This window comes from Gammaproteobacteria bacterium (assembly GCA_036381015.1).
Classification (GTDB): Bacteria; Pseudomonadota; Gammaproteobacteria; order Steroidobacterales; family Rariloculaceae; genus ZC4RG20.
Genome location: DASVDR010000036.1, coordinates 1 through 43,838, shown reverse-complemented (window position 1 = coordinate 43,838; position 43,838 = coordinate 1). Strand labels below are relative to the sequence as shown.

Annotated in this window: 43 protein-coding genes; 23 read left to right on the top strand and 20 right to left on the bottom strand. The window is 68.4% G+C overall.

Annotation, left to right across the window (positions count from 1 at the left end; translation table 11 throughout):
* On the top strand, positions 1-1,470 hold a 1,470-nt coding region (locus VF329_12775), incomplete at its 5' end, for a DnaB-like helicase C-terminal domain-containing protein (GenBank protein HEX7081879.1).
* Between the two features lie 63 nt (positions 1,471-1,533).
* Here the strand turns inward: VF329_12775 and VF329_12770 are convergent.
* Entirely contained in the window at positions 1,534-2,304 is a 771-nt protein-coding gene (locus tag VF329_12770) for an FHA domain-containing protein (GenBank protein HEX7081878.1), read from the bottom strand.
* 15 nt (positions 2,305-2,319) lie between these two features.
* Positions 2,320-3,144, bottom strand: coding sequence for a Stp1/IreP family PP2C-type Ser/Thr phosphatase (locus VF329_12765; protein HEX7081877.1), 825 nt, complete (start codon positions 3,142-3,144; stop codon positions 2,320-2,322).
* Between the two features lie 547 nt (positions 3,145-3,691).
* Here VF329_12765 and radA point away from each other — a divergent pair.
* Positions 3,692-5,047, top strand: a complete 1,356-nt coding sequence (gene radA / locus VF329_12760; GenBank protein HEX7081876.1) for a DNA repair protein RadA — start codon at positions 3,692-3,694, stop codon at positions 5,045-5,047.
* A gap of 47 nt (positions 5,048-5,094) precedes the next feature.
* Here radA and VF329_12755 read toward each other — a convergent pair whose 3' ends face one another.
* A complete protein-coding gene (locus VF329_12755; GenBank protein ID HEX7081875.1) occupies positions 5,095-6,363 on the bottom strand; it encodes an HlyC/CorC family transporter in 1,269 nt (422 codons plus the stop codon).
* A gap of 232 nt (positions 6,364-6,595) precedes the next feature.
* Here VF329_12755 and ffh point away from each other — a divergent pair, with 232 nt between their 5' ends.
* From ffh to VF329_12700, 11 genes are all read left to right on the top strand, one after another.
* Positions 6,596-7,951 (top strand): signal recognition particle protein, encoded by a 1,356-nt coding sequence (gene ffh, locus VF329_12750; protein ID HEX7081874.1) that lies wholly within the window; start codon positions 6,596-6,598, stop codon positions 7,949-7,951.
* A gap of 238 nt (positions 7,952-8,189) precedes the next feature.
* On the top strand, positions 8,190-8,444 hold the full coding sequence (gene rpsP, locus VF329_12745; GenBank protein ID HEX7081873.1) for a 30S ribosomal protein S16: 255 nt from the start codon (positions 8,190-8,192) through the stop codon (positions 8,442-8,444).
* A gap of 1 nt (position 8,445) precedes the next feature.
* On the top strand, positions 8,446-8,979 hold the full coding sequence (gene rimM / locus VF329_12740) for a ribosome maturation factor RimM (protein HEX7081872.1): 534 nt from the start codon (positions 8,446-8,448) through the stop codon (positions 8,977-8,979).
* Positions 8,980-8,989: 10 nt separating this feature from the next.
* Positions 8,990-9,733 carry a tRNA (guanosine(37)-N1)-methyltransferase TrmD gene (trmD, locus tag VF329_12735; GenBank protein ID HEX7081871.1) on the top strand — a complete coding sequence of 248 codons (744 nt, stop codon included), beginning with the start codon at positions 8,990-8,992 and terminating at the stop codon, positions 9,731-9,733.
* A gap of 43 nt (positions 9,734-9,776) precedes the next feature.
* On the top strand, positions 9,777-10,121 hold the full coding sequence (gene rplS / locus VF329_12730) for a 50S ribosomal protein L19 (protein HEX7081870.1): 345 nt from the start codon (positions 9,777-9,779) through the stop codon (positions 10,119-10,121).
* 85 nt (positions 10,122-10,206) lie between these two features.
* On the top strand, positions 10,207-11,046 hold the full coding sequence (locus VF329_12725; protein HEX7081869.1) for a TRAP transporter TatT component family protein: 840 nt from the start codon (positions 10,207-10,209) through the stop codon (positions 11,044-11,046).
* Complete coding sequence (gene dctP / locus VF329_12720) at positions 11,046-12,140, top strand: TRAP transporter substrate-binding protein DctP (GenBank protein HEX7081868.1); 1,095 nt, start codon at positions 11,046-11,048, stop codon at positions 12,138-12,140. Before VF329_12725 ends, dctP begins: the two co-directional genes overlap by 1 nt.
* Before the next feature lie 69 nt (positions 12,141-12,209).
* On the top strand, positions 12,210-12,707 hold the full coding sequence (locus VF329_12715; GenBank protein HEX7081867.1) for a TRAP transporter small permease: 498 nt from the start codon (positions 12,210-12,212) through the stop codon (positions 12,705-12,707).
* A 4-nt stretch (positions 12,708-12,711) separates the two neighbouring features.
* Positions 12,712-13,962, top strand: coding sequence for a TRAP transporter large permease subunit (locus tag VF329_12710; GenBank protein HEX7081866.1), 1,251 nt, complete (start codon positions 12,712-12,714; stop codon positions 13,960-13,962).
* Positions 13,963-14,083: 121 nt separating this feature from the next.
* Positions 14,084-15,937, top strand: a complete 1,854-nt coding sequence (gene sppA, locus VF329_12705) for a signal peptide peptidase SppA (GenBank protein ID HEX7081865.1) — start codon at positions 14,084-14,086, stop codon at positions 15,935-15,937.
* Positions 15,938-15,973: 36 nt separating this feature from the next.
* On the top strand, positions 15,974-16,399 hold the full coding sequence (locus VF329_12700) for an RNA-binding S4 domain-containing protein (protein ID HEX7081864.1): 426 nt from the start codon (positions 15,974-15,976) through the stop codon (positions 16,397-16,399).
* A gap of 82 nt (positions 16,400-16,481) precedes the next feature.
* Here VF329_12700 and VF329_12695 read toward each other — a convergent pair whose 3' ends face one another.
* The 11 genes from VF329_12695 to VF329_12645 form a co-directional block, all read right to left on the bottom strand.
* A complete protein-coding gene (locus VF329_12695) occupies positions 16,482-17,003 on the bottom strand; it encodes a histidine phosphatase family protein (GenBank protein HEX7081863.1) in 522 nt (173 codons plus the stop codon).
* Positions 17,004-17,034: 31 nt separating this feature from the next.
* The gene (gene sufT, locus VF329_12690) at positions 17,035-17,586 is read right to left on the bottom strand and encodes a putative Fe-S cluster assembly protein SufT (GenBank protein HEX7081862.1); all 552 of its coding nucleotides are present in this window, start codon (positions 17,584-17,586) and stop codon (positions 17,035-17,037) included.
* 3 nt (positions 17,587-17,589) lie between these two features.
* Positions 17,590-18,036 (bottom strand): SUF system NifU family Fe-S cluster assembly protein, encoded by a 447-nt coding sequence (locus VF329_12685; protein HEX7081861.1) that lies wholly within the window; start codon positions 18,034-18,036, stop codon positions 17,590-17,592.
* Positions 18,033-19,286, bottom strand: coding sequence for a cysteine desulfurase (locus VF329_12680; protein HEX7081860.1), 1,254 nt, complete (start codon positions 19,284-19,286; stop codon positions 18,033-18,035). The genes VF329_12685 and VF329_12680 overlap by 4 nt, the downstream gene beginning before the upstream one ends.
* Positions 19,283-20,581 carry a Fe-S cluster assembly protein SufD gene (sufD, locus tag VF329_12675; GenBank protein HEX7081859.1) on the bottom strand — a complete coding sequence of 433 codons (1,299 nt, stop codon included), beginning with the start codon at positions 20,579-20,581 and terminating at the stop codon, positions 19,283-19,285. Before sufD ends, VF329_12680 begins: the two co-directional genes overlap by 4 nt.
* On the bottom strand, positions 20,578-21,333 hold the full coding sequence (gene sufC / locus VF329_12670; GenBank protein ID HEX7081858.1) for a Fe-S cluster assembly ATPase SufC: 756 nt from the start codon (positions 21,331-21,333) through the stop codon (positions 20,578-20,580). Before sufC ends, sufD begins: the two co-directional genes overlap by 4 nt.
* Before the next feature lie 100 nt (positions 21,334-21,433).
* On the bottom strand, positions 21,434-22,882 hold the full coding sequence (sufB, locus tag VF329_12665; protein HEX7081857.1) for a Fe-S cluster assembly protein SufB: 1,449 nt from the start codon (positions 22,880-22,882) through the stop codon (positions 21,434-21,436).
* 12 nt (positions 22,883-22,894) lie between these two features.
* Complete coding sequence (locus tag VF329_12660; GenBank protein ID HEX7081856.1) at positions 22,895-23,356, bottom strand: SUF system Fe-S cluster assembly regulator; 462 nt, start codon at positions 23,354-23,356, stop codon at positions 22,895-22,897.
* A gap of 161 nt (positions 23,357-23,517) precedes the next feature.
* A complete protein-coding gene (locus VF329_12655) occupies positions 23,518-24,972 on the bottom strand; it encodes a M48 family metalloprotease (GenBank protein HEX7081855.1) in 1,455 nt (484 codons plus the stop codon).
* A gap of 43 nt (positions 24,973-25,015) precedes the next feature.
* On the bottom strand, positions 25,016-25,483 hold the full coding sequence (locus tag VF329_12650) for a peroxiredoxin (GenBank protein HEX7081854.1): 468 nt from the start codon (positions 25,481-25,483) through the stop codon (positions 25,016-25,018).
* A 35-nt stretch (positions 25,484-25,518) separates the two neighbouring features.
* Entirely contained in the window at positions 25,519-26,052 is a 534-nt protein-coding gene (locus tag VF329_12645; protein ID HEX7081853.1) for an ACT domain-containing protein, read from the bottom strand.
* A gap of 131 nt (positions 26,053-26,183) precedes the next feature.
* On the opposite strand from VF329_12645, the gene dapA reads away from it, so the two are divergent.
* Both dapA and VF329_12635 read left to right on the top strand, forming a co-directional pair.
* Positions 26,184-27,071, top strand: a complete 888-nt coding sequence (gene dapA, locus VF329_12640) for a 4-hydroxy-tetrahydrodipicolinate synthase (protein HEX7081852.1) — start codon at positions 26,184-26,186, stop codon at positions 27,069-27,071.
* Positions 27,072-27,074: 3 nt separating this feature from the next.
* A complete protein-coding gene (locus VF329_12635) occupies positions 27,075-27,353 on the top strand; it encodes a hypothetical protein (protein HEX7081851.1) in 279 nt (92 codons plus the stop codon).
* A 4-nt stretch (positions 27,354-27,357) separates the two neighbouring features.
* Here the strand turns inward: VF329_12635 and VF329_12630 are convergent, their stop codons facing one another.
* Complete coding sequence (locus VF329_12630; GenBank protein HEX7081850.1) at positions 27,358-27,939, bottom strand: isochorismatase family cysteine hydrolase; 582 nt, start codon at positions 27,937-27,939, stop codon at positions 27,358-27,360.
* A gap of 188 nt (positions 27,940-28,127) precedes the next feature.
* On the opposite strand from VF329_12630, the gene VF329_12625 reads away from it, so the two are divergent.
* The 4 genes from VF329_12625 to VF329_12610 are packed head-to-tail and all read left to right on the top strand — an operon-like array spanning position 28,128 to position 34,372.
* Positions 28,128-30,005 carry an ABC transporter ATP-binding protein/permease gene (locus VF329_12625; GenBank protein HEX7081849.1) on the top strand — a complete coding sequence of 626 codons (1,878 nt, stop codon included), beginning with the start codon at positions 28,128-28,130 and terminating at the stop codon, positions 30,003-30,005.
* A gap of 24 nt (positions 30,006-30,029) precedes the next feature.
* Positions 30,030-30,758: an ABC transporter ATP-binding protein gene (locus tag VF329_12620; protein ID HEX7081848.1), complete on the top strand. Its 729-nt coding sequence runs from the start codon at positions 30,030-30,032 to the stop codon at positions 30,756-30,758.
* Complete coding sequence (locus VF329_12615) at positions 30,755-33,145, top strand: ABC transporter permease (GenBank protein HEX7081847.1); 2,391 nt, start codon at positions 30,755-30,757, stop codon at positions 33,143-33,145. The genes VF329_12620 and VF329_12615 overlap by 4 nt, the downstream gene beginning before the upstream one ends.
* 33 nt (positions 33,146-33,178) lie before the next feature.
* Entirely contained in the window at positions 33,179-34,372 is a 1,194-nt protein-coding gene (locus tag VF329_12610; GenBank protein HEX7081846.1) for an HlyD family efflux transporter periplasmic adaptor subunit, read from the top strand.
* Positions 34,373-34,406: 34 nt separating this feature from the next.
* Here VF329_12610 and VF329_12605 read toward each other — a convergent pair whose 3' ends face one another.
* From VF329_12605 to VF329_12585, 5 genes are all read right to left on the bottom strand, one after another.
* Positions 34,407-34,631 (bottom strand): EF-hand domain-containing protein, encoded by a 225-nt coding sequence (locus VF329_12605; GenBank protein ID HEX7081845.1) that lies wholly within the window; start codon positions 34,629-34,631, stop codon positions 34,407-34,409.
* A 106-nt stretch (positions 34,632-34,737) separates the two neighbouring features.
* On the bottom strand, positions 34,738-36,156 hold the full coding sequence (locus VF329_12600; protein ID HEX7081844.1) for an SLC13 family permease: 1,419 nt from the start codon (positions 36,154-36,156) through the stop codon (positions 34,738-34,740).
* A 68-nt stretch (positions 36,157-36,224) separates the two neighbouring features.
* The gene (locus tag VF329_12595) at positions 36,225-36,665 is read right to left on the bottom strand and encodes a cytochrome c (protein HEX7081843.1); all 441 of its coding nucleotides are present in this window, start codon (positions 36,663-36,665) and stop codon (positions 36,225-36,227) included.
* Between the two features lie 46 nt (positions 36,666-36,711).
* The gene (locus VF329_12590) at positions 36,712-38,688 is read right to left on the bottom strand and encodes a thiamine pyrophosphate-dependent enzyme (GenBank protein ID HEX7081842.1); all 1,977 of its coding nucleotides are present in this window, start codon (positions 38,686-38,688) and stop codon (positions 36,712-36,714) included.
* A gap of 213 nt (positions 38,689-38,901) precedes the next feature.
* Positions 38,902-39,858, bottom strand: coding sequence for an NmrA/HSCARG family protein (locus VF329_12585; GenBank protein ID HEX7081841.1), 957 nt, complete (start codon positions 39,856-39,858; stop codon positions 38,902-38,904).
* A 147-nt stretch (positions 39,859-40,005) separates the two neighbouring features.
* Between VF329_12585 and VF329_12580 the strand changes: the two genes are divergently transcribed.
* The 4 genes from VF329_12580 (at position 40,006) to groL (ending at position 43,804) form a co-directional block, all read left to right on the top strand.
* A complete protein-coding gene (locus VF329_12580; GenBank protein ID HEX7081840.1) occupies positions 40,006-40,623 on the top strand; it encodes an alpha/beta fold hydrolase in 618 nt (205 codons plus the stop codon).
* 217 nt (positions 40,624-40,840) lie between these two features.
* On the top strand, positions 40,841-41,620 hold the full coding sequence (locus tag VF329_12575) for a rhomboid family intramembrane serine protease (protein ID HEX7081839.1): 780 nt from the start codon (positions 40,841-40,843) through the stop codon (positions 41,618-41,620).
* A gap of 222 nt (positions 41,621-41,842) precedes the next feature.
* Positions 41,843-42,133, top strand: a complete 291-nt coding sequence (locus tag VF329_12570) for a co-chaperone GroES (GenBank protein ID HEX7081838.1) — start codon at positions 41,843-41,845, stop codon at positions 42,131-42,133.
* 36 nt (positions 42,134-42,169) lie between these two features.
* Entirely contained in the window at positions 42,170-43,804 is a 1,635-nt protein-coding gene (gene groL, locus VF329_12565; protein ID HEX7081837.1) for a chaperonin GroEL, read from the top strand.
* Positions 43,805-43,838: the final 34 nt, after the last annotated feature.

The following is a 43,838-nucleotide window of genomic DNA, read 5'->3' as shown; positions in this document are numbered from 1 at the left end:
CGCGGCGGCCTTCGGCGGTACGAGCTGTGCATTGCTCGGTCGGACATCGCCCGCTTCGTGCGGGAGATCGGCATCTTCGGCAACGAGGCCGCGGCGGAGGCCGCGCTGCGAGAATGCGGCGGCGCGGCTTCGAGCGCGGAGGTCGAGCCTTTCCCCGTCCGCGAGGAAGCCGAGCAGCGTGAATTCGCCACGGGCGACATCTACTGGGACCGCATCGAAGCCATTCGCTACAGCGGGCTGAAGCAGGTCTACGACCTTACCGTTCCCGAGCACCACAATTTCGTCGCCGAGGACGTCATCGTTCACAACACGACGTTCGCGATGAACATCGCCGAGAACGCGGCGATCGGTCATCAAGTGCCGACGGCGATCTTCAGCATGGAGATGTCGGCCGAGCAGCTCAGCTTCAGGATGATCGGCTCGATCGGGCGCGTGAACCAGTCCCACCTTCGCACCGGGCGGCTGACCGACGAGGATTGGTCGCGGATCGAGTCCGCGGTGTCGATGATGTCGAATGCGCCGATCTTCATCGACGACAGCGCCGGGCTCACGCCGACCGAGGTGCGCGCTCGGGCGCGACGGCTGAAGCGCGAGCACGGCCTCGGGCTGATCGTCGTGGACTACCTTCAGCTCATGCAGGTCACCGGCACCGTCGAGAACCGGGCGACCGAGATCTCGGAGATCTCGCGGTCGCTGAAGGCTCTCGCGAAGGAGCTCGACGTCCCCGTCATCGCGCTGTCGCAGCTCAATCGCAGCGTCGAGCAGCGGGCGGACAAGAAGCCTGTGATGTCGGACCTTCGCGAATGCGTGACGGGCGACACGCGCGTCTGTCTTGCCGACGGACGGCGGGTACCGATTCGCGACCTGGTCGGCTCGGCGCCGGAGGTTTGGGCGGTGGACCGGAGCGGGCGCCTCAAGCGCGTGGGCGCTTACCAGGTTTGGTGCGTCGGGCGCCGGCCCGTAGTGCGCGTGCGGCTCGCGAGCGGGCGCTCGATCCGCGCGACGGCGGACCATCGGCTGCTTGCCGCGCATGGATGGGTGCCGATCTCCGAGATCGAGCCGGGCGATCGGCTCGCGCTAGCGCGGCGGCTGCCGGAGCCGGCAGTCGTCCTGCGGGACGATCGTTTGCCCGAGCTTTGCGACGATGATCTCTTCTGGGACCCGGTCGTCGCGGTCGAAGACGCGGGTGAGGAGGACGTCTACGACTTGACCGTGCCCGGCGAAGAATCGTGGCTCGCCGACGGCATCGTGAGTCACAACAGCGGTGCGATCGAGCAGGACGCCGACCTGATCGTCTTCATCTACCGGGAGGAGGTCTATGAGCCGGACACTCCGCGGAAAGGCGTCGCCGACATCATCATCGGCAAGCAGCGCAACGGTCCGGTCGGCGAGTTTCACCTGACGTTTCTCGGCGAGTTCACGAAGTTCGAGAATCTCGTGGCCGAGGCGTACGGGGAAGGGGTGTTCTAGCCGCCGGCCCGATCGCCGGGCGGGGCGCCGCGAGGCCGGCAGCGAGCTTCCGCCGCGTCGCCGTCAGTCCATGAAGAAGCCCATCTTCACGCCGGCGAGCTGAATCACGTCGTTGTCCTGGAGCTTGCGGGCCTGCGGGCCGATGCTCATGCCGTTGACGCGCGGGTAGTCCTCGTCCTTGCCGCTTTCGACATGGACAATGAAATACCCTTCCTGACGCCGCGTGATCGCGGCGACTTGCACACCGGGACGCCCGAGCGTCGTGAGCGCCTTCGTCAACGCGAGCTCGCGGCCGGCGAACGAGCCGGAGAGCACTTGCAGCTTCGCGAGCGGCAGCACGGGCACGTGCGCCGGATCGACCTCCTGCGTCGCGGTCGGCGAGAATTCCTTCGCGGGCTTGGCGGCCGACGACGGAACCGCCCGCAGCGACGCGCTCGCGGCCGCCGCCTCCGCGACGCGGGCCGCCTTCGCGACCTGCTTCTCCATGCGGCCGCTGGGCTCGATGACCATCGTTTTCTCGAACTCGTCCTCCGGAGCCTGGTCGGCCCTGTCGTCGACGTACCGCAGCTGGTGATGGCCGACGGTGATCACGTCGCCGTGCTGCAGCGCATGCTTCTTGATCAGCTTGCCGTTGACGTACGTCCCGTTGGTGCTGTTCAGGTCTTCGAGGAACGAGTCGTTCAGGATGTTGATCAGGAGCGAGTGGTGCCCGCTGACGGCCGCGTTATCGATGCGGATGTCGTTGTCCGGCAGCCGGCCAACGGTATAGCGCTCCTTGGTCATGTTGTACTCGGCCAAGGTCTGGCCATCCAAGCTAAGGATCAAACGTGGCATCGCTGTCGTCCCGGTTTACCCAAATAGACTACGAAACTTCCCCAGCAGCCCGGCGTCGGCCGGGAAAGAGTCGATCACGTGAACGAGGCCGACGGAGACGTTGTCGCGCCCGCCGTTGTCGTTCGTCAGCTTGATCAGCTGCTCGGCGATCGTATCCACGTCGGAGTCGAACGTGCTGATCGTCAAATGTATGTCCTCGTCCTCGACCATGTCCGGAAGGCCGTCCGAGCAAAGCAGGAAGTAGTCGCCTCGCTGAACTTCGACCTCCTGCACCTCGACGTCGACCGTGGGCTCGACACCCAGCGCTCGCGTGACGTAGTTGCGGTTCGTCGAGCGCTGCGCCTCCTCCGGCGAATAGAAGCCGCGATCGACGAGCTCCTGGAGCAGCGAGTGATCCATCGTGATCTGCTCGAACTTGTTGCCGCGCAGGCGGTACAGCCGGGAGTCGCCGACGTGCGCGACCGAGACCCGATTGTCGTAGAAGAGGCAGGCCACGAGCGTCGTGCCCATACCCTCGCATTGCGGCTGCGATTGCGCCGTCTGGTTGATGATCTTGTTCGCGCGCGCGACGGCGTCGCGCAGCGCGATGGTTTGGCGCATGTAGCCGGAGGCCGGCTCGATGTCGTTGCGCTTCTCGCGCTTGCATGCGGCGGTGACCATCTCGATGACGGTCTTCACCGCAATGCCGCTCGCGACCTCGCCGGCGTTGTAGCCGCCCATGCCGTCGGCGAGCACCCAGAGCCCGAGCTCCGGCTCCGCGGCGATCGCGTCCTCGTTGTGATCCCGCACTCGGCCGACATCCGTCATCTCGACGTGGGCGAACTTCCCTTTGAGACTCATTGCGGTTTCGGGGATCCGGAAAGCGGTCGGACGTGCCGCGGGGGCGGATCAGGCGAGCCGGGCAGCAAAGCACGGCACGGGACCTGTTTCGGCCCGGGTAAAGGGCATGCGGGAGGCCCGCCGGCCGGGGGCGGCGGGAGCGAACGGAAGCTCTCGAGCACGAGGCTCGGGGACAGCCGGGCGAGGCTCGTCGGCGGACACGAACTTCGGCTTCGTCATGGAGTTTCCCTGGATGGGCAATCGGCCGGTCAGCGGCCGGCACAGCGTAGCATCGAGCGCAAATAAGTCCGTGTGCCCTTTCACGTTTCTCCTTTGACGTGCATGCTCGGCGCGCACGGCGACCGTCCCCGTCACGAGTCCGCGACCCTGCCGGACCGTGCACCACCCGGCCGTTGAAGCGGGCTTCGAAGTCAAACTTGTTCGAGCGCAAATCATACATAATTCTCGCGATTCCGGTTCTTCGAAGTCCATCGGCCTTGACGCACTTCACATTTCCGCCGGTGCGGCGGGCGATCGCCGGCGGGCGAGTTTCCGCTATGCTCCGCGCATGCCGAAACCGAGGTCGACGAAGACGCGATCGAGCTACGTGTGCGAGCAGTGCGGATCGCGACAGCCGAAGTGGCAGGGGCAGTGCCCGGACTGCAATGCGTGGAACACGCTCGTGGAGTCGCCGGCGGGCGAGCGCGCACAGCGCGCGCAGTATGCCGGACGCGTCGAGCTCGCCCGGCTCGACGCGCTCGAGCCGGGCGGCGTCGAGCGCTTGTCGAGCGGTCTCGGCGAGCTCGACCGCGTGCTCGGCGGCGGTCTCGTGCCCGGGTCCGTCGTGCTGATCGGCGGGGACCCGGGAATCGGAAAGTCGACGCTGCTGCTGCGGGCGCTCGCGAATCTGTCGGCCGCGGGCTCCGTCTGCTACGTGACCGGCGAGGAGTCGCTCGATCAGATCGGGATGCGGGCGCGGCGGCTCGGCGTGGATAGCGCGCCGGTCGAGCTCCTCGCCGAGACTTGCGTCGAGGCAGTGCTCGCGCGGCTCGAGGCCGCGCCGCCGGCCGTGCTGGTCATCGATTCGATCCAGACGCTATACACCGACACGCTCGAATCCGCTCCCGGCTCCGTGAGTCAGCTGCGCGAGTGCGCCGCGCAACTCGTGCGGTTCGCGAAAACGCGCACGGTCGCGACATGGCTCGTGGGCCACGTGACGAAGGAGGGAATGCTCGCCGGTCCGCGCGTGCTCGAGCACATGGTGGACACCGTCCTCTACTTCGAAAGCGACGCCGGCAGCCGCTTCCGCGTGATCCGCGCCGTCAAGAATCGCTTCGGCGCGGCCAACGAGCTCGGCTTCTTCGTGATGAGCGAGGACGGCTTCCGCGAGGTGAAAAACCCGTCGGCGATCTTTCTCGCGAAGCGCACCGAGCCCGTTCCCGGCAGCGTCACCCTCGTGACGCGGGAGGGGAGTCGGCCGGTGCTCGTGGAGGTGCAGGCGCTCGTCGATCAGACGCTCTCTGCGCATCCCCGCCGTCTCGCGCAAGGCTTCGATCCGCAGCGGCTCGGGCTGCTGCTCGCCGTGCTGCACCGGCATGGCGGCGTCGCGCTCGGCGAATGCGACGTCTATGCGAACGTCGTCGGCGGGCTTCGCGTGACGGAGACCGCGTCCGATCTCGCCGTCGCCCTGGCCGTGCTGTCGAGCTGCCGCGAGCGTCCGGTGCCGGCCGACCTCGCGGTCTTCGGCGAGATCGGCCTCACGGGGGAAGTCAGGCCGGTGCCGTTCGGGGAGGAGCGGCTGGCCGAAGCCGAGAAGCACGGCTTCGCCCGAGCGCTGATCCCGCGCGGCAACCGTCCGCGCCAGCCGCGCACGATCGAAGTGACTGCCGTCGAGAAGCTCGCCGACGCGCTGCGCTGTGTCTGACACCCTTCAAATTTACGCGAAAAGGTGTCTGACACCTTTTTCGGGAGTCAGCCTTGGGCGGCGCGCAGCTGCGGGGGCTCGTCGGCGTTCGGCGTGAAGACGCGGACCTGCTTGATCGCGTGCTCGGTGGTATTCAGGATTTCGATCGGGTAGTCGTTGACGATCAGGCCGGTGCCGGAGGCGGGGATCGTCTCCAGCTGCTCGATGATCAGGCCGTTCAACGTCTTCGGGCCGTCGGTCGGCAGATTCCAGTTCATCAGGCGGTTCAGCCGCCGAATGTTCGCGCTCGCATCGACGACATAGCTCCGATCGCTCTCGCGCGTGACGCCCACCTCCGACAGCACCGGCTCCGATTCGAGCTCGCCGACGATCTCGCGCAGGAGATCCTCCGTGGTGATCAGGCCCTGCACATCGCCGTACTCGTCCACGACGAACGCGGAGCGGCGCTTCTGCTGCTGAAAGTTCAGCAACTGCTTGTTGAGCGGCGTGCCCTCCGGGACGAAGTAAGCCTCGCGCGTGTACTCGAGCAGCTTCTGCTCCGTGAGCGTGCCTTTCGCGAGCTCTGGCAGAAGCTTCCGCGTGCGGACGACACCGATGATGTTGTCGATGTCGTCGCGGTAGACCGGGAGACGGTCGTGCGGGCTGTGCTGTATGAGCGCGAGATTCTGCTCCCAGGGCCGGTCCAGATCGATGCCGACGATCTCCTGGCGCGGCACCATCACGTCGTCCACGGTGATCGCTTCGAGGTCGAGGATGCTGAGCAGCATGCGCTGGTGCCGGCGCGGCACCATGACGCCGGCCTCGGCGATGACCGTGCGCAGCTCCTCGGCGCTCAACAGATTCGCGGCGATCTGGTCCGCGCGGACGCCGGCGAGGCGGAGCAGCCCGTTCGCGAAGAGGTTGATCAACCAGACGAAGGGGTAGGCCACCTTCAGCAACGGGTAGTAGATCAGAGCGGCCGGCATCGCGATCCGCGAGGGGTGCAGCGCCGCGATCGTCTTCGGCGCCACCTCGGCGAAGATCAGCACGACGAACGTGAGGATCAGCGTGCCGGCGAGCACCGCGCTTTCACCGCCGACCCGCAGCGAGAGCACGGTGACGAGCGCCGCGGCGCCGAGGTTCACGGTATTGTTTCCGAGCAGGATGAGCCCGATCAGACGGTCGGGTCGCTCGAGCAGCTGCTCCGCGAGCTTTGCGGAGCGGTTTCCGGACCGCGCTGCGTGCCGCAACCGATAACGGTTGAGGCTCATCAGAGCCGTTTCAGTACTCGAGAAGAACGCAGAAAGGAGCAGAAGAACGATGAGCAGGCCGGCCAACAGGCCTATAGGGACGTCGTCGTTCAAAAAGGGTGAACCTCCGCTGAGTACGTCGGTCCTAGAGTGACCGAACCGGAAACGGGGTGTCAAGGAGCCGAATACCGCTTTCGGCAAGGGGAAAATCGCCCCCTGCGGGGGGCGCGCAGCGCGGCGCCCGGACCGTCCCGCCTTCGGCCCCGTGCGGCGCCGTGATAGGCTGACCGCCCCGGATCCTGACCTCGACTCACCACCGATGTTCGATACCTTGACCGAGCGCCTGAACGGCGCGCTCCAGCGAGTGACCGGCCGCGGCCGCATCACCGAGGACAACGTTCGCGACACCGTTCGCCAGATCAGGATGGCGCTGCTCGAGGCGGACGTGGCGCTGCCCGTCGTGAAGCGCATCGTCGAGCGCGTACGCCAAAGAGCGCTCGGCGCCGAGGTGGCGCGCAGCCTGAACCCGGGGCAGGCGTTCGTGAAGATCGTGCACGACGAGCTCGTGATCGTGCTCGGCCGGGACCAGACCCCGCTTCGGCCGAAGGGGCGCCCGGCGGTGCTGCTCCTCGTGGGCCTTCAGGGCGCCGGCAAGACGACGACGGCCGGGAAGCTCGCCCGCTGGCTCGCCGAGGGCTCTCCGGGCCAGGTGCTGCTCGTCAGCACCGACGTGCACCGGCCGGCCGCACGCGAGCAGCTCGAGACGATCGCCCGCGAGCTCGGCGCCGGATATTTCCGTCCGGAATCGAACGACGCGCGCCGAATCGCCGCGGACGCCGTGGCCGAGGCGCGGCGGCGAGGTGCGCGCTGGCTGATCGTCGACACCGCGGGACGGCTGCACGTCGACGAGGCAATGATGGCCGAGGTACGCGAGGTGCACGCGGCCGTCGAGCCGTCCGAGACGCTGTTCATCGTCGACGCAATGCTCGGGCAGGACGCGGTGAACTCCGCGAAGGCCTTCCACGACGCCCTGCCGCTAACCGGCGCGATCCTGACCAAGGCGGACGGCGACGCGCGCGGCGGCGCGGCGCTCTCGGTCCGCGAGATCACCGGTGTGCCGATCAAGCTGATCGGCACGGGCGAGAAGCTCGACGCGCTCGAGCCGTTCGTTCCCGAGCGGTTCGCGTCGCGAATCCTCGGAATGGGCGACGTCGTCGGACTCGTCGAGCAGGTCCAGCGGCGGGTCGACCGGGAGAAGGCCGAGCGGGTCGCGGCCAAGGTCAAGAAGGGCCGCGAGCTCGATCTCGAGGACTACAAGGACCAGCTCGAGCAGCTGATCGGGATGGGCGGGCTCGGCGCGCTGCTCGAGAAGCTGCCGGGCGTGAAGCCCGAGGCGCTCGGCGCGGCCGGCTTCGACGACGGGCAGCTGCGGCGCCAGATTGCGCTGATCAACTCGATGACGCGGCGCGAGCGCCGCCACCCGGCGCTGATCGACGGCTCCCGCAAGCGCCGCATCGCGAGCGGCTCCGGGCTCACGGTGCAGGACGTGAACCGCCTGCTGAAGCAGCACCGCCAGCTCGCGAAGACGATGAAGCGCGTGTCGAAGGGCGGCTTCGAGCGGGCTCTCGGCGGCGCGCTGCGGGCCCGGGGGGGGCCGCGGCCGTTCGGCCGGTGAGGGCGCGGTTGAGGGCACGCCAGGCTCGGCGGCCGGCTTCGGGCTTACATTCGGCGCGAAACCAAGTAGAATCCTGCGCCTCAGCGAGCGGTCCCGGCGGCCGCTTTTGATTTTCCGACGCCGCCCACGGACTCGGCCGATCAGGCCGGCCGCGAGCGCTCGGCGCCGCTTCGGGGCTCACGGGGCCTGCCGGCGCCGCAGCGGGCGGCTGGAATCGTCACCTTAGGATTCGAAGCTTATGGTCAGGATACGTTTGTCGCGCGGCGGAGCGACGAAGCGCCCCTTTTATCACATCGTCGTGACCGACCGGCGAAACCGCCGCGACGGACGGTATATCGAGCGCCTCGGCTTCTTCAACCCGATCGCGCAGCCGCCCGAGCGCGAGCTCGAGATCGACCTCGAGCGGACCGACTACTGGGTCAAGCAGGGCGCCCAGATGTCCGAACGGGTGGCGCAGCTCGTCAAGCAGTACCGGAGCTCCGCGGCCGCCTAGCATCACGCGCGGTCCGGGCGTGGGCGGCGCGAAGCGGGTCGACGTGGGCCGCATCAGCGGCCTCTTCGGCGTCAAAGGGTGGGTGAAGGTGCACTCGTATACCGAGCCCCGCGAGAACATCGTCGAGTTCGCCGAGTGGATACTGGAGCACGAAGGTGAATCGCGGCGCGTCGAGGTCGAGGCCGGGCACCGGCACGGGCGCACGGTGGTGGCCAAGCTTCGCGGGATCGACGATCGGGACGCGGCGCGCGGATGGATCGGCGCCGAAATCCAGGTCGAGCGGGCCGCGCTTCCGCCGTGCGCGCCGGGCGAGTACTACTGGGCGGACCTCGAAGGTCTCGAAGTGCGCAACACGCGCGGCGAGCGGCTCGGCGAGGTGGAGCGCCTGATGTCGACCGGGGCGAACGACGTGCTGGTGCTGCGGGGCGGGCGCGATCGGCTCATCCCGTTCGTCGCGGGCTCGGTCGTGCGCGAGGTCGACGTCGAGGGCGGCGTGATCGTCGTCGACTGGGAGCGGGAGTTCTGGGACGAGTGACGTGTACACGATCGGCGTCGTCTCGCTGTTTCCGGAGCTCGTCGAGCCGGTCGCGCGCTGCGGCGTCGTCGGCCGGGCACGGGAGCGGGGGCTGCTCACGGTGGAACATCTGTCGCCCCGTGAATTCGCGTTCGACCGGCATCGGACCGTCGATGATCGGCCCTACGGCGGCGGCCCCGGCATGGTGCTGAAGTACGAGCCGATGCGGGACGCGATCCGCGCGCTTCGGACACGCCTGCCGCCCGGATGTCGCGAGTTCGTGCTGAGCGCGCAGGGCCGGGTGCTGGACCAGCCACTCGTGCAGGAGCTCGCCGCCGCGCCGGGCTTGCTCCTCGTCGCGGGGCGCTACGAGGGGATCGACGAGCGGATCGTCGAGGGCGAGATCGGCGAGGAGCTGTCGCTCGGCGAGTACGTGCTGAGCGGCGGAGAGATCGCCGCGGCGGTCGTGATCGACGCCGTCGCGCGGCTGCTGCCCGGAGTGCTCGGGCACGAGGATTCCTCCGCGGAGGACTCCTACAGCGCGGGGCTCCTCGATTGCCCGCAGTACACGCGGCCGGAGACGGTCGACGGCATGAGCGTGCCGGACGTGCTGCTTCGCGGGGATCACGAGGCCGTGCGCCGCTGGCGTCTGAAGCAATCGCTCGGGCGAACGTGGCAGAGGCGCCCGCGCCTGCTCGAGGAGCGGGGGCTGACGCGCGAGGAGACGGAGTTGCTCGAGGAGTTCAAGCGCGAGGTCGCGCGCCGTACGGCGTAAGATCGATAGGGTGCGCGAGCGGTTCGAAGGAGAGGATGTGGCCATGTCGAAAGTGATTGACGAAATCGAGCGGGAACAGCTGAAGAAGGACGTCCCCCCATTCGCGCCGGGCGACACCGTGGTCGTGCAGGTCCGCGTGTCCGAAGGCGACCGCGAGCGCCTCCAGGCCTATGAAGGCGTCGTGATCGCCAAACGCAATCGCGGGCTGAACTCGTCGTTCACGGTGCGCAAGATCTCGCACGGTGAAGGCGTCGAGAGAGTGTTCCAGACGCACAGCCCCGCAATCGCGGACATCAAGGTCAAGCGGCGCGGCGACGTGCGCCGCGCAAAGCTCTACTACCTGCGCGAGCGCAGCGGCAAGTCCGCGCGGATCAAGGAAAAGGTCTAGAGCGGGCAGGCCGCGTCAGCGAGTCGCGCCGGGGGCCAGCAGCCCGAGCCGGCGCCCCCTCGCCGACGCCGAAGCAGCGTTCGGGATGCGATCGTTTGCCGTATGCGCCGTTGCCGCGCTCGCCGCGAGCGGCTGCAGCGGTCTGGTCGGCTCCATGGCGGCCGAAACGCTCTCGGCGTCGATCCTCAATCAGAGCGACCCCGCGCTGATCGAGCACGGCGCTCCCGCGTACCTTCTGCTGCTCGACGGCATGATCAGCACGCATCCCGACGACGACGCGCTGCTCGCCGCGGGCGCGCAGCTCTATGCCCTTTACGGCTCCCGATTCGTCGCCGACGCCGCGCGGGCGGGCGAGCTCACCGGGAAGGCGCGCCGCTACGGGGCGGAGGCAATGTGCAGCCGCTACGATTGGGCCTGCGACGAGCAGCTGCCCGACTACGACGAATTCACGCGGCAGTTGAGCGACGTCACAAAGGACGACATCGACCTGCTGTACGCTTATGCGGTGAGCTGGCTCAGTAATCTCGAGGCCACGAGCGAGGACATGCGCGCCGTGGCCGAGCTTCCGTGGGTGGAAGCGTGCCTCGAGCGCGTGCTCGAGCTCGACGAGACCTATCAGCACGGCGCGGCGCACGCCTATCTTGGGATCCTGAACGCGCTTCGTCCGCCGGCGCTCGGCGGACGGCCCGAGGTCGCGAAGATGCACTTCGAGCGCGCAATCGAGCTTTCGGGCGGCCGCGATCTTTCCGTGAAGGTAGAATATGCACGCAGATACGCGCGCCTCGTCTTCGACCGGGAGCTGCACGACCGGCTCCTGCACGACGTGCTCGAGGCGCCGACCGAGGCGCCGGGATTGACGCTCTTCAACGCGTTGGCCAAGGAGGAGGCGCGAGAGCTGCTCGAGTCCGCGGAGGAGTACTTCTGATGGTCCAGGCACGAAGCCGGCGGCGCGCGCGCGCCGTTCCGCGGCGGCAGTCGTCGGTCTCGGCGGCCGCGCGCCGCATCGCGAGGCGCGTCTCGACGGCGCTTGCGCTGGCCGCAGTCGGGCTCGGCGCCGCGGGCACGGCGGCGGCCGTCGAGCTCAAGCTGGCGACGGTCGCGCCGGACGGCTCGCATTGGATGCGCGAGATGCGCGCGGCGGCCGCGGAGATCAAGGAACGCACCGACGGCCGCGTCGAGATCCAGTTTTATCCGGGCGGCGTGATGGGCAACGATGCCCAGGTGCTGCGCAAGATCCGCATCGGCCAGCTTCAGGGCGGCGCCTTCACGGCCGGCGGCCTCGCCGAGCGGTACCCCGGGTTGAACCTCTATGGCATACCGCTGCTGTTCCGCTCGCTGGACGAGGTCGACTACGTCCGCAGCCGCATGGACGAGACTCTCCGGCACGGGCTCCTCGAGGCGGGCTTCGTCAGTTTCGGCTTCGTCGAAGGCGGCTTCGCGCACCTGATGGCGAACGAGCCGATCCGCAGCATCGAGGACATGCGGCGCCGGAAGGTCTGGGTGCCGGAGGGCGACCGCATCAGCTTTCTGGCGATGGAGCGGCTCGGCCTCTCGCCCGTCGTGCTGCCCGTCACGGACGTGCTCACCGGGCTGCAGACGGGGCTGCTCGACATCGTCGCCGCGTCGCCGGTCGCCGCGCTCGTCCTCCAGTGGCACACGGCGGTGCGGTACATGACCGATCTGCCGGTTTCGTACTCGATGGGCGTGGTCGCCTTCGATCGCCGCGCGTACTCGCGCCTCGACGCGGCCGACCAACGCATTTTCGCGGAGGTCGTCGGCGACACCGTCCGGCGGCTCGACGAGGCGGCGCGCGAGGACAACCGCCGGGCGCGGGAGGTCCTCGAGAGCTCGGGCGTGGAGATCGTTCGAGTCGAGCAAGCGGGTCTCGACGACATCCGGGCGACGATCCAGTCGCTGTATCCGGAGCTCGAGAGCCGCGCCGACGTGGATGCCGCGCTGCTCGACCGCCTGCTCGGGCTGCTTGCCGAGTACCGCCGGTCGTCGAGCACGGGGAAGTAGGAGCGTGCTCGAGCGGCGCTTCGCCGGACGGAGGCCGTCGTCGAGTCGATCGGAAGGTCGGGCCGGGCATTGAGCCGGCAGTCGCGTCATTCGTGGTGGCGGCGCGCGGGCGAGGTCGGGCGCCATGTCGAGAATGCGCTGCTCGTGCTCTGCCTCGTCGCCCTGATCCTGCTGTCCACCGGCCAGATCGTCCTGCGCGACGTGTTTTCCACCGGTGTCGTCTGGGCCGATGGGCTGACGCGGCTGATCGTGTTGTGGCTCGCGCTCCTCGGCGCGATCGCCGCGAGCCGCGACTGCCGGCACATCGCGATCGACGTCGTCACGCGTCTGCTGCCTCCGCGTCTGCGCGTGGTCGCTTCCGTCGTGCGCAACCTGTTCACGTCGGGCGTGTGCGGCCTCCTCGCATGGTACTCGTGGACCTTCGTGAGTGATTCGCGGGAGTTCGGCGACGAGCTGCTCGGCAACTTGCCCGCTTGGTGGTTTCAGCTGATCCTGCCGGTCGGCTTCGCGCTGATCGCGTACCGCTATCTCCTGCGGGCGCTCGGCTCGGGCCGGGAAGCGGGGTAGGGCGGTGGCTGCGGCCGGCGCTCTCGTGCTCCTCGGACTGCTCGGCGCGCCGCTCTTCGCGCTGATCGCCGCCGGGGCGATGCTCGGCTTCGCGAGCGAGGACGTCGATCTCAGCGTGGTCGCGATCGAGTTCTTCGGCCTCGCCGAGACACCGGTGCTCGTGGCGATCCCGCTGTTCACTTTCGCCGGATTTCTGCTGAGCGAAGGGCGCGCGCCGCATCGCCTCGTGCGCCTGTCTCAGGCGCTGCTCGGATGGCTGCCGGGCGGGCTCGCGATGATCTCGCTCGCCGCGTGCGCGCTCTTCACCGCGTTCACAGGGGCGTCGGGCGTGACGATCATCGCGCTCGGAGCGCTGCTCTTTCCCGCGCTCGTCGAGGCGGGCTACGACACGCGATTCAGCCTCGGCCTAGTGACGGCGTCGGGAAGCCTCGGTCTTCTGTTCGCGCCGTCGCTGCCGCTGATCCTCTACGGCGTCGTGGCCGGCGCGTCGATCGAGGACCTGTTCGTCGCCGGGATCTTGCCCGGCATTCTGATGGTCCTTTTGCTTTGCGCCTACAGCTACTGGCGCAACCGCACGGCCCTCGTGCGGCGCACGGTCTCGTGGAGCGAAGTCGTCGGCGCGGTGGCCGAAGCCAAGTGGGAGCTGCCGTTGCCCGTCGTCGTTCTCGGCGGTATCTACAGCGGCTACTTCGCGGTCTCGGAAGCCGCGGCCGTCACCGTGCTCTACGTGATGATCGTGGAGCTCGTCGTGCTGCGCGAGATACCGTGGCGCGAGCTGCCGCGGATCGTACGCGAATCCATGGTCCTCGTCGGCGCGATTCTGACGATCCTCGGCATGTCGCTGGCCTCGACGAACTACATGATCGACACCGGTGTTCCGCAGCGGCTCTTCGAGCTCAGCAGCCAATTCGTCGCCGGACCGAAGACCTTCCTGCTCGCGCTGCTCGTGTTCTTGCTGATTCTCGGCGCGATCCTCGATATTTTCTCGGCGATCGTGCTCGTGGTGCCGCTGATCGTTCCCGTGGCGCTCCAATACGGCGTGCACCCGATCCACCTCGGCATCGTTTTCCTCGGCGCGATGGAGCTCGGATATCTGACCCCGCCCGTGGGGCTGAACCTCTTCATCGCGAGCCACCGCTTCGACAAGGACATCGTGCAGATCTACTTGGCGACGGTGCCGTTCCTTTTGGTATTGTTGGGTTCAGTCGTGGTCATCACGTACTTGCCGGCCCTGTCGCTCGCCTTGCTGGAGTGACCGCGGAGGAGCGGGAGTCCGGCCGCTCGACCGGCGCCGCTTGCGCGCCGACGAGCGTCCGGCCGCGCGGCGAGCCTCTCGGGCCGGCCGTCTCGAGACGATTTGGGGAGCGCGAAGCGCAATGAGTAACGGGTTTCTCTTCGGACGCGTGCTCGGCACCGCCTGGGCCGTCGTCGACGGCTTCCGCAAGCTGCTGCACCTGTTCCTGCTGCTCCTGATCCTTCTCGTGCTGGCAGCAGGCTTCGCGAGGCGCGCTCCGCCGGTGCCCGAAGCGGCCGCGCTCGTGATCTCGCCCGAGGGCGTGCTCGTGGATCAGCTCTCCGGCGACCCGTTCGAGCGCGCGCTCGCGCGCGCACGCGGTCTGCCGCTCGAGGAGACGCTGCTGAAGGACCTGATCGACGCGGTGCGCGCCGCCAAGGACGACGAGCGCATCAAGGCGCTCGTGCTGGAGCTGGATGGGCTCGCCGAAGCGGGGCTAAGCAAGCTCCAGGAGCTTGCCGAAGAGATCGAGGAGTTCAAGACGAGCGGCAAGCCGGTTTTCGCGATCGGCGACGGCTTCGATCGCGATCAGTACTATCTCGCGGCGCACGCGGACGAAATCTTCATGCATCCGATGGGCTTCGTGCTCATCGACGGCTATAGCCGCTTCCTCCCTTACTACAAAGAAGCGCTCGACAAGCTGTACATCGACTACAACGTGTGGACGGTGGGCGAGTACAAGTCGTTCGTCGAGCCGATCACGCGGAACAGCATGTCTGAGCAAGACAAGGAGGCGACGGCGGCGTTCTTGAACGACCTGTGGTCGGCCTATCAGCAGGACGTCGTCGCTGCGCGCGGTCTGGCCCCCGACGCGCTGCAGCGCTACGCCGACGACGCCGTCACGCTGCTGCGCGGCGCCGGGGGAAACACGGCGCGTCTCGCGGTCGATTACGGGCTGGTCGACGAGCTGCTGCACCGCGACGAGATGCGCGCGAGGATTCGCGAGGCGATCGGCGTCGACGAGGAAGGGGACGCGAGCGACTTTCCGAGCGTGAATCAGGACGCCTACCTCCAGGCCGTCCGGCGCGACGCGCCTCCGGCGCCCGGGCGCAGCCGCGTCGCGGTCGTCGTGCTCTCGGGCATGATTCTCGACGGCACGCAGCCGCCCGGGACGGTCGGCGGCGACTCCACGGCGCAGCTGATTCGCGAGGCCGGCGAAGACGAGGACGTAAAGGCGCTCGTGCTGCGCGTCGACAGCCCCGGCGGCAGCGCGTTCGCGTCCGACGTGATCCTGCGGCAAGTGGAGGTGTTCCAGGAAAGCGGCCGCCCGGTCGTCGTATCGATGGGCAGCGTCGCCGCTTCGGGCGGCTACTGGGTTTCGATGTCGGCGGACGAGATCTGGGCGAGCCCGACGACGTTGACGGGCTCGATCGGTGTCGGCGCCACGCTGCCGACGTTTCAAAACACGCTCGATCGCGTCGGCGTCAACGTCGACGGTATCGGCACCACCGAGCTCTCCGGCCAGTACGACCTCCTGCGCGGCCTCGGCGAGAACGTGAAGCAGCTGATCGGAGAGACGGTGCGCGAGACCTACGAGCAGTTCGTGACGAAGGTATCGATGTATCGCGGGCGCCCGGTCGAGGAGATCGATCGCGTCGCGCGCGGCAGAGTGTGGACGGGGAGCGACGCGTACGACCGCGGCCTCGTCGACAAGCTCGGCGATCTCGACGACGCGATCGCTTCCGCGGCCGAGCTTGCCGGGCTCGAGGAAGGCCGGTACGACGTGGAGTACTACGAGCCGCGGATCGGGCTCGCCGAGCGCTTCGCGCTCGGGCTGGTCGAAACCGGCGCGCCGGTCATCGAAGCCTTGGACTTGACGCTGTGGCCGCGGCCGGTGCAGAAGCTGATCGAGCGGGCCGAGGCGCCGCTCGAGTTCCTCTCGACGTTGAACGACCCGCGCAGCCTCTATGCCTACTGCTTCTGCGACGTGCGCTGAAATGCGGACCGTCCGTTCAGTCGAAGGTGGCGCGACGTGACGGCGGGCATCTCGGGCGCGGTGAAGGCTGACGGGGCCGAGGCGCTGCGCATCGACCGCTGGCTCTGGTGCGCGCGCTTCTATAAGACCCGCAGCCTCGCGGCGCAGGCCGTGAAAGGGGGGCACGTTCGGGTGAACGGCCAGCGGGCGAAGCCGGCCCGCGAGGTCAGAGTCGGCGACATCCTCTCGATCACGAAGGACGACCTGGAGCGGGAGGTGACCGTCGCCGGCATTCCGAGCCGGCGCGGGCCGGCCCCGGAGGCCGCGCGCTGCTACGTCGAAACGGCGGAGTCGATCGCTCGGGGGCAAGAAGCGGCCGAGCGCCGCTCGATCGACCGCTTGCTTGGGCGATCGCCCACGCCGGGTCGTCCGGACAAGCGCACGCGCCGTCTGATCCGCGCCCAGCGTTCCGGCGAGCCCTGAGCTCCAGAGTCATAGCCGCAAGAGGCGTGGTCCGCGAGCTGCGCCCCCCGGCTCGAGCTCTGCCGGCCGCCGCACGCTTTTTCTACGGCTCGTGTCCGCCCCGCGATCCGGTGCGCGATCGCCCAACGTCGCGGTAGAGGAGGCGGCATCGGGAGCGGCCCACCCCGGCCCAGGTTTCGGCCTCGCTCTCTACGGCCACGACGCCCGCCGTCGGCAGGTCGTCGAGGCCGCCGAGGTCGGGCAGCAGCCGGTTCGCGAGATCCGTGAGCCCGGGGTTGTGCCCGACCAGCAGCGCCTCGGGGAGGCGGTCGTCGAGCGCGTGGACGATCGCGAGAAGGTCGTCCGGCGACGCCAGATAGAGCGCCGGCTCCACGCGCACGGCATCGGAGCAGCCAAGCACGCCCGCCACGATTCGCGCGGTGGACTTCGCGCGCACTGCGTGGCTCGTCAGGATCAGCGCCGGGCGCGCGCCGCGCGCCGCAAGGCGCTCCGCGATCGCCGGTGCGTCGCGCTCGCCGCGCGCGGAGAGCGGCCTTTCGAGGTCGGCGAGCCCGTCGTCCCGGTGGCTCGACTTCGCATGCCGCAGCAGCGTCAGCCGCTTCATCCCGCCGAGCGGAGCGCGCCGCCGAGGCGCGTCACATCAGGCCGGCTTCGAGCCGGGCCTCTTCCGACATCATCGAGGCGTTCCACGGCGGATCGAACACGAGCTCGACGTCCGCGCGCTCGACGGTGGGGATCAGCTCGATCTTCTCGCGCACGTCGGCGGCGAGAATGTCGCCCATCCCGCACCCCGGCGCCGTCAGCGTCATCTTGATGCGGACGATCCGCCCGCCGTTCTCGGTGCGCTCGATCCCGCACTCGTAGACGAGACCGAGGTCCACGATGTTGATCGGAATCTCGGGATCGAAGCAGGTGCGAAGCTGACTCCACACGACGGCCTCGACGTCGCTCTCGGTGGCGTTCTCCGGAATTTCGGGCGCCTGCAGCGGCTCCTTGCCGATCGCGTCGGCATCGATGCCCGCGATGCGGAAGAGGTTGCCTTCGATGTAGATGGTGAAGCTGCCGCCGAGCGCCTGCGTCAGAAAGCCGAACGTGCCGGCCGGCAGCATCACCTTCTCGCCGGCCGGGATCAGGACGGCCTCGCAGTCGCGCGAGAACGTGACCGGTTCATTGTGTCCGAAATACATGACTCACTCGGTGGATATCTGCTGGGCGGAGCCAGCGAGCGCGGCTTTCAGCGCGTGCCATGCGAGGCTTGCGCACTTCACGCGCGTCGGATACTCGCGAACGCCCGCGAGTGCCGCGAGCTTGTCGAGATCCTCGAGCGAAGCTTCGCCGTTTCCGGTCAGCATTTCGTGGATTGCGCCGAACAAGCTCATCGACTCCTCGACGGAAGCGCCCTTCACGCGGTCGGTCATCAGCGACGACGATGCGATCGAGATCGCGCATCCGGTCCCCTTGAACTTGATGTCGTCGATTCGATCGCCGTCGAGCTTCACGTACAGCGTCATCTTGTCTCCGCAGAGCGGATTGACGCCTTCGACGACGCGGTCCGCGTCCTCGATCTCGCCGAAATTGCGGGGATCGCGGTTGTGGTCGAGGATGACCTCGCGATACAGCTCCTTGAGCTCGTTCACGCAAAAATCTCCAAAGCGCGGCGCAGGCCGACGACGAGCCGGTCGACGTCGTCCCGGTTGTTGTACAGAGCGAACGAGGCGCGCGCAGTGGCCGGAACGCCGAAGCGCTCCATCACCGGCATCGCACAGTGATGGCCGGTGCGGATCGCGACGCCCTCGCTGTCGACGATCGTGCCCACGTCGTGCGCGTGGATCCCGGGGAGCACGAAGGAGAGCACGCCCGCCTTGTGCTCCGCCGTGCCGATCACGCGGGCGCCGAGCTCGAGCACCTTCTCGGTGGCGTACTCGAGCAGGCGGCTCTCGTGAGCTGCGACCGCGGCGAAGTCGATGCCGGAGAGAAAATCCACGGCGGCGCCGAGCGCGACCGCGCCCGTGATGTTCGGCGTGCCGGCCTCGAACTTGTAGGGCAGGGCATTGTAGAGCGTCTTGTCGAAGCTCACCGAGAGGATCATCTCTCCGCCGCCCTGGTACGGGGGCATCCGGTCGAGCAGCTCGCGCTTGCCGTACAGCACGCCGATGCCGGTCGGCGCGAACATCTTGTGGCCGGAGAACGCGTAGAAATCGCAGTCGAGCGCCTGCACGTCGACCCGCATATGCGGCACGGCCTGCGCCCCGTCGACGAGGACCACGGCGCCGGCCGCGTGGGCTCGCTCGATCAGGCGCCGCACCGGGTTGACCGTGCCCAGCGCGTTCGAGACGTGGCCAACGGCCACGATCTTCGTGCGCTCCGTGAGCAGCCGGTCGAACGCGTCGAGGTCGAGCTCGCCACGCTCGGTAATCGGCGCCGGGACGAGCCGGGCGCCGACACGCTCGCACACGAGCTGCCACGGAATGATGTTCGAGTGGTGCTCCATGTGCGTGATCAGCACCTCGTCGCCGGCACCGAGGAGGCTTGCGCCGAGGCTCGCGGCGACGAGGTTGATCGATTCCGTGGTGCCGCGTGTATAGACGATCTCGTCGGTTCCCGACGCGTTGATGTACGCGCGAATCTTGTCGCGGGCGGCCTCGAACGTTTCCGTGGCGCGCTCGCTGAGCGCGTGCACGCCGCGGTGCACGTTCGCATGGTTCGAGCGCTGCTGCCGGAGCATCGCGTCGAGGACGGGCTGCGGGCACTGCGACGACGCGGCGTTGTCGAGGTACACGAGCGGCTTGCCGTGCACGTGCTGGCGGAGCGCGGGAAAGCGCTCCCGAAGCGAGGCGATGTCACTGACTGCGCCGGCGTGCTCCGGCCGTGCGGCGGTGGCGCTCATCCGAGATCCTCCCATCCATGGTCCGGCAGCTGGCCGGCGACTTTGCGCGCGGCGCGTTCTCGCAGCCGCTCCGGCTCGATGCGCCGCAGCAGCGCGTTCGCGAATGCGAACGTGAGCAGACCGCGCGCCGCATCCTCCGGCAGCCCGCGGCTGCGCAGGTAGAAGAGCTGCTCCGCATCGAGCTCGCCTACGGTGGCGCCGTGGCTGCACTTCACGTCGTCAGCATAGATCTCGAGCTCCGGCTTCGTATCGATCTCGGCCTGGTCGGCGAGCAGCAGGTTGTCGCTGCTCTGGCGGGCGTCGATGCGCTGCGCTCCGGGCCGCACGATGACCTTGCCGTTGAAGACGCCGCGGCCGTTGCGGCCCGCGATGCCGCGAAAGGCCGTGGCGCTCGTCGTGTGCTCGGCGGCATGGTCGATCCGGATGTGCTCGTCGATGTGCTGGCCCGACGACGCAAGGAAAATGCCGAAGACGTCCGCGCTCGCGCCCGGCTCGGCGAGCCGGAGGTCGATGTCGTTACGCGCGAGCCGGGCGCCGAGATCGACGTAGCCGACCTGCAGGCACGAATCCTTCGCGAGCTCGGCCGCGAGCAGCGACGTGTGGAAGACCTCCGCGCCGTGCTCCTGAAGGCGATGGAGCGACAGGCGCGAGCCTTCGGCCTGCACGACGTCGAGGACCAGGTTCAGCCAATTCGGCGACGCGCCGGAGTCGAGACAATGCACGACGATGGCGAGCGACGCGTTCGGGCCGAGTTCGATCGAGAGGCGGACGTGCTGGGCGAGCTCGTGCGCGGCGCCGCCGGCCAGGAAGATTTCGAGCGGCGAGTCGATCGCGCTTCCCGCCGCGACGCGGACCGCGACGCCGTCCCGGGCGAAGGCACGGTTGAGCTGAGCGAGCGGATGCGCGTCGAGCCGGCCTGCGCGGCCCGGAGACGTGAGACGGTCTCCGTCGGCGCCGAGCGCCGCGATCTCGAGGCCGCCGCCGTGAAGGCGAGAGAGCGCGCGGTCCAGCCGGCCGTCGACGAAGACGACACGCCGCCCGGCGCCCGCTTCGGGTACGGCCTCGGCCAGCGCCGTTTCGACCGCCTTGCGTCCGGAATCGGCCGCCGGAGGCGGGGCGGGAGCGAAGCGCCCGGACGCGATCGGCTTCAGATCCGTGTACTTCCACGCCTCGTCGCGGCGCGTCGGAAAGCCGTGCCCGAGGAATGCATCGAGCGCCGCGCGGCGCTGCTCTACAGAGCCCGGCAGCCCGTGGCGCTGGCTTTCGAACTGCATTTCGAGAACGTTCGCGCTCACGATGCTGCCGCCTCGGCTTGGACCCAGTCGTAGCCGCGCGCGTCGAGCTCCCGCGCGAGCGTGCGATCGCCGGACTTCACGATCCGACCGCCTGCGAGCACGTGGACGAAGTCCGGCACGACGAGCTCGAGCAGCCGCTCGTAGTGAGTCACGAGCACCATCGAGCGATCCGGGCCGCGGAGGCTGTTGATTCCGGACGCGACGACCTTCAGCGCGTCGACGTCGAGACCGGAATCCGTCTCGTCGAGCAGCGCGAGCCGCGGCTCGAGCATGAGCATCTGGAGAATCTCGTTGCGTTTCTTCTCGCCGCCTGAGAAGCCTTCGTTCACGCTGCGATGCAGGAAGTCGCGCGACATCTGCATCAGCTCGAGCTTCGCGTTGATCAGCTTCATGAACTCGAATGCGTCGATCTGCGGCTCTCCGCGGGCTTTGCGCTGGGCGTTGAGCGCGGCCTTCAGAAGGTACGCGTTGTTCACGCCCGGAATCTCGATCGGGTACTGAAAGGCGAGGAACACGCCTTCCCGGGCGCGGTCCTCCGGCGACATCGCGAGCAAGTCCTTGCCGTCGAGCTCCACGCTGCCCGCCGTGACCGTGTAGTCCTCGCGCCCGGCGAGAACCTGGGCGAGCGTGCTCTTCCCGGAGCCGTTGGGCCCCATGATCGCGTGCACTTCGCCGGTGCCGACGTCGAGATCGAGCCCTTTCAGGATCGGCCGCGCGTCGACCTCCACTCGCAAATTCCTTATTCGCAGCATCCGAATCCCTCCGCGTGCCTGCGCTCCGTGTCCGCCGAGTGCGTGTCCGGGACCGAACGGACGCAATGCATGTCCGGTACCCTCGACCGAGACGGCACCATCAGCCGACCGCTCCTTCGAGGCTGACGTTCAACAGGTTCTGGGCTTCGACGGCGAATTCCATCGGGAGCTCCTTGAAGACCTCCCGGCAGAAGCCGTTCACGATCATGTTGACGGCGTCTTCCTCCGAGAGACCGCGCTGGCGGCAGTAGAAGAGCTGGTCCTCGCTGATTTTCGACGTCGTGGCTTCGTGCTCGACCCGTGCCGTGCGCTCCCGCGATTCGATGTACGGGAACGTGTGGGCGCCGCAGCGATCGCCGATCAGCAGCGAGTCGCACTGCGTGTGGTTCCGCGCGCCCTTCGCCGTCGGCATCACCCGGACGAGGCCCCGATACGCGTTCTGCCCGTGGCCGGCCGAGATGCCTTTCGAGACGATCGTGCTGCGCGTGTTGCGCCCGATGTGGATCATCTTCGTCCCGGTATCCGCCTGCTGGTAGTTGTTCGTCACGGCCACGGAGTAGAACTCGCCGACCGAGCTATCGCCGCGCAGCACGCAGCTCGGGTACTTCCACGTGATCGCCGACCCCGTCTCCACTTGCGTCCACGAGATCTTCGAATTCGCGCCGCGGCACTCGCCGCGCTTCGTGACGAAGTTGTAAATGCCGCCCTTGCCTTCCTCGTCGCCCGGATACCAGTTCTGCACCGTCGAGTACTTGATCGAGGCGTTGTCGAGCGCGACGAGCTCGACGACGGCCGCGTGGAGCTGGTTCTCGTCGCGCATCGGCGCAGTGCAGCCTTCGAGATAGCTGACGTATGCGCCTTCGTCGGCGATGATCAGCGTGCGCTCGAACTGCCCGGTGTTCGCCGCGTTGATCCTGAAATACGTCGAAAGCTCCATCGGGCAGCGCACGCCTTTCGGCACATAGACGAACGAGCCGTCGGTGAACACGGCCGAGTTCAGCGTGGCGAAGAAGTTGTCCCGATACGGGACGACGCTGCCGAGATACTTCCGCACGAGCTCCGGATGGCTGCGCACGGCCTCGGACATCGAGCAGAAGATCACGCCGGCTTCGGCGAGCTTTTCCTTGAACGTGGTTGCGACCGAGACGCTGTCGAAGACCGCATCCACGGCGACCCCCGCGAGCTTCGCGCGCTCGTGCAGCGGAATGCCGAGCTTGTCGTAAGTCTCGAGGAGCTTTGGATCGACCTCGTCGAGGCTCTTCGGCGCATCGGCCCGCCGCTTCGGCGCCGAGTAGTACGAGATCGACTGATAGTCGGCCGGCGTGTACTTCACGTGCGCCCACGTCGGCTCCTGCATCGTGAGCCAGTGACGGTAGGCCTTCAGGCGCCACTCGGTCAGCCACGCCGGCTCGTCCTTCTTCAGCGAGAGGATGCGGATCACGTCCTCGTCGAGGCCGGGCGGGAGCGTGTCCTGCTCGATGTCCGTGACGAAGCCGTGCCGGTATTTCCGCCGAACGAGCTCGTTCAGTTCCTTCGATTCCGTTGCCATCCGATTCCTTTCCTAGGGAAGCGCCGCGGACTTCCGAATTCGCTGCGCCAATGCGGGCGCCGGGAGCGGGTCGTCCGAAGTCTCGAGGTCGGCGAGCGTGACCGATTCGAGCGCCAGGCGGATGCTTCGATTGATCCGCTGCCAAGCCGCGCCGACCCGGCAGTGCCCCTCGAGATCGCACGCGCCGACGGCGGAGCTGCACGCGGTGATCGCGACCGGCCCCTCGAGCGCGTCCAGAATCTCGGCGGCGGTGATCGACTCCGGCGAGCGGGCGAGGGCGTAACCGCCCTGAACCCCCCTGACGGAGACGACGAGGCCCGCATGCACGAGCAGCTTCAGCAGCTTGCTGACCGTGGCCTGCCCGAGCCGCGTCGCCTCGGCGACGGCGCCGCAAGTGGATAGGCCGCCCTCGTTCGCCGCCAACTGCGCGAGGACCAGCGTCCCGTAGTCCGTGAGCTTGCTCATTCGCAGCATGGGTCACCCGCTCGCCGTCCCGATATAGGACCATTTTAGTGCTATTTGGTGCGCCGGGAAACCGGGGATCAGGCAGGATCGAGGAGGAACGCGGCGCCCGCCGGCGCGGGCTCGAGGATCGCGCTACGCGCGGGAGGCGCGCGGTGTCCGCTGCCGATACGTCACCCGGAATGCCTGCGGAGCGCGTCCTCGCGCTGCTCCTCGGGCAGGTACTCGATCAGCTCCTCTAGCCGCGCGTTCAGCCGGGCCCGCTCCACCTCGTGCGCGTCGGGCAGCTCGAGCGCCATACGCAGCTGATTGATCGCGAGCGGGAGGTTGCCGACGGAGACGTAGTACTCGCCCATATAGTAATGGGCGTTCAACGCGTCGCCCTCGGCGTTTGCGGCACGGGCGATCAGCCGGATCTGAGCCGGTGTCGGCGGGACGTTGTTCAGCAGATCGAGCAGCAGATCGTGCGCCTCTCCGGGCTTCCCCGCTTCGAGGAGCGCCTCGGCATAGCTGATCGTGAGCGGAACGTTGCGCGGGAAGAGGCGGATCGCGTCCGCGTAGACCGCGAGCGCCTGCTCCATCGATCCGCTGGCCGCAAGCGCCTCGCCGCGGCCGATCCGGTAAGCGATGACGCCCGGGGCCTCGCCGGCGAGCTCACGAAACATGCGCTCCGCCTCGTCGTTGCGGCCGGCCTGCGCGAGGGCGAGCGCACGCCCGTAACGGTTGGCGGCCGAGTCCGGATCGGGCTTCGTCTCGAACACGTCGAGAGCCGCCGCGGCGCTCGGCGCGCTCAGCACCTGGACCCGCGCCTTCGCGAGCTCGTAGCTGACGCTGCTCGTGACGCGGCGCTGCGGGAGTTGCCGCGCGCGGGCGCGCGCCTCGGCGATGCGCTGCGCGGTCACCGGGTGCGTCTGCAGGATCGCGGGCACGGCCTGTCGGGAGATCCCGTAGCGCTTCGACAGCTTCTCGAAGAACGTGGCCATCGCGTTCGGGTCGAAGCCGGCCTTCGAGAGCACCTCGATGCCGACGCGGTCGGCCTCGGCCTCGTTCGCGCGCGTGAAGTTGATTTGCCGCTGAAGGGCGGCGGCCTGCGAAGCGGACACGACGCCCGCCAACGCGTCGCCCGGCATGTCGCTGGCCGCGCCGAGCAGGATCGCCGCGAGCATCGCGGCCATCGAGACGATGCTCGTGCGCTGCGAGTCGTAGAGCGAGCGGGCAATGTGCCGCTGGGTGACGTGCGAGACCTCGTGAGCGAGGACTCCGGCGAGCTCGCTTTCGTTCTCGCTCGCGAGGATCAGCCCCGTGTGCACTCCGACGTAGCCGCCGGGGAGCGCGAAGGCGTTGATGCTGTCGTCGTCGACGACGAAGAAGCGGAAGCGGTAATCTCCGTCGTTCGCGTGGCTCGCGATCTGCGATCCGATCGACTGGACATACTCGGTGAGCAGCGGATCGTCGACGACGACGCCGGCGTTGCGCAGCTCCAGCATGACCGAGCGCCCGAGCTGGCCCTCGCGGCTCTTGTTCAACACGGCGTCGGCGGGCGTGCCGAAATCGGGCAGCTCGTCCGCCCATGCGCAAGGGACGATCGCCTGCGCGACCATCACGAGCAGACACAAGCCTCTTTTCATCGCGCCCTCCGGACCCGCGCCGGCGCCCGCGCGGATCATACGGTTATAAAGACAGCGCGGCCCGTAAAACGTTCTCGACGTGGCCCTTGACCTTCACTTTGCGCCACTCCTCGCGCAGGACGCCGTCGGCGTCGATCAGGAACGTGCTCCGCTCGACGCCGAGGTACTTCTTCCCGTACATGTTCTTCTCGCGGATCACGTCGAACAGCTTGCAAAGCTTTTCTTCCGGATCCGAGATCAGGTCGAACGACAGGCCGTACTTCTGCTTGAACTTCTCGTGGGACTCCAGGCTGTCGCGCGAGACGCCGAATACCTCGATTCCGCTGCCGCGGAACTCCTCGTACCGGTCCCGGAAATCCTGGCCCTCCGCAGTGCAGCCCGGCGTATCGTCCTTCGGATAGAAATAGAGGACGTAGGGGCGGCCGGCCAGATCCTTCGAAGACACGGTCCTGCCGCCCGTGGCCTGCGCGCGAAACTGCGGAACCTTCTTGCCGACCTCGGCTTTCGCCATCTCGTTGCTCTTGCCTTAGCAGCGTGCCCGCGCGATCACGAATGCTTCACCGGCTCCATGATTGCGTCGACGTTCAGCTGATCACAGAAATCCATGAACTCTTCGCGAAGGGCGGAGATGTGGATCGAGGCGGGAATATTGATGTACATCTGCACCGAGAACATCGGCGTCTCGGTCTGCGACGCGACGTAGCTGCGCGCGGACAGCTCGCCGATCTCCACCTGCCGAGTGGCGAAGAAGCCGCTCAGGCTGTGCACGATGCCGGGCTGGTCGAGGCCGACGACGTCGACCGCGTACGGGAGCAGCTCTTTTCCGAAGTGCCGAGGCTCGGTCCGCCGGAACTTCATCGTCAGCCCGTTGCTGCTCGCGAAGCGCTCGAGGTCGCGCTCGAGGCGGCTGATGGTATGCCAGTTGCCGGCGACGAGCAGGAGCATCCCGAAATCGGACCCGAGCGCGGTCATCCGGCTTTCCTTGATGTTGCCTCCGCAATCCAGAATCGTGCGCGTGAGATCCTGAACGACGGCCGTCGGATCGCCGCCCACGGCGGATATGACCAACAGTTGCTGCATTTAAGACGTCAATCCCGGTCGACGGTTTGGGCCGGACCAGTGTACCCCGAAGTTGTGGGCGCGCAATGGCAAGTTGCCTGTCCCGGCGGCCGCCAGTACTATCCTCGCCTTTCTATCCGATTGGGCGGGCGATGTTTTCAGGCAGCATGGCGGCGCTGGTCACGCCGATGGACGAGGGCGGCGCGCTGGACTACACCTCCCTCCAGACCCTCGTGGACTTCCATGTCGATGCCGGCACGGAGGCGTTGGTGATCGCCGGCACCACGGGCGAGTCGCCGACGTTGACGCGCGGCGAGCACGTCGAGCTCCTCGAGCGCAGCTGCGAAGCGGCCGACGGGCGCATTCCGATCATCGCCGGCACCGGGTCGAACTCCACTGCCCAGACCCTCGCGCTGTCCCGCACGGTCGACCGGCTGCCGCTCGCGGGGCTCATGATCGTGACGCCGTATTACAACAAGCCGACCCAGGAGGGGATGTTCCGCCACTTCTCCGCGGTCGCCGACGCCGTCTCGCATCCGCTCATCCTGTACAACGTGCCGAGCCGCACGGGCGTCGATTTGAAACCCGCCACGGTCGGGCGGCTCGCCGCCCATCCGAACATCGCGGGCATCAAGGAGGCCACCGCGGAACTCGATCGAATCGAGATACTCAGAGACGCATGCGGGGACGAGTTTTCGTTGCTGAGCGGCGACGATTCCACCGCGGCGGAGTTCATGTTGCAGGGCGGTCAGGGCGTGATATCGGTGACGGCCAACGTAGCCCCGGCGCAGATGCGGCGCCTCTGCGATGCGGCGCGCGCCGGCGACCGGGCGAAGGCGGAGGAGATCGATGCCGGCCTGCGGGCGCTGCACCGCGACCTGTTCGTCGAGAGCAACCCGATCCCGGTGAAGTGGGCCGTGCGCCAAATGGGCTTGATCGGCCCCGGCATCCGGCTTCCGCTCACGCCGCTTGCCGACCAATACCACGAAACCGTTCGCGCAGCGATGGAGGCCGCAGGGGTCCGAGTCGAGACCGGCTGACTGATGCGACGCGCGCTGGCGGGAGTTTTGACATCGCTGCTGCTCGCCGGGTGCGCCGGCGACAACGGCTTGCGGTGCGAGGACACGGAGCGTTACCAGAACGCGGAGTCCGTCGGCCCGATTCGGGTGCCGGACGATCTGTCCGTGCCGGACGAGAGCGAGGCGCTGCGCATCCCGCCGGCGCCCTCCGATGCGCTCGAGGCGGAACGCGACCCGGCGTCCTGTCTCGAGGACCCGCCGGACTTCTTCGAAGGCGAGCTCGGCGCCCGAGCGCCCGATTGAGCCGTCACTCGCGGCCGAGCTGGTCGGCCCACGGCCGAACGTCCGCCTTCAGCACGCGCTCGATGTAGCCGAGCGCATCCTCGTGGTGCCGGCGTTCGATCGCCGCGCAGCAATCGGAAGGGACGCCGATTCGGTAGCCGCGCATGTACGCGTCGATCGCCGTGAACATCACGCAGCGGTCGGTCGTCAGCCCGGCGAGAATCAGATCGGACACCTCGAGGTGCTCGAGGAGCAGCGACAGCGGCGTGCCGAAGAAGCCGGACTGATGCGGCTTCAGCACGTGATAGTCCCGGGCATCCGGCACGAGCTTGCGGATGACCGGCGCTCCCTTCACTCCGCTTTCGAGGGAGCTCTCGACCAGCAGGTCGAAGTTCGACTGCCAGCGGGAGAAGTTGTCGTTCACGTAGATCGTCGGCACGTTGCGCAAGTAGGTAGCGTCCTTCAGCGCGACGATGCAGTCGGCCATCTCGAGGGCGGACGGCAGCAACTGATCGCCGCCGTCGAACTCGAGAGCGTTGATCACGTCGATCAGCAGCAGCGCTTTTCGCGCTTTACCCGGTCCGCGTTCGCGCAAGCCTTCGGGCATCGTCGGCCTCCCAATGGGGTCGATGCGCGACGAGCAAGTTGTGTGCCAGGGCCAGGCCGGCGCCGGGCCGGCTTGCGCCGCCGCTCCCGGCGGCAATAGGGCGCGCCGGCGCCCCTGCGGCGACAGGGGCTGCGCCGACGCTCCCGGCGGCGACAGGTATACTATCCAGTCACCGTTCACGGCCCGTCATGAGCTCGAATCCCAACGATGTCTTGATCCGGCGCCCCGCCGGCTTCGAATGGTCCGCGCTGAAATCGCTCGCTCCGCATCTGTGGCCAGCGAGCAGCGTCGCGATGCGCGCGCGCGTCGCGCTCGCGCTCGCGTTCCTCGCCGGCGCCAAGATCGCGACGGTCTACGTCCCGATCCTGTTCAAGGAGATGGTCGATCTCTTCGCGAACCCCGGGAACGCGGCCCTGACGTTACCGGTCGCGCTGCTGGTCGGCTACGCGCTTCTCAGGATCGCATCGAGCGGGTTCCAGGAGCTGCGCGACGCGGTGTTCGCGAAGGTCGCGCAGCGCGCCATTCGCACCGTCGCGCTGCGCACGTTCCGGCACCTGCACGCGCTGTCGCTCAGGTTCCACCTCGAGCGTCAGACGGGCGGCTTGTCGCGCGCGATCGAGCGGGGGACGAACGGCATCGACTCCCTGCTCTGGTTCGTGCTCTTCAACATTCTGCCCACGCTGATCGAGGTCGCGCTCGTCTGCGGCATCCTGTGGGCGTTCTTCGACGTGTGGTACGCGGTCGTCACGTTCGGTTTCGTCGCGGCCTATGTCGCTTACACGCTCGTCGTGACCGAATGGCGGCTCAAATACCGGCGGAGGATGAACGAAACGGACCAGGAGGCGAACACGCGTGCGATCGACAGCCTTCTGAATTACGAGACGGTGAAGTACTTCGGCAACGAGGACTACGAGGCCAAGCGCTACGACCAGTCGCTCGAGCGCTACGAGCGGGCTTCCGTGCTGAGCCGCACCTCGCTGTCGCTGCTGAACATCGGCCAGGCCGTGATCATCGGCACGGGCCTCGGTGCGCTGATGACGATGGCCGGGCGGGGCGTGATCGCTGGGACGATGTCCGTGGGCGACTTCGTGCTCGTCAACACGTATCTGATCCAGCTCTACATTCCGCTCAACTTCCTCGGCTTCGTCTATCGCGAGATCAAGCAGGCGCTGACCGACATGGAGGCCATGTTCAGCCTGCTCGAGGTCCACGCGGAGATCCAGGATTCGCCCGACGCGCGGCCCCTCGCGCCCGGGCCGGGCACGGTGGAGTTCGACCAGGTCTCCTTCGCGTACGATCCGCGCAGGCCGATCCTGAAGGATGTTTCGTTTCGCGTGCCGGCCGGGCACCGCGTGGCGATCGTCGGGGCGAGCGGAGCGGGAAAATCGACGATCTCCAGGCTGCTGTTCCGCTTCTACGACGTCAACGAAGGCGCCATCCGGATCGACGGACAGGACTTGCGCACCGTAACGCAGGCGAGCGTGCGCGCGGCGATCGGGATCGTGCCGCAGGATACGGTGCTGTTCAACGACACCGTCTATTACAACATCGAGTACGGCCGGCCCGGCGCGAGCCCCGCGGAGGTTGAACAGGCCGCGCGGCACGCCGCGATTCACGACTTCATCATGTCGTCGCCGGACGGCTACCGGACGCTCGTGGGTGAGCGCGGCCTCAAGCTTTCCGGCGGCGAGAAGCAGCGGATCGCGATCGCGCGCACGATTCTGAAGCAGCCGCGGATTCTGCTGTTCGACGAAGCCACGTCTGCGCTCGACAGCCGCACCGAGCAGGAGATCCAGCGCGCGCTGCGCGAGGTCTCCCGCGGCCGCACCACGCTCGTGATCGCGCATCGGCTGTCGACGATCGTCGATTGCGACGAGATCATCGTGCTGCACGACGGCAGAATCGTCGAGCGCGGCAAGCACGCGGACCTGCTGCTCGAGAACGGGCATTACGCAGCGATGTGGCGCCGGCAGCAGGACGGGCGGGACGACGAGGAGGAGTGGGAAGGCGCCGCGCCGATCGTCGACCGGCCGGTTGCCGACGCGGCCGTCGGCGCCGATTATTGAGCGCATGGCGGGCGGGGCGGCGTGATGACGATCGAGCCCGCTTCCGCCGAGCGCCTCTGCTTCAAGACCGAGGGCATCACGAAGGTCTACGGCAGCGGCGCAGGCGCCGTGCATGCCCTGCGCGGTGTGGACCTCGAGCTGCCCGAGCGGGAGCTGGTCGTGCTGCTCGGGGCGTCCGGCAGCGGCAAGTCGACGCTCTTGAACATCCTCGGCGGGCTCGACCGCCCGACGGCCGGGCGGCTGTTCTTTCGTGACCGAGAGCTCACGCACGCCACGCAGCGCGAGCTCACGATGTACCGCCGGCAGCACGTCGGCTTCGTGTTCCAGTTCTACAACCTGATGGCGAGCCTCACGGCCCGCGAGAACGTCGCGCTCGTCACCGAGATCGCCGAGGAGCCCATGCCGCCCGAGGAGGCGCTCGCGCTCGTCGGCCTCGAGAAGCGCCTCGATCACTTTCCTTCCCAGCTCTCGGGCGGCGAGCAGCAGCGGGTCGCGATCGCTCGCGCGATCGCGAAGCGGCCGTCGGTGCTGCTGTGCGACGAGCCGACCGGCGCGCTCGACAGCGCCACGGGCGTCCGCGTGCTCGAGGCGCTGAAGAACGTCAACGAGGCGATGCACGCGACGACGCTCCTGATCACGCACAATGCGGCCGTTGCGGATATGGCGGATCGCGTGATCACCTTCTCGGACGGCCAAGTGCGGGAGCAGCGCCGGAACGCGCAGCGCAAGGAGCCCGCGGAGCTCTCGTGGTGAGGCGGCTGCGTTTCCCGGCGTGGATGGCGTCGCTCGATCGCAAGCTCGTCAGGGATCTGCTCGGCATGCGCGGCCAGGCGCTCGCGATCGCCTTCGTGATCGCGGGCGGCGTCGCCGTGCATCTCGTTGCATCCGGGATGCTGTCCTCGCTCTCGGAAACGCGCCGCGCGTACTACGAGCGCTACCGGTTCGCGGACATCTGGGCGCCCGTCGTGCGCGCGCCGAACGCGTTGCTCGGTGAGATCCGGGCGATCGAAGGCGTGCAGGCCGCGGAGACCCGGGTGCGCGCGCCGGCCCTGTTCGACATGCCCGGCATGGAGGAGCCCGCGACCGGGGAAATCTTCTCGCTGCCGGAAAGCGGCGAGCCTTCGGTGAACCAGATCTACCTGCTGCGCGGGCGGCTGCCGCAGCCCGGGCGCCGCGACGAGGCCGTGGTGCTCGACAGCTTCGCCGCGGCGCACGACCTCTCGATCGGCGACCGCGTGCCGGCCACGATCTACGGCGGCCGCGAGAATCTCACGGTCGTCGGCATCGCGCTGTCGCCGGAGCACGTGTACGCGATCGCGCCCGGGCAGCTCGTTCCCGACGACCGGCTCTACGGCGTGCTGTGGATGGAGCGCGACGCGCTCGCCGAGGCGGTGAACCAGGAAGGCGCCTTCAACGAGGCCGTCGTGCGGCTCGACTACGGCGCGAACGAGCGCGCGGTGATCGCGGCGCTCGACATGCTGCTCGAGCCGTACGGCGCGGCCGGCGCATACGGCCGCGACGAGCAGATTTCCGACGCCTTCATCTCGAGCGAGATCGACCAGCTCCGCACGATGGGCAGCGTGCTCCCGCCGATCTTTCTCGCCGTCGCGGCGTTTCTCGTCAACGTCGTGATATCGCGACTGATCGCGACCGAGCGCACGGAGATCGGGCTCATGAAGGCGTTCGGCTACTCCGACGCCGCGGTCGTCCTGCACTACATGAAGCTCGTCGGCATCGTTGCCGCGGTCGGGCTCGCGATCGGCAGCGGGCTCGGGATCTACCTCGGGCGGCAGCTCGCTTCGCTCTACACGAACTACTACCGCTTCCCGCTCTTCCTGTTCGAGACCGACCCGCGGGGATACGCGTTCGTCGCCGGCGTCACGGTGGCCGCGGTCGCGGGCGGCGCCGTGCTCGCCGTTCGGCGCGCGGCGACGATCGCGCCGGCCGAGGCGATGGCCGCTCCGCCGCCGCCCGACTACTCGAAAGCGCTCGGCGCGCGCGTCACGGCGCTCCGCGTGCTGGATCAGCAGACGCGGATGATCCTGCGCCAGATCGTGCGCTTCCCGCTTCGCGCGGCCTTCACGTGCGTCGGCGTCGCGGTCTCGGGTGCGCTTCTGATCGGCACGTTGTTTTTCACGGATGCCGTCGCGGAGATGATCGCCGTTTACTTCAACGTCGCGAATCGTCACGACGTGCAGGTGAGCTTCGTCGAGCCGCGCGCGCGCTCGGCCTATTTCGAGCTGCTCCGCGCCCCCGGCGTTCTCGGCGGCGAACCCTACCGCGCCGTGCCGGTGCGGCTGCGCCACGGGCAATTCGAGGAGCGGGCGTCGCTCGTCGGCATGCCGCTCGACGGGACGTTGTCGCGGATGATCGACACGCGCCGCAACGCCGTCGTGCCGCCGCCCGGCGGCCTCGTCCTGTCGCGCGATCTCGCCGACAAGCTCGGCATCGACGCCGGCGAGACGCTCGTCGTGGAGGTCACGGAGGGCCGACGGCCGGTCCTCGAGGTGCCGGTCTCCGCCGTCACGACGACCTTCATCGGATCGGGCGCCCGGATGCTGATCGACGATCTCAACCGGCTCCTGCACGAAGGGCCGGTGGTCTCCGGCGGATATCTGATGGTCGACGACGCCGCGACGGAGGCGCTCTACGCGGAGCTCAAGGCGATGCCCGACGTCTCGAGCGTGGCGCTCCAGCGCATCGCGCAGCGCAACTTCACGGAGATCATGGACCAGAACATCGGGCTCTCGATCTCGATCTACACGGCGTTCGCCGCGCTGATCGCGATCGGGGTCGTGTACAACAGCGTGCGGATCGCGTTCGCCGAGCGCCAGCACGAGCTCGCGTCGCTGCGCGTGCTCGGCTTCACGCGGACCGAGGTCTCCTATATTTTGCTCGGCGAGATCGCGTTTCTGACGCTGCTCGCGCTCCCGATCGGTGCGGCGCTCGGCACGGGCCTCGCCTGGTCGCTCGCGCAGGCGATGAGCTCGGACCTGTTTCGCCTGCCGTTCGTGATCGAGCCGGCGACCTACGGGTATGCCGGCCTCGTGGTCATCGTCGTCACGGCGGTCTCCGGCCTGCTGGTCCGGCGCCGGCTCGACCGGATGGATCTCGTCTCCGTCCTGAAGAGCCGCGACTGAGATGCAGCGGAACGAGCGAATCGAGGACACGGGATGAAGCCGAGATTCCGTACGCTGTTCTGGGGCGCCGCGGCCGCGGTCGTCGTGGTTCTGATCGCGCTCGCGTTCCGGCCGCAGCCGGTCGCCGTGGACGTCGCGGAGACGTGGAGCGGCCCGATGCTCGTGACCGTCCGTGACGAGGGCCGGACGCGGGTGCGCAACGAGTACGTCGTCTCGGCGCCGGTCGCGGGCAAGCTGCAGCGCGTCGCGCTCAAGCCCGGGGCGCACGTGCACGCCGGGGACGTCGTGGCGCGCATCGAGCCGAGCGCGCCGGCGTTCGTGGATGCCCGCACGCAGGCCGAGCTCCGCGCGGCCGCCGACGCGGCTGCCGCGGCGTTATCCGTGGCGCGCGCGGAGCTCGAGCGCGCCGAAGCCGAGGCGCGGTTCGCGCGCACCGACCTCGAGCGCGTCCGCAACCTCCGCTCGGAGGATCTCGCGGCCCCCGATGCCCTCGATCGCGCAGAGCTCCGCGCGCGGGTGGCGGAGACCGCACTCGCCCGCGCGCAGGACACGCTCGAGCTGCGCGAGGCGGAGCTCGAAGCGGCGCGGGCCCGCCTGATTCAGCCGGGCGACACCGACGAGGCGGCCGCCGTAGTCGAGGTTCGAGCGCCGATCTCCGGCCGCGTGCTGCGGGTCGCGCACGAGAGCGCCGGCGTGATCGCGGCCGGCAGTGAGATCCTGACGCTCGGCGATCCGGCCGATCTCGAGGTCGTCGTCGAGATGCTGTCGACGGACGCGGTGCAGGTGGAGCCCGGCGACGACGTGATCCTCGAGGATTTCGGCGGCGGCGAACCGCTTCGCGGGCGCGTGCGCCTCGTCGAGCCTTACGGCTTCACGAAAATCTCGGCGCTCGGCGTCGAGGAGCAGCGCGTGAACGTCATCGTCGATCTGGTGAGCCCTCCGTCCGAATGGGCGATGCTCGGCCACGGTTATCGCGTCGAGGCCGCGGTCGTCGTATGGTCGGAGGAGGGCGTCGTGCAGGCGCCCGTCGGGGCGCTGTTCCGGAGCCGCGAAGAATGGGCGGTGTTCCGCGTCGACGGCGACGTGGCGCGCCTCACGCCGGTCGCGGTCGGGCGCGACAACGGTCGGACGGTTCAGATCCTCTCGGGAATCGAGGCCGGGGAGCGCGTCGTACTGTATCCGGGAGAGCTGATCGCAGACGGCGTTCGGGTGCGGCCGCGCGAGTGATGCCCGCGGAGACGACGCCGGGCGCGTCCGCGCGTCACTGCTCGCTCCACCACGCCGTGAACTCGTCGAAATCGATCGATCCGTCGTGATCCGAATCGATCGAGTCGAAGCCGACCCGCGCCTCCTCGAGCCCTCCGGCCGCATCGAGCGCGGCCAGCATGTTCACGAATTCCTCGAACTCGATCCGGCCGTCGGCGTTCGAGTCGTTGTACTCGAAGTTTTCCCTGAGCTCCTCGAGCTCCTCGGGCGTCAAAGGCATCTCGACTCCTCGATCGCTTGCGGCACACGCCGGCGCCGGTCCCGCTGCCCTGCCGGCATTGTAAAACGGCGCGTATGCGCTCGTCGCGAGCGCCCCACGGCTCCGCTCACAGCAGCCCGATCCACTGCCACCAGACGAGCTCGAGCGGCAGGAGCACGACGAACGTGATCGCGGTCATCCACAGGAGCATGCGCGTGCCGTCGCGCAGCGAGACGCCGCCGAGCGCGATGCCGACCAGCACCGGCGAGGCCTGATACGGCAGGATCACGTTCGAGAAGCCCGCGACCTGCGTCATCAGCACCGTGTCCACCGGCAGCCCCGAGAGCGCGGCCAGCTCTCCGGCGAGCGGGCCGAGCACGACCGGAACGCCGGGGTTCGTGACGAGCAGCCCGAGCACCGCCGAGCAGACCGTCAGCACGTAGGCGTTCGGGCCGTCGGCGCCGGGCGAAAGCGGGAGCACGCCGGTCAGCCATGCACCGCCCTTCGCGGCGAGCCCGGTCTCGGCGATCACGGCCCCGAGGCCGAGCACGGCAGCGACGTAGAGGGCGGAGGCGTAGTCGATCTTCTCGCTCAACGCGTTCCGCGGCGTGAAGTCGAAACCGGGCACGAGGAGGAGCACGGCGGCCGCGAGCGCCGTCCATGCCGGTGCAACGCCGTGCCACGGATCCGTCATCCACAGCGCGAGCGCGGCCGCGAGCAGCGCGGCAAGCCGGATCTCGCGGCGCGTCATCGGCGGCCCGTCCGGCTCGGCGGGACGCGCCTCCGGAGAATCGGCGAACAGCAGCCGAGCGACGAGCACGATCGCGACGGTTCGCAGCAGGCCCATGACCGGGAAATGCGCGAGGAGATACTCCGCATAGCCGAATTGAACGCCGTAAAGGTTGTCGGCGGCGCCGGCCAGCACGAGATTCGGGACGAGCGCCGTCAAGATCGCGCCCGACGGCAGAAACGCGACGCAGGTCGCGACCATCACCATGCCCGCTCGGCCCGGGCGTCCCGGCCCGAACCCGTAACGCTCCGCCATCGCGAGCACGATCGGCGTCATCGTCAGCACCCGGCCCATGCTGGACGGCATCAGGAACGCGAGCAGCGTGGCCGCGAGCGCGACGCCTGCGAGCACGGCGAGGTACGACCCGCCGATCGCCGCGGCGCTCGCTCGTGCGATGCGCTCCCCGAGCCCGGTATGGCGTACGGCGACGCCGATCACGATGCCGCCGAACACGAGCCAGAACGCAGGCGCGGCGAAGCCCGAGAACACGACCTCCGGCGGCTGCACGCCGAGGAGCATCGCGAGGAGGAAGAAGAGCAGCGCCGTGACGCCGATCGGCAGGGCGCCGGTGGCCCAAGCCGTGATCGTGACGAGAGTCAGCAGCGCCGCGCGGAACTGCGGCTCCGCCCACCCCTCGGGCGCGGGGAGCGCGAGCGCCGCAGCGGCGCCGATGCAGACTGCGATAGCGGCGTGCGTCCTCCCGATCGGGACGCGCGACACCCGCCCGGACGGCCCGGGCACCCGCTCGACCGACACCGTGCGTGCCGCCGACGGCTCAGCCGGCCCCGAAGCGCGGAGTCATGCGGCAGCGCAGCGGCGAACGGCTACCGTTGGGGCTCGTACGGCCTCGAGGCCGACTCGATGATCGCCTGGAGCGTGGGCACGTCCTCCACCTCCGGCGCGTGCAGCTTGAAGCTGCTCACGTACGCGTAAATGTGCCGCGCTTCCTCGTCGCTCAACGCGCTCTCGGGATAGTTCGGCATCCGGGTGGACGGCAACAGCGGCGCCTGATCGCCGCGAAGCCGAAGGTACGTGATGAACGCGTCGACGTCGGCGATGATCGGGCTGTTCGTGGCGACCAGGTCTCGAACGCCGGTTTCGCCGTTGAAGCCGTGGCAGCCGTAGCACCCGTGCTCGTAGAAAAGCTGCTTGCCGATCTCGGGATCGGGGGCACCGCTCTGCGCGAGGGCGGGGAGGACGGCACCGACGTACGCTGCAGCGCCGGCGGCGGCGAGCAGGCCGAGGACTCTCGAGCTCGATTTCATCGTTCTTTCGTTCTTCCTGTGAATGTCTCGGTGGCGTGTTCGGCCGTCAGCGCGGCTGTGTGATCACGTCGATCAGGTATGGCTCGCCGCGCTTCACCGACTCGACCCCGCGGCGCAGCGCGGCCGCGAGCTGCGACGGATCCTCGATCGGCCCCTCGCTCGCCATGCCGTAGCCCTGGGCCATCTTCGCGTAATCGATGAACGGGTCGCGAAGCGTGGTGCCGATGTGCGCGCGGTCGGTGCCGCGGCCGCGTACTCCGGCCATGAACTCGAGGAACATGAGCTCCTGATGCCATGCGCGGTTGTTGTGCATGATCGTCAGCATCGGCAGTCGGTGGTGCACCGCGGTCCACAGCGAGCCGGGCGCGTAATTGAGGTCGCCGTCGGTCTGCACGTTCACGACGATCCTATTGCGATGCTTCGCCGCGAGCGCCGCGCCGGTGCAGGCGCCGAGGCCGTAGCCCATTCCGCCCGCGCCTTGGCCGCCGAGGTAGCTGTACGGCCGGTTGTGCTCCCAGAGCTCGCGATGATGTCCGCCCGAGAAGTTGCTCGGGGAGGCGAGGCACCAGTCCTCGTTCATCAGGAGCGGCCAAAGCTCGGCGTAGATCCGCGCCGTGCTGACGGGGCTTGCGTTCCAGCCTTGCCGCTTCTCCTCGACCGCCTGCGTCACCGCGCGCACGTACGCCTCGGCGTTCGCCGTCGCGTGGCGCGCGGTGCGCTCTTCGACCGTGCGGCGCTGCCCGGCAGTGATCGCGCGGGTGGCCTCCGCGATGATCGCGTCGAGGCTCGCCTCGGCGTCCGCGTCGATGCGCCGGCCGATCTCCGGCTCCCGCCCGCGCCGGGCGTTCGGCGGCGCGTCGCTGCGCAGGCCGCCGAAGCCGATGCCCATCGCGTCGCGGGCGGCGTACACCGAGGCGATCGCCGGTCCGACCAGCGCAACGTCGGCCGGACCCGTCTCGAGCCCGAGCGTGTAGTCGTAGTCGGTGTCGGCGCCCGGCCCGCAGAGCGGGTGCCGCTGCGGGAAGCTCATCGGCCCGCGGGTCGCGCTCGTGCCGACGCATGCGCCGACCAGCTCGGCGAGCGCGACGGCTTTCGCGACACCGTCCGGCGTGCGCAGCCGACCGACCTCGAGCCGCGGATTGCGGGCCTCGAGGAGGGCGCGCGCGATCTCGCGTGCCGTGCCGGTGTCGATGCCTGTGATCTGCGGCGGCCGATAGGCCGGCACCTGCAAGTCGCCGGCTTCCTCCTTCTGGAGCTCGATGTCGAGGACGACGAGCGCGGGGCCCGTGGGCGGCGTGATCGCCTGCCGGTACGCTTCCTGAAGGGCTTCGAGCGACTCCGCGAGCGTCTTCGGCTGGGCATCCCACTTCGTGTAGCTGCGCACCATCGCGGCCATGTCGTTCGCCGTGTGCGCCTGGATGAAGCCGTCGTCGCGGCCGGCGAGCAGCAGCATCGGGGTGCCCGCGTAGTAGGCCTGGTAGATCGCCATCGACGCGTGCTGAACGCCGATCGTGCCGTGCAGCAGCGCGCACATCGGGCGGCCTTCGGCCTTCGCGTAGCCGTTCGCCATGTCGACGGCCGACTCCTCGTGGAGCGCCGTGATGAACTCCGGCATCGTATTCGGCGGATTGCCGTAGTTGACGATCGATTCCTGCAGGCCTTCGAAGCTCGACCCGGGGTTCGATGCCACGTACTCGATGCCGAGGCCCTTCAGCGTCTCGACCATCAGATCCGACCCCGGCCGAACGACCGCCCGTGCCGAGCCCGCGGGCGGACGCACGTTGCCGGCGTCGCGATTCACCTGCTCGGCGGATGGCGCCGGAACGGCCGGCGAGCCGTCGGCGGAGCGCGTCTGCGCCTGCGCGCCGACGTTGACCGCGAGCGCCGCGGCACCCGTGGCCGTGCCCATCAAGAACGCGCGCCGGCCTACCCGCAGCGCTTCACGGCCGTCGCCGTCCGCCGTACGCGTGTGGATTCCCTCGTTATCCGGTGCGATGCCGTGTGTCGATTTCTTCGTTGCCAACTTGGTGCCTCCCCGATTGCCGGCCGTTTTTTGCGCCGTTCGGACTCCACACCGGAGCGCGTCGTCTCCGAGGCGAGTCGGCGATAGTTTCGCACCCGACGCAGGGCAGGGCCACCGTTTCGTGAGCACGGCCGGCTCCGCCGGTCCCGTTCCGCCCGGGCGGAGCGTCAAGATCGGGGGCCGCCCGCCGCCGGCGGCGGCCCCCGGCCCGCGTTACGACGTCGTCGACGCGAGCACTGCGTCCTTCTTGGCTCTGAGGAACTGCTCGAACGTCTTCAGCGCAGGATTCAGCTTCCGCGTCTCCTCGACGCTCCGGGCGCCGAGCACCGCGCTCTCGAAGTCACGGTAGACCTGGAACATGTTTCCGAGCTCGTCGGCTCCGGGGAAGCCGAAGGCGCGGTAGGCGTCCGGCTCGACCGCGTTGTACTTCACGGGCCCGATGCCGAGAACGTCCGAAATCGTGCGGCACATCTGCTCGAGCGTCAGCGCCTCGCCCATGATGCCGACTCTCTTGCCGGCATACGTGTCGCCCGCCTTGAAAATGCCGTAAGCGACCGGACCGATATCGTCGGCGGAGATACCGGCGAGCTTCGCGTTCCCCATCGGCAGCGTCCACGCGTACTGGCCGTCCTCGCCTTTCTTCGGGCCCAGCCCGAACATGTAGAAGTTGTCCCAATAGAACGACGCGAGCAGATACGTGACCGGAAGCCCTGAGAAGTACGCATCGGCTTCCGCTTTCGCGTCGAAGTGCGGCACGCGGTACTTCTCCTGGAGCATCGGCATCCGCTTGTCGTCCGGCGACATCAGCTTGCGGGTGTCCTCGAGGGTGGACCAGATGACGTGCCGCGCGCCCGCGGCCTTGGCCGCATCGGCCGCGTTCTTCGCTTGCGCCTTCTCCTTCTCGCCCGAGAAGTGCTCCCAGAAGTTCGTGACGACGAAGACGCCGTGCGCGCCGGCGAACGCCCGCTTCAAGCTGTCGACGTCGTCGAGGTCGGCCGCGACGACCTCGGCCCCACCGTCCGCGAGGACCTTGGCTTGGTCCTTGCTCGGATCGCGCGTGATCGCACGGCAGGCGAAGCCGCCCGAGGGATCCGCGAGAATCGCGCGACAGAGCCCTCCGCCCTGGGCACCCGTCGAACCCACTACTGCAATGATTTTCTTGTCGGCCATGTGCTTCCCTCTGTGAAACGGCTGCGTTGAAAAGAAGGTAGGATAAACGTTCTTCGCGCGGCGCTGCAGCCGTGCGGGGGCTCGCTTCTCCAATCGATGCCTGCCGGGGAGGGGCCGCCCGGCATCCCCGTCGTCGGTGCGAAACGCATGAACGTGCTCTGGCAATGCCCGCCGAACGCCGCTGCCGCGCTCGTGCTCGCGCACGGCGCGGGTGCCGGCATGCGCCACCGTAACATGCAGGCCATCGCCGATGCGTTCGCCCGGCAAGGGATCGCCACGCTGCGCTTCGATTTCCCGTTCATCGAGGCCGGGCGCAAGCGCGTCGACTCGCCGGCCGTCGCGGTCGAGCGGATTCTCGCGGCGTTCGCCGAGGCGCGCGAGCGCACTGAGCTTCCGCTTTGGGCCGGCGGCCACTCGTTCGGCGGACGGATGGCCTCCCACGCGGTCGCCGACGCGGGGCTCGATGCTCGCGGGCTCGTGTTTTGCGCGTTTCCGCTGCATGCACCGGGGCGTCCCGGCGTGGAACGGGCGGCGCACCTCGCGCGAATCGCCCGTCCGATGCTGTTTCTCTCCGGAACGCGCGACGCGCTCGCAAGCCGCGATCTGCTCGAGCGCGTCGTCGCGGGCTTGCCGCGCGCCGAGCTGCACTGGCTCGACACGGCCGATCACGGATACCGGGTGCTGCGGCGGGAGCGCGGAGGGGCCGAGGACGTGTTCGACGAGATGGCGCGGGCCGCACGGCGCTTCGTCGACCGCTACGCTTGAGCGGCAGCCGGTCGTCGGCCGGCCGGGCGCGACGCAGATCCGTGATCGTCCGCGCGGCTGCGGGTATGTTAGCGTGCCCGAACCGAGCGCGGCCGGGATCGGGCCATGCCGGAGCTCGCGCCGCGTCGAGGCTTCCGGCCTGCCCCGATGCCCGCGCCGGCGACGGGCGCGTCCGCGCCGCGTCGACGGCGGCGCTCACGTGAAGGAAGGGACTCGAATGTTTCCGATCCGCGACGACAATCCGCACATCCTGACCCCGTATGCCACGTACGCGATCATCGCGCTCAACGTCGCGGCATGGGTACTGCTGCAGGGGATGGGCACGGAGCCCGCATTGTCGGCGTCCGTGTGCCGGCTCGGCCTGATCCCCGGCGAGCTGCTCGGCAACGTGATGCCCGGCACGCGCCTGCAGGTCGGAGCGAATCTGTATTGCGTGCTCGGAGACTCGTCCAGCTGGTACACGGTGCTCACGTCGATGTTCATGCACGGCGGCTGGCTGCACATCATCGGCAACATGTGGTTCCTCTGGATCTTCGGCAACAACGTCGAGGATTCGATGGGCCACGTCCGCTTCGTGGTCTTCTATCTGCTGAGCGGGCTCGCCGCAGCCGCCGCGCAGGTGCTCGCCGACTCCGACTCCGTGATCCCGATGGTCGGCGCATCGGGCGCGATCGGCGGCGTGATGGGCGCGTACATCCTGCTTTACCCGCGCGTTCACGTGCACATGCTCGTCTTTCTCGGCTTCTTCGTCACGACCGTCGCCGTGCCGGCGTTTCTGATGCTCGGGTATTGGCTTCTGATCCAGCTGCTCAGCGGGTTCGGGTCGATCGGGGCCGAGGGCGGCGGCGTGGCCTTTTGGGCGCACGTCGGCGGTTTCGTCGCAGGTGCGGTGCTCGTGCTGGTGTTTCGCGACCCGCGCCTCGTCGCCCGGCACCCGTACCATGGATGGAAGAGCCGGTCGCCGACGCGGTCCTGGCACCGGCTCGACCGTTACTGACCCAGGCGTGCGGTTCACCGTGTGACGGGGCGCGGGACGAGCACCGGCCCGGCCGCGCGCGCCTTCCCGGGTCCGAGCGCCCGCTCCGCGGCGGCCGCGGAACCTCTTGACAGCCTTGGAATCGCCCCTATATTGGCGTGGCACTCTCCGAGCGAGAGTGCTAACAGTTGTAATTAACCAATACTAATCAGCAACTTGGTGCTTTCAGGAGGGTTGCCACAAATGAAGATCCGTCCTTTGCACGACCGGCTGGTCGTGAAGCGCGTGGAAGACACACGAACGTCGCCGGGCGGAATCGTCATTCCGGATACGGCCGCCGAGAAGCCGAGCCGTGGTGAAGTCATCGCCGTCGGCAAAGGCAAGATCCTCGACTCGGGCGAGGTGCGCCCGCTCGACGTGAAAGCCGGCGACCAGGTGCTGTTCGGCAAGTACTCGGGCAACGAGGTCAAGGTCGACGGCGAAGAGCTGATCGTCCTTCGCGAAGACGACGTCCTCGGCGTGTTCGAGAAGTGATTCTGGTTTCCGTGATTGCGAGAAGAGGGAAGAGCAATGGCCGCTAAGCAACTCGTGTTCGCGCAGCAAGCGCGCGAGGAGATGTTGAAGGGCGTCAACATCCTGGCGAACGCCGTGAAGGAGACGCTCGGCCCGAAGGGCCGCAACGTGCTGATCGAGAAGAGCTGGGGCGCGCCGACAGTCACGAAGGACGGTGTCACGGTGGCGAAAGAGATCCAGCTCGAGGACAAGTTCCAGAACATCGGCGCGCAGATGGTGAAGGAGGTCGCGTCGAAGACTTCCGATACCGCGGGTGACGGCACGACGACGGCCACGGTGCTCGCGCAGGCGATCTTTCGCGAGGGCCTGAAGGCCGCCTCGGCCGGGATGGATCCGATGGATGTCAAGCGCGGTATCGACAAGGCGGCGGCCGCGGCGGTCGCGGAGCTGAAGAAGCTGTCGAAGCCGTGCACGGACCGCAAGGCGATCGCCCAGGTCGGCACGATCTCGGCGAACGCCGACGAGTCGATCGGCAACATCATCGCCGACGCGATGGACAAGGTCGGCCGCGAGGGCGTGATCACTGTCGAGGAGGGCTCCGGCATCGAGAACGAGCTCGAGCTCGTCGAGGGCATGCAGTTCGACCGCGGGTATCTCTCGCCGTATTTCATCAACAACAAGGAGACGATGTCGGCGGAGCTCGAGAACCCGTACATCCTGCTCCACGACAAGAAGATCTCGAGCATCCGCGATCTCCTGCCGGTGCTCGAGGCCGTGGCGAAGGCCGGAAAGCCGCTGATGATCATCGCCGAGGACATCGAGGGCGAGGCGCTCGCGACGCTCGTCGTGAACAACCTGCGCGGCATTCTGAAGACGGCCGCCGCGAAGGCGCCGGGCTTCGGCGATCACCGCAAGGCCATGCTTCAGGACATCGCGATCCTGACCGGCGGTAAGGTGATCTCGGAGGAGGTGGGCCTGAGCCTCGAGAAGGTGCAGCTCGCGGATCTGGGCACGGCGAAGCGCGTCCGCGTCGGCAAGGAGGAGACGACGATCGTCGACGGCGGCGGTGAGAAGAGCGCGATCGAGGGCCGCATCAAGGAGCTGAAGCAGCAGATCGAGGAGACGACGTCCGATTACGATCGCGAGAAGCTCGAGGAGCGCGTCGCGAAGCTCGCGGGCGGCGTCGCCGTGGTCAAGGTCGGCGCGGCCACCGAGGTCGAGATGAAGGAGAAGAAGGCCCGCGTCGAGGATGCGCTGCACGCGACCCGCGCGGCGGTCGAGGAAGGCATCGTTCCGGGCGGCGGCGTGGCGCTGATCCGGGCGCAGAAGGCGATCGACTCGGTGCAGGTCGACAACGAGGACCAGCGCGCCGGCGTGCGCATTCTGTACCGGGCGGTGGAGGAGCCGTTGCGCCAGATCGTGCGTAACGGCGGCGGCGAGCCGGCCGTGGTGCTCGCGAAGGTCAAGGAAGGCAACGGCGCGTTCGGCTTCAACGCGGCGAACGAGACCTACGGCGACCTCGTCGAGATGGGCATCATCGACCCGACGAAGGTCACGCGGATGGCGCTCCAGAACGCGGTGTCCGTCGCGGGCCTGCTCCTGACCGCGGAAGCGGCGATCACGGAGATTCCGGAGGAGAAGAAGAAGTCCGCGGCGCCCGCCGGCGCCCCCGAGGACATGGACGACTTCTGATCGAAGGAACGATCCGGAGAGGCGGGCCCGCCCC

Excerpts from the sequence above, each read along its gene's own strand:
- VF329_12770 (HEX7081878.1), bottom strand. The coding sequence starts at position 2,304 with ATGCCACGTTTGATCCTTAGCTTGGATGGCCAGACCTTGGCCGAGTAC.
- VF329_12765 (HEX7081877.1), bottom strand. The coding sequence starts at position 3,144 with ATGAGTCTCAAAGGGAAGTTCGCCCACGTCGAGATGACGGATGTCGGC.
- radA (HEX7081876.1), top strand. The coding sequence starts at position 3,692 with ATGCCGAAACCGAGGTCGACGAAGACGCGATCGAGCTACGTGTGCGAG.
- ffh (HEX7081874.1), top strand. The coding sequence starts at position 6,596 with ATGTTCGATACCTTGACCGAGCGCCTGAACGGCGCGCTCCAGCGAGTG.
- rpsP (HEX7081873.1), top strand. The coding sequence starts at position 8,190 with ATGGTCAGGATACGTTTGTCGCGCGGCGGAGCGACGAAGCGCCCCTTT.
- rplS (HEX7081870.1), top strand. The coding sequence starts at position 9,777 with ATGTCGAAAGTGATTGACGAAATCGAGCGGGAACAGCTGAAGAAGGAC.
- VF329_12725 (HEX7081869.1), top strand. The coding sequence starts at position 10,207 with ATGCGATCGTTTGCCGTATGCGCCGTTGCCGCGCTCGCCGCGAGCGGC.
- dctP (HEX7081868.1), top strand. The coding sequence starts at position 11,046 with ATGGTCCAGGCACGAAGCCGGCGGCGCGCGCGCGCCGTTCCGCGGCGG.
- sppA (HEX7081865.1), top strand. The coding sequence starts at position 14,084 with ATGAGTAACGGGTTTCTCTTCGGACGCGTGCTCGGCACCGCCTGGGCC.
- VF329_12695 (HEX7081863.1), bottom strand. The coding sequence starts at position 17,003 with ATGAAGCGGCTGACGCTGCTGCGGCATGCGAAGTCGAGCCACCGGGAC.
- sufT (HEX7081862.1), bottom strand. The coding sequence starts at position 17,586 with ATGTATTTCGGACACAATGAACCGGTCACGTTCTCGCGCGACTGCGAG.
- VF329_12680 (HEX7081860.1), bottom strand. The coding sequence starts at position 19,286 with ATGAGCGCCACCGCCGCACGGCCGGAGCACGCCGGCGCAGTCAGTGAC.
- sufC (HEX7081858.1), bottom strand. The coding sequence starts at position 21,333 with ATGCTGCGAATAAGGAATTTGCGAGTGGAGGTCGACGCGCGGCCGATC.
- sufB (HEX7081857.1), bottom strand. The coding sequence starts at position 22,882 with ATGGCAACGGAATCGAAGGAACTGAACGAGCTCGTTCGGCGGAAATAC.
- VF329_12660 (HEX7081856.1), bottom strand. The coding sequence starts at position 23,356 with ATGCTGCGAATGAGCAAGCTCACGGACTACGGGACGCTGGTCCTCGCG.
- VF329_12655 (HEX7081855.1), bottom strand. The coding sequence starts at position 24,972 with ATGAAAAGAGGCTTGTGTCTGCTCGTGATGGTCGCGCAGGCGATCGTC.
- VF329_12650 (HEX7081854.1), bottom strand. The coding sequence starts at position 25,483 with ATGGCGAAAGCCGAGGTCGGCAAGAAGGTTCCGCAGTTTCGCGCGCAG.
- VF329_12645 (HEX7081853.1), bottom strand. The coding sequence starts at position 26,052 with ATGCAGCAACTGTTGGTCATATCCGCCGTGGGCGGCGATCCGACGGCC.
- dapA (HEX7081852.1), top strand. The coding sequence starts at position 26,184 with ATGTTTTCAGGCAGCATGGCGGCGCTGGTCACGCCGATGGACGAGGGC.
- VF329_12635 (HEX7081851.1), top strand. The coding sequence starts at position 27,075 with ATGCGACGCGCGCTGGCGGGAGTTTTGACATCGCTGCTGCTCGCCGGG.
- VF329_12630 (HEX7081850.1), bottom strand. The coding sequence starts at position 27,939 with ATGCCCGAAGGCTTGCGCGAACGCGGACCGGGTAAAGCGCGAAAAGCG.
- VF329_12625 (HEX7081849.1), top strand. The coding sequence starts at position 28,128 with ATGAGCTCGAATCCCAACGATGTCTTGATCCGGCGCCCCGCCGGCTTC.
- VF329_12620 (HEX7081848.1), top strand. The coding sequence starts at position 30,030 with ATGACGATCGAGCCCGCTTCCGCCGAGCGCCTCTGCTTCAAGACCGAG.
- VF329_12610 (HEX7081846.1), top strand. The coding sequence starts at position 33,179 with ATGAAGCCGAGATTCCGTACGCTGTTCTGGGGCGCCGCGGCCGCGGTC.
- VF329_12605 (HEX7081845.1), bottom strand. The coding sequence starts at position 34,631 with ATGCCTTTGACGCCCGAGGAGCTCGAGGAGCTCAGGGAAAACTTCGAG.
- VF329_12595 (HEX7081843.1), bottom strand. The coding sequence starts at position 36,665 with ATGAAATCGAGCTCGAGAGTCCTCGGCCTGCTCGCCGCCGCCGGCGCT.
- VF329_12585 (HEX7081841.1), bottom strand. The coding sequence starts at position 39,858 with ATGGCCGACAAGAAAATCATTGCAGTAGTGGGTTCGACGGGTGCCCAG.
- VF329_12580 (HEX7081840.1), top strand. The coding sequence starts at position 40,006 with ATGAACGTGCTCTGGCAATGCCCGCCGAACGCCGCTGCCGCGCTCGTG.
- VF329_12575 (HEX7081839.1), top strand. The coding sequence starts at position 40,841 with ATGTTTCCGATCCGCGACGACAATCCGCACATCCTGACCCCGTATGCC.
- VF329_12570 (HEX7081838.1), top strand. The coding sequence starts at position 41,843 with ATGAAGATCCGTCCTTTGCACGACCGGCTGGTCGTGAAGCGCGTGGAA.
- groL (HEX7081837.1), top strand. The coding sequence starts at position 42,170 with ATGGCCGCTAAGCAACTCGTGTTCGCGCAGCAAGCGCGCGAGGAGATG.